Origin of the sequence: Mycobacterium paraterrae, from assembly GCF_022430545.2 — a bacterium.
Classification (GTDB): Bacteria; Actinomycetota; Actinomycetes; order Mycobacteriales; family Mycobacteriaceae; genus Mycobacterium; species Mycobacterium paraterrae.
The window spans coordinates 627,647-685,317 of record NZ_CP092488.2 but is presented as its reverse complement, the minus strand read 5'-3'; the positions used below and the strand labels follow the sequence as shown (position 1 = coordinate 685,317).

Sequence of the window (57,671 nt, the reverse complement as noted above, 5' to 3'; positions counted from 1 at the left end):
GGGCCGGATCGAGGCCCAAATCGCCTTCGATGCCTTGCTCAGTCGCCTGCCCGGCCTCGAACTGTGCGGCGGTCCCCTACAGTGGCGCGCCAATCTTAAGCTCCGTGGGCTCGAGAAACTCCCGATTAGGTGGCAGCTATGACAAGCATCGGCACCGACGAAGCTGCGCGGCTCAGCGAAATCCGCCGTGCTCTCCTTGAACGACGCATCCTGGCCGCCGGCTCGAACCGTGCCGTCACCGAGCCGGCCACACTCAACCCGGTCACAGTGTCTGGTCCAATGCCGCTCTCGGCATCCCAGTCGCAAATGTGGTATCAAAGCCAACTCGCGCCGGATTCGCTGATGCTGAGCGAAGTGGTCGAGATCCGCAAAGCCGGCGCGCTGGACATCGACGCGTTGCGCCGGGCATTCAGTGAGGTGGTAGCGCGACACGAGGCGTTGCGAACCACGTTCGATCTGATCGACGGCGTGCCGCATCAAATCGTCTGCGAACCAGTGCAAGTCGACCTGCCCGTGTCGGACTTTGCGAGCCTCGATGCCGCGGATGCGGCCGCACGAGCCGTCGAAATCGTCACCGCCGACTCGATGCGGCCCTACGACCTCACCGACGGACCGCTGATCCGTCCGCGGCTGGTTCGCCTCGCCGACAACGACTATCGGCTCTATATCGGCCTGCACCACATGATTTGGGACGGATTGACGCTGAACCGGGTGGTGTTCTCGGAACTCGTTGCGTTGTACCGCAGTCACGTCACCGGCGTGCCGTCGGCGCTGCGACACCCGGAGGCGCAGTACGCCGACTACACCCAATGGGAGCTGGACTGGATTCGCGGGCCGGAGATGGCCAAACGCATCGAACGGTGGCGCGATCGGTTGGCGGACATCGCATCCACGCAGCTGCCGCTCGACCATCCGCGGCCATCGCGGCAGACGTTCAACGGCGGGACGATTCCGCTGACTGTGGACCACGACACCGTCGAACGGTTGCGCACCGCCGCCCGCGCAGCGGGCGGCACGCTGTTCCACGCGCTGTCGGCCGCCTACGCGTGGTGGTTGCACCTGTACAGCGAGTCCGACGAAGTCGTCTTCGGCACCCCGCACGACCTGCGTCAGCGCAGCGACCTGTTCTCGGTCGCAGGCTACGCGGTCACGCCGGTCGTCGTGCGCTGTGCCGTGTCGGCCGACGAATCGTTTACCTCGCTGGTCAGCCGGACCGGTCGCGTGATCACCGAGGCGGTCAGCGACGCGGTGCCGTTCGAGACATTGGTGAGCGGGCTCGGTGTCGCGCGCGATGCCCGCAGCAACCCGCTGTTCCAAACGTCGCTGGCGCTCGAACCGCAGTTGGCATCACCAGCCGACGACTGGTCACTGCACCTGATGGAGACCACCGTTCGCGACGCGCTCGGGTCGTCGAAGTTCGACCTCAGCATCGAACTGGACGAGCGGCCCGAGGGCGGCATCGAGGGGCGATTCTTCTTCAGCACGGAGCTGTTCGAACGGGAGACGGCGCACGCGATGCTGGGGCATTTCTGCCGCGTACTCGAGCAGGTTGGCCTCGCTCCGGAAGTGCCGATGGGAGAACATGATTCGCTGACCGCCGAACAGCGCGAGCGTCAGCTCGGCTGGAACCCGACCAGCAGCGCGTCGTCCGGCGCGCCCACCGTGCACGACATCGTCAGCGCACAAGTCGAACGAACGCCCGATTCGGTTGCGGTCGAGGTCGGCGACGCCACGGTGACGTATCGACAGTTGGACGACCGGGCAAACGCCATCGCCGCGCGGCTGGCCGCCGCCGGCGCCCAGCCGGGCTCGGTTGTCGCGGTGCTGCTGGATCGGAGTCCCGATTTGATCGCGACTCTGCTCGGGATCCTGAAGTCGGGTGCGGCCTTCCTACCGCTGGACCCGCGCCAGCCGGCCGCTCGAAACAGCTTCAGCGTCAACGATGCCGGCGCTGACATGATCGTGACCGACCACCCATTGCCGGTCGATTGGGAAGCCAACGACGCCGTCGTGATCGACCTTCGCGCATCCATACCCGCGCAGACCCTTCAGGTGGCCGTCGCGCCCGACGACCTCGCGTACGTGATCTACACCTCGGGCTCGACCGGCCGTCCCAAGGGAGTGCTCGTCGAGCACCGCAGCGTTGCGAACCTGATGGACACCATGTTCGGCGAAATGGGTGTCACGGCCAACGACACCGTGTTGTCGGTGGCGTCGATATCCTTCGACGTCGCGCTCGGCGATATCTTCTGCGCACTGGCGTGCGGTGCCAAGCTGGTCCTGGCCAGCTCGGCGCAAGCGACGGAACCGGTTGCCCTGGGCCAACTCATCGTCGACAGCGGCGCCACCTACATGATGGCGACGCCCACGACGTGGGCAGCGCTGGTTGCTTCGGGCTGGAGCGGCAACCGCCGACTCGCGGCCGCGTCGATCGGCGAAACGTTGCCAGACGGTCTGGCTAAAGCGCTGTTGCAACGATGTGGCCAGGTGTGGAACACCTACGGCCCGACCGAGGCGACGATCATCGACACCGTGGTCAAGCTGGCCGACGGCGATACCGTCACGGTCGGCACGCCGTTCTCGAACGTGCGGATGTACGTCGTCGACTCTGAAGGCCGATTGCTACCGGTCGGGGTGCCCGGCGAGATCGCCATCGGCGGGGTCGCGGTGGCTCGTGGCTACCACAACCGTCCCGACGAGCAGGCGCGCCGCTTCGGGGAGGATCCCTTCCACCCCGGCGGCCGGATGTACCGGACCGGCGACCGGGGCAGGTTCCTGCCCGACGGCCGACTCCAACACCTGGGCCGCTACGACGACCAGCTCAAGATTCGCGGATTCCGCATCGAGCCAGGCGAGATCGAGTCCACCCTGTGTGAGCACCCGGGCGTCACCTCGTGTGCCGTCGTCGTCAACGAGGGGCCCAACGGCGAAAAGCAACTGGCGGCGTACCTCGTCGACGGGCCCGGCTGCCCGCGCGAGGGCGATGTGCGTGACTGGCTGCGCCGTCGACTACCGGAACACATGATCCCGAGCTCGTTCACCTACATCGCCGAGCTACCGACGACCGCGAGCGGCAAGCTCGATAAGGCTGCATTGCCGACGCCGGCATCACCCGCGGCGGGTCGCGGTGCCGTCCAGCCGCCGCGGGACGAGACGGAAGTGCGGGTCGCAGCGCTCTGGGAAGAGCTCCTGGCCGCGCCGGTGACCGACGTCAACGCCGACTTCTTCGACATTGGTGGCCATTCGCTGCTCGCCGCGCGACTGATCTTCAAGGTCCAGCGGGAGTTCGGTGACGCCCCGGCGCTGGCGGCCTTCCTGGACAGTGGCAGGACCGTGGCAGGACTGGCTGCGTTGATCAATGGCGAGAGTGTCTCTGGCACAGCCGAAACCACTTCGGATCGGCCGGTGCACTTCGTGTTCGCCGATCTTGCGTCGGCAGTCAGCGTGCGGCATTTCAAGGACCAGTGGGCCGACGACCAAACGGTACACGTGCTGATCCCCGAACAGCCGGGGGGGCTGTTCGACCCGTCGGTGACCGTCGAACAGCATGCTAATCAGGCGCTTTCGTTGATCAGCGAGCGTCAACCTGAGGGTCCCCTCGCGCTCGCCGGCTATTCCATCGGCGGGGCAGTGGCGTACGAGATCGCCCGCCAGGCGATGGAAGCGGGACGCGACGTCGAGTGGCTGGGCATCGTCGACTGCCTGGCGCCATCGATGGCAGAGATGGAGCGGCAGCACCAGAGCCTGCGGTGGCGCCTCCGGCGGATCAGTCGCCGGCCCGCCCGCGAACAGTTGGCTAAATATGTGGAAGTCGGTCTTCGGCTGGTTCGAAGTGGTGCGCTGTGGCCGCACCGCGACTTCGACTACCAGGGCGCCACCGAAATCGCCTGCCGTTATCAGCTCCCGGGACACGACGCATTGATGCATGTCTTCGTCAGCGATGGCACCGCGTTCGACGCAGAGTCGGATGTGCTGGGCTGGGCAGAGTTTCACAAGGGTACGGTCACCGCGCATCGACTTGGCGGTGATCACGTCACCATCCTGGAGGAGCCGCTGGTAGGTCACCTCGCGAGCGTGATGATCGAGTCGTTGCGGGACGCAAGGACGTCGGCGAGCTGATATTGCGCGGCGCGATGGGGTGGGGCATGGTGAAAATACACGGGAATGATGTGCGGGAGCTCGCATGGACGGTCGCCGGTGCCTCGTCCGGTAGCCTCGCGCGCCACTGGTTCGATCAGACCTGGAACCGCTCGACGGTGAGCACCCTGGCCTTGGTCTCGATATCTGCGACGGCGATCGGTTGCACGCTCGTCGCGTCGAGGCGCACAGCGGCCGCGACGGCTTTGACCAGCGCCGCGGGAGCTGCCGCGAGTCTGAGTGCTGCAGCGGCGGGCGCGGCCACGGCGACTCCGTCGCCATCGATCCTCGGTGTCGCAGCTTTCCTCTTCGCCGCCGTAACGGGCCTGGCACTCGGCTTGTGTACGGCCTCCGCCGCGGTCAAATACCAGCGCCGAGAACGGTGTTGAGGTCTGACCGTGGGGGCGTCCTTGTTCGTGTGGGGGTCGGCGGCCGGGGCCGGGTGCGCCTGGCTCGCCGGCCGCCGTGACATGAGCCCGTCACTGGCGGCCGCGTACACCGGCGTAGTTTGTGGCCTGCTCGGTGTGTTGTTGGCCGCGAGCCGCGGTGCAACGGCGCCGATGGCCGAAGCCGCTTTCGGCTTCCTCGGCGCCGCGGCACCGCTGACGTTGTGCACGACCCTGGGTCCAGTCGTGAAAACTTCCGCCGCCGTCCGGCGTATGTCACTCACGCTCGCGCTGGCGGTAGCCTATGGAATCAGCTGCACCGCCCTAGGATTCGCGGTCGTCTACGGCATCCGCCATCCCCCGCATACGGCCTACGTGGGTGAGACCGCGAACCGCCGGCCAGTGCCATCGTGAGGCGACAATTCCCACGGCGCGCGTCCGAGTGGGTGGGTATTCCGGTGCTGGTGCTGATCCTGGTGACCGCCTACGCATCGCACCACTACCGGCAAGCCCCCGCGTTGCCGACCGTGTTCACCCCCTACCTGCCGATCAACCTGCTCGAGAAACCTTGTCCGCGCAAGGTTTTCGCCCATTACATGCCCAGCCTGCCGATATCCATCGACAACAAGGACGGGGCCGAGGACTACTACGCCACGGAGTATCTCAAGGTCGACGGCGAAGACGGCAAACACGCCGCCTACGGCGGATTCTTGCGGGACAGGCCGTTACCTCGCGCCCACAGCGATCGCGCCGACTGGAAGCTGGCGGACCTGCTCACCGAGATCAGCCAGGCGAAAAGCGTTGGCATCGACGGGTTTGCCGTCGACGTGTACAGTCCGCGCGCTGACTCCGACGTGACCGACCTCATCCTGCGGGCCGCCGCCGCGGTGACGGATTTCACCATTGTGATCACCGCCGACGTTACGGGTCCCTTCCGCGCGATGAGCCCCGCGGACTTCGCGGCCAACATCGCGCCCTATCTGAGCGCACCGGCCGCGTTCCGCCTGCCAGATGGCCGTCCTGTGCTCGGCGCCTTCGCCGCCGACGCGCAGACACCGGACTGGTGGCGCAGCGTCCTGGCCCTACTGCGGGAGAAGCTCAGGCGCGACGTCGCGTTCGTTCCGACGTTTCTGGCCGTCAACGACAATCCAGAGAAATTCGCCGACGTCAGCTACGGCTTCAGTATTTGGGGTGGACGCAGCCCGAGCGCGATGGCGACGGCCGATGTCGGCCGCGGCTCGGCTGTGGACGTCATCCGCCGGACACATCGGCTCGGCAAAGTGTGGATGCAGCCGGTCGCCTTTCAGGACAGCCGACCACGTGACGGGATTTTCCAGGAATCTGACAACGGCGTGACCGACCGGCTGGCCTGGCAACTCGCCGAACAGCAACAGGCGCAGTGGGTGCAATTGGTCACGTGGAACGATTATGCAGAATCCACCGCGATGGCACCATCCGTGATGCACGGCTGGTCGATTCTGGACATGAACGCCTACGACATCGTCCGGTTCAAATCCGGCACCCGGCCCCGCGTTCTACGCGACGCCATCTTCCTGTCCTACCGCGACCAGTTCGTCAGTGCCCGAACGATCTTCCACGAAATCGCGCCGATGCACGTGCTGCCCGGCAGCGGCCAACCCCGCGACACGATCGAGGCGGTGACGTTCGCGACCGCCCCCTCCGATGTCGTGATCACCGCCGGGACCCAGCACTATGCGTGCCACGTTCCGGCGGGACGGGGCATCTGCACCTTCCCGCTAGCGCTCGGATCGGTCTCGGCCCAGATGCAGCGCGACGGTGAAACGGTCGCGGTGGCACGGCCAGGTGCCTCCGTCACCGACAGCCCTTACGTGCAAGACCTGCAGTACCGGGTCGTCGGAGGTCTTCGCTAGCGTGTCGAAAAACGCTGCAACAGGCGCGTTCTGGCGTGTGCGTCGAGCAGGGATCGTGATCACCACTTCGGTCACCGCGACCGCGGCCCTGAACGGTGTAGCGGGCTACGCGATCTTCAGCAACGCCGTCGACAGCCCGCCGTCCCATGCCGACGCCGTCGTGGTGCTCGGCGGAGAGCATGACGGACGGGAGGATTACGGCCTCGCTCTGGCCCGCAGCGGGCTCGCATCCACCGTGGTGCTGTCGAATCCGTACTCGTCGTCGGACCAGGTGATGAACCGCGTGTGCCACGACGCATCGGTGGAGGTGCTCTGCGTGCGGCCCGAGCCGTCGACCACCCACGGCGAAGCGCTGCTGACGCGGCAGTTGGTCAGAGAGCGACATTGGACGAAGATCGTGCTGGTCACCTGGCGCTACCACTTGCCGCGGGCCCGGTTGATATTCCGCCGGTGTTTATCGGGGGTATCGATTGCTGCCAAAGCTGTTCCGCGACAGTATGTCCTGCCGGTGTGGTACTGGCAGTACCTCTACCTGTATCAGTTCGGCGGGATCGTGAAGGCGATGACCGTCGACCGGTGCTGACGGTGGTAGCGACCGGGTTCCCTGCTACTCGCCTGACGCTCGTTGTCCGCCGGACAACTCGATGACGACAGTGCGATCGGCGACCACCGGCGAACCGTCATGGTCGAGGTCTTCGGGTAGTACGCCCATCGGTTCTTCAATCAGGTGTCCGCCCATGGTGTAGGTGTTGCGAGTGAACCATTCGCCGTCGACGGGCCTCCGCCAGACTGCCGGTGCGCCGGCGTACAGGCCTTGATGGCCATCGCTTTTCCCGCTCACCAGAGTCGAATTCGCGGCGAGCAACGACTGGTCCGGCAGGGCCGCGCCTTTGAGTAGGACCGCTCGCGTGCCGACCATCGAGTGGTGGCCGACGGTGATACGTCCCACCGACTGCTCGTCGGTCGCGAAATGTGGTTCGTGCGTCTGCAGTACGCATTTGTTGCCGCCGACGTAGGCGAAGGCCTTGACCACGATCGTGCCGGAGCTGTCCAGGTAGTTGCGGCTACCGATCCTCGCGCAGGTGCCAAGGAACAAAGTGCCGGCTTCGGGGTCGATCGTCTGGTAGATCGGGTGCGCGGAGATCCAATTCCACGAGTTGATGATCGCGTACTCGCTCATCCGGACCAGGCCCATCCCGCGGATGACGTTGAAGGGTCCGATCGCCGCGTTGGCGCCGATCTGAAACTTCCGCACGCCGACAACGAGATTGGGGCCCAGATGAGCGGAGGGATGGATGTCGTGGCCGTAGCGACCCAGTAGCCGGTTCTTCAGGCGGAAGGCGGGCAACAACCACAACAGGGTCTGAATCACGGTCGCCGGCCTCCCCGCGCGCCAACCAGCTCAGACCGTTCCAGCTCGGCGGCCGTTCCCGACTCGACGAACCACCGGTACATCTTGGCGATACCGGCCTCGACGGTCAGCGACGGTCGCCAGCCCAGTGCCGACAACTTGCTGTTGTCCATGAGCTTGCGGGGCGTCCCGTCCGGTTTGCCCGCATCGAAATGCACGTCGCCGTCGAACTCAACGACCGACTTCATCAACAGCGCGAGGTCGCGGATCGAAATCTCCTGCCCGGAGCCGGCATTGACCATGTCTGCGCCGTCGTAGTGGCGCAGCAGGAAGACGCACGCATCCGCAAGGTCGTCGGCGTCGATCAGCTCGCGCAGTGGCGAGCCGGTGCCCCACACCGTCACGCGGTCCGAGCCTGACACCTTGGCCTCATGAAAACGGCGCATCATGCCGGCGATCACGTGTGAATGCTCGGGGTGGAAATTGTCGCCGACCCCGTAGACGTTGCAGGGCATTACGGTGAAGGCGCCGAAGCCGTACTGTTTGGCGTAGGCGTCGCACATCGTCTTCCCGGCGATCTTTGCGACCGCATACGGCAGGTTGGTCTCCTCGAGCGGCCCGGTGAGCAACGCCTCCTCGACGATGGGCTGCTCGGCGTGCTTGGGATAAATGCAGCTCGAACCCAGAAACAGCAACTTGCGGGCGCCATGGCGATAGGCCGCGTCGATCACATTGGTCTGGATCGCCAGGTTGTCGCGAATGAATTCCGCGCCTCGTGTCGCATTTGCCTGTATTCCACCAACTTTCGCGGCAGCCAGCACGACATACTGCGGCCGCTGCGCAGCGAAGAACTCTTCGACCGCCACCGCGTCGTCGAGTGGCAGCTCAGCGTGGGTGCGGGTCAGCACGTCGCGGTAGCCCTGGTCGATCAATTTTCTGGTGATCGCGGAGCCGACCATGCCCCGGTGGCCCGCAACGTAGATCCGCGCTTCCCTGTCCATGGTCATATCAGCGCGTTCGCGACGTCGTTGCGGTTGTCGAGGTACCAGGCGACGGTGCGTTCGAGGCCTTCGTCGAGGCTGACCGCCGGTTGGTAACCGAGCGCGCGCATCTTCGAGATGTCCGGGCACCGCCGGGGAGTACCGCCTTCCGGTGCGGCGCCGGGCAGGATGTCCAACTCGACACCGACCTGCTTGCCCACTCGCCGGGCGAGGTCGCCGATCGTCACCTCTTCGTCGTTGCCGATGTGGAACACCTCCCGGTGCCCACCGCGGGCGTACATGGCCAAGATGCCATCGACGATGTCCTCGACGAAGCAGAAGGCCCGGGTCTCGCTGCCGTCGCCTTGAATCGGGAACGGTACGGGCAGGCCGTGTTCCGAGTCGTATTCGGCTGCGGCCCGCAGGATGAACTGCGGGATGACGTGCTTTCGGCCCATGTCAGGCCCGTACACGTTGTGCGGGCGGAACACCTGCACACTGCGATAGTGTTCCTGCGCGTAGTTGAAACAGATCAGCTCGGTCGCGATTTTTGACCCGCCGTAGGAGTAGCGCGGGTTCAGACTATCCGGCAGCGTCAGCGAAATGTCCTCGGATGTCGGCACAACAGCCGGGGTCTGATATACCTCGGCGCTCGACGCGGCGACCAAGTTGGGAACACCGGCGCTCCGGCCGGCATTGACCACTGCGATGGCACCGCGGATGCCGACGTCGAGCACCAGCTCCGGATGCTTGTAGAAGTTTTCGGTCCCGTTGATCGCCGCGAGGTGCATGACGACCTCGGCACCGGTGAAGGCGTGCACGAGGCTGTCCTCGTCACGCACGTCGCATGAGAAGAGTTCGATGTCGTCGGCGACCGGGGCCAGCCGACCGAGGTCACCCCGGACCGAGGTGTCAACGACCCCGACATTCCAGCCGTCCCGTACCAGCCGCCGCACCAGGTATGACCCGATGAAGCCGGTGCCTCCGGTGACCACCACACGTTGCGACATCAGATCACCTGTCCGCTGTTGCCGACTGCGAAATAGGAGTCGCCCAGCTCCGAGTCGGGCAGATGTCCGAAGTGGTTCCAGTAGTCGAAGACAAAACCTTGGGGCTCAATGAATTCGCTCATGGTGCGCGGCGAGATACGTCCCAGTGCCGGGTGGTTGTTGGCGATGACGACGACGTCGGCGCCGCCGCTGATCGCGTCGCCGACACGGGCGAACACCTGCTCGTCGGGGAAGGTGGCGGCGAGCTCGTCGGGCTCGATGACCGGGTCGTAGAGCCCGATCTTGCAGTCCGGGAAGGCCTTTTTGAGCTCGTCGAGAACCTTCACCGACATCGAACCGCGTAGGTCGTCGGTCGCGGGAACGCCCTTGAATGCCATGCCCAGAATATTGATCTTCAACGGTACCGCCAGGTTTCGCTTGTTGACCTGATCGACGATGAACCGCACCGTCTCGGCGGGCTGGCGCTCGTTGACGTGCCTGCTGGCACTTGTGATTTCGAGTTCGATGCCGCGCTCGCGCGCGCTCTGCGCCAAGATGTGCGGGTCCTTTTCCAGGCATGGGCCCCCGACCAGTCCCGGCAGCGCGACGTTTGTGCGCCGGTAGCCGAGCTTGCCGGCCGAGATCACTTCGTGAGCCTTGACGGCGTATGCGTCGCAGACCCGGGCGACCTCGTTGGCGAAGCCGAATTGCACGTCACGATAGGTGTTGTCGACCAGCTTGATGATCTCGGCCGTCTCCGGGCTGGATACCTGCACGACCGAGTTGGTCAGCGACCGGAACAGCGCCGAAGCCCGGTCGGCTGACGTCGGCTCGTCCGCGCCGACGATCTGCGGAAGTTCTCGCAACTCGAGCAGGGCATTGCCCTCCAGCGTGCGTTCGGGGCACATCGCGATGTCGAACCGCTTGCCCGACGCAGCGAGAATCGGTGACACCACGTCACGGGTGGTCCCGATTTTCACCGTGGATCGCAGCACGACGAGCGCGCCGTCGGTCATGTTCGCGGCGACCTGGCCGGCCGCGGCTTCAATCATGTCCAGCCGTGCCACGCCCGTACCCGACAGGGGTGTCCCGACGGTGATGATGTAGGTGTCGCATACCGCGTCTTCGGGGAATTGCTCACTGGCGGCCAGCTTTCCGGACTCGACAACCCGGCTCAGCGCGTCTTCCAGGCCGGTTTCAGAAAAATGTGGGATGCCACGGTTGGTCTTGGCGACCACCTCAGGTCGTTTCTCGATCCCGATGACCGTCTTGCCGGTCTCAGCCAGCACCGTCGCCAGCGTCAGCCCGACATATCCCAGCCCGACGATCCCGACGTCGTATCTAGTAGCACTCACTTTTCCCCGCCTTGTCGCTGGTCTAGCGCCTATTTTTAAAAGTCCGCCCGGTCGGCCGAGACACCCGGCTGCCCATCGGTTTGTTCTGACTAGAAGTTACCGAACATACGAACGCTTTGCACGGAATGAAGATACTTCTAGTTAGTTGAGGAATGTACATGCTGCCAAGAAGTATGTATAGTGGCGGCCAAGTGCATCATCGGTATATCCACGGTCGGGGGCTTCCGGGCGGCGCTGCATACGCGGCGGATCGCTGGTCGGCCTCCGTTTCTTCAGGAGGGGCGACATGGTGTCGGCGCCGGCTCGAGCGTTGCGGGTGTCCTTGTGACGCAACGCATTGACGTGGTCCGACCGGTTTCTCCCAGCGGCCGATTCGCACTGGCCGAGTTCACCGGTGAGAACTACAGCAAGGGTAGGCCCTGGCCGCTGCAGTTGCTGTGGATGCTGATCTCGCGGTCCGTCGTCATGCAGTGGTGGTGCCCGAATCGCCTGCGATTAGCCATCCTTCGCGCCTTCGGCGCGCGGATCGGGGCGGGCACCCTGATCCGGCACGACGTCAAGATCCACTGGCCGTGGAAGTTGGACATCGGGCGCGACACGTGGATCGGCGAGTCGGCCTGGATCCTCAACCTCGAGCCGGTGACGATCGGCTCGAATACCTGTATTTCGCAAGGTGTCCTATTGTGCGCGGGCAGCCACGACCGGTTCAGCCCGAGCTTCGAGTTCGACAACGGCCCGATTGTGATCGGCGACTCGGTGTGGATCGCGACGCGCGCGACAATCCTGCGCGGCGTTCGGGTGGCCGACGGGGCGACTGTGGGTGCTACCGCCCTGGTCGCCCGCGACGTCGTCGAGGGCGCGACGGTTCTGGCGCCACGCGCGGCGGTCGCGTCATGAAGATCACGATCGTCGGGATCAACTACTTCCCGGAGGTGACGGGCATCGCGCCCTACACCACCGGAATGGCCGAAGGCCTTGCGGCGCAAGGCCATGATGTCGAGGTCGTGACGGGGCTGCCGCACTACCCGGAATGGCGGATCTACGACGGTTACCGTTCGCAGCGGTCGTACCGCGAAACCGCCAACGGCGTCACGATTCACCGGCTCAAGCATTACGTGCCCGAGAAGCCCACGCCCGGCGGACGGATCAGGATGGAAGCCAGCTTCGCCAGGGCGGTGCTGACCACCGGGTTCGGTCGACCGTCGGTGGTCATCGCGGTCAGTCCGGCGCTGCTGTCCACCGCCGGTGTTGTTGCCGCGGCCCGGTTACGCGGCGTGCCCGTCGGCATCGTCGTGCAAGACCTCTACGGCAAGGGAGTCGTCGAGACGGGCGCGATGCACGGTCGGTCAGCCAAGCTGGCGGCGCAATTCGAGGGGCGTGTGTTGCGCGCCGCATCGGGAGTGTCTGTCATCCACGATCGCTTCGTACCGGTGCTCAACGAGGCCGGTGTCGACAGTGGTGCGCTGACCGTGATCAGGAACTGGACGCACATCGCCGCTTCAGGCAGCCCGACTCCGGCCGACTCGATGGAAGTCCGTCGACAATACGGCTGGCGTCCCGACGAAGTGGTCGTCGTACACGCGGGGAACATGGGCGCGAAACAGGGCCTCGAGAACGTCATCGCCGCCGCCCGCCTGGCGACGTCAGAGCTCTCGCCGGGGACTATCCGGTTCGTGTTGCTCGGTGACGGCAACCAGCGGCGTGTGCTGCAACAACAGGGCAGCGGTGTCGGCGCGCTCGAGTTCATCAAGCCGCTGCCGGACACAGAGTTTCGCGAATTGCTCCACGCAGCGGATGTCCTGCTGCTCAACGAGAAGCCTGGCGTCGGGGACATGGCGGTGCCAAGCAAACTCACCACCTACTTCACCACCGGAAAGCCAATAGTCGCTGCGACCGATCAATCGAGCGGTGCGGCAACCGAAGTCAGAGCTGCGGGGGCGGGCGTGATCGTGGCACCCGCGGATCCTCGAGCCTTGATCGACGCTGCGCTGACGGTCGCGCGGGACAAGGCCAACGCGGTGCGGTTCGGTGAGGCCGGCAAACGGTACGCACAGAGCACGCTCGATCGCGGCGCGGCAATCGGTCGATTCGACGCCTGGTGCCATCACCTGGCCGACTCGCCTTCCAGACTGGTGCCGGACCGATGAAAGTGCTGCACGTGGTGACGTTGGTGACTCCGGACGGCGCGTTCGGCGGACCGACCCGGGTCGCGGTCAACTTGTGTTCGACACTGCGCGATCAGGGCCACGATGCGACGATCGCCGCTGGCTTCAAGGGATTCGACGAACCGCCAACCGCACTCGGCGGCGTGCCCGCGCGGCTGTTTCCGGCCCGACGGGTGCTGCCGGGGTTCGGGCACGCGCCAACGTATGCACCGGCACTCGGTCGCTGGATCGATGAGCACGCAGCCAAGTTCGACATCGTGCACATCCACCTCGCGCGCGACCTGGTCACGCTGCCGGTGGCGGCGCGACTGCACCGGATGGGCATCCCGTACGTCGTGCAGACGCACGGCATGATCGCACCGCGCAACCATCCACTCGCGCGGTTGATCGACAGGTGGTGGACGGTCAAGCTGCTTCGCTCCGCCGCGACGCATTTTCACCTGAACTCGACCGAACGCAAACAGCTGCTCGAGGTAGCCGGGACCGAACTTCGGCTCCGCGAACTGCGGAACGGGGTCCCGACGCCGACGGCGCCGACGGTGCGGACCTTGGACACGCTTCCGGAGGTGCTTTTCCTGGCCAGGCTGCACGAGCGCAAGCGACCCGAGGTGTTCGCGCAGGCTGCGCTGTCGCTGCTGCGATCGGGGGCGGATGCCCGCTTCGTCGTGGTGGGGCCGCCAGCCGGAGCCGAAGCCGGTGTCGACGCGATCATCGCGCAGGCGCGCTCGGAAGGCTTCGGCGAGAATCGCATTCGACGAGAGCCCGCGGTGGAACCGGACCGAACCGGTGACCGGATGTCGTGCGCAGCTGTCTACGTGCTGCCGTCCGTGCGGGAACCGTTTCCGATGACGGTTCTCGAGGCGATGATGCTCGGTATCCCCGTCGTCATCCGGCAGGACAACGGGCTGGCGGACTTCGTGGAGACTCACCGCTGCGGTGTGGTGGTCGACGACGGTCCGGAAGGCTTCGCGCAAGCCATTTCCGATGTGCTCGCCGATCGATCCGGTGCGCGGGCAATGGGCCGACGTGCTCGGTCAGCGGCCCAGTCCGCGTTCGGTATCGCCGCTGTCGGAGCGGAATTGGAACAGGCTTATCGCGACGTCGTATATGGCAGCAGCGAATGATCACGCTCAAGGCCAACCGTTCCTCCGGCTCTGCCGTCCAGGTCGTACTGGCCGCGGTGCTGGCGGTCGTGGTTGCCGCGACTCTGTGGTGGGGCTTCGTCCGGGAGAACGCACCGCTGGGCCCACCGGGCATTCGCGTCGAGGCGGATTTCACCGGCCAGCCTGAGGGGCCGGCGCCACGGCGGTTCGACGGCGGCCAGCCGGCCAGCGTCATCGCAAGCCCCGACGACGAAGGCGATCGCCTGCGAATCGAGCACGGCCGGTTGACCTATCGGCCGACGACCGATGGCAGTGCCGCGGCATTCTACAGTTCCCCCGACCTCGGCTCGTCGGTGAAAGGCATCGGTGCACGGTTCGTGTTCCGGCCCGGCGCGGGCACCCCCGGTGCCATCACCCTCGTGGTGTCCAGGGGCATCGAACACCGCGTTCCACCGATGACCAGGCCGCTGGCAATCAACTTCGTTGTGACGCCGATCAACTGGAACATCGCCGTCTCGCGTACCGACACCTCGCCGTTGGAGGTAGTAGGTGCAAACAGCTTCAAGCACCCGTTGACCGTCGACGGCAAAACCGCGTACGACGCGCGCCTGACCATCAACGGCGATCAGGTCACGGTGGACCTACCCGGCACACACCAGGTCGTGACCGATCCGCGGATTTCCGAATGGCAAGGCAGCTACGCAACTTTCGAGCTCTTCTCGAACCACGGCACCACCGACTCGATCGGTGCCTTCGAGAAGATCTGGGCGACAGGCAGCAGAGGTTAAGCCATGCCCGCAGCATTGTCGATCAGCAAGGTCCGCGCCATCTCGGGCGCAGCCGACCAGGTATTTTCCAGTCTCAGCAACGGCCTGATCGTGTACGCCGTCGCGGTCGTGACGGTTAGCCAGAGATTCGGACAGATCGCATTGCTGCTGACGCTGCTGGCCGCCGCGATCGGCGTGCTGCGTGGCGCGCTGGGCACGCCGCTGTTGCTGACAGCGGGAAGTGACCCGAGCGAGATCCGGCGTGAGGGCTCCTTCGCGCTGACCAGCGCGCTGTTGGTGAGTCCCGTTGTCGCGGCTGCGATGTGGGCCGTCGCGGGCCCCGGCATCCGGACGCCGGCCTTGGCCATCATCGTCGCAACCCCGATCGTGTTGGCCGAGGACGTGCTGCGTTACGTCGCCATCGCGGAGGGTCGTCCACAGGTGGCTGCCATGTGGGACGGCGTATGGTTCACCGGGTCGGCGGCGTTACTGGGGGCGACCTGGTTGCACTCATCCCTGGCGACCACGACGTACCTCCTGGCCGGATGGGCCGCGCTGGCGTCCGTCGCCGCTGTGGGAATGATTATGGCAGTGCGCATTCAGCCGCGGGCCAGGCGATATCAGGCCTGGATCCGCGGTGGTTGGCAGCATCGGGTCCGGTACGGCATCGACTCCGGTCTCGAACAGACGACCGTGTTTGCGGTGCTGCTCTTCGCGGCGGTCGTCCTCGATCCGGCAGTATCGGCCGCCCTTCGTGGAGCGACGGCGCTACTGGCCCCGGTGGCGATCGCGGTGGGGGCGCTTCCATTGGCGGTGATCCCCGAGAGCCGGCGGCACAACATGGCACCGCCGCAGGTATGGAAGTCGTTGGCCCGTATCAGTCTGGTCACCAGTTCCGGCTCGCTTCTGCTCGGCCTGGCATTGTTCTTTCTGCCGCCGGCGATCGGGCACCTAGTTCTCGGCCGCACCTTCGAAGCGACGCAGCCGATCATTCCGATCATCGCCTTCGAATTCGCGCTGGCGGCATGGTCGGTCGCGGTCACCATCTTCCTGCGGACCTTCAATCGGAGCGCTGACGCGTTGCAACTCAAGCTGTGCTACGTGCTGGCGATGCTGGTGTTGGTACCCGGCTCCGGCCTCGTGTTCCGCAGTGCCGAGGGGGTGGCGGCCGGTATCGCCACCGCGATGACGTTCTACGTGGCACTGGCGATACTGCGGGTCAGGCCGTGGGTCGAGCCAGGCGTTTCCAAAGCGCCACGGGCCCAACTTGATTCAACTCAGCTGAGCATGTCGAGCGTCAAAGCCTTGGCGATCCCCGGTGGAGTCGCTGACCCCATCCCGGCTCCGGTGCCGCTCACGACGAGGCTGCGCCTCCACACGGCAACGCGCACGGGCGGCGCGCTCGTCACGCTGTGGGTCTTCGTCGCGTTGGCCGTGTTCGGACCCGCCCTGATTGTGACGTTTACCAGCAACCCGCCCAACTCCTACTGGCTGTGGACGCTACCGGCGACGGTGCTCTGCGCCGCGCGGTTCGCCTGGCTGATCGGCAGTGGTCAGCGGCGCCTGTTCGAGTCGATGTTCTGGTCTTTCACCTATATGTTTCTCTGCGTAGCGCCCCTGGCTCAACTGCGTGAGAACGAGTGGCCCGGAACGGTTCCCCGAATGGACAACACCTACATCGCCGCGGCGGCACTGATGGTGATCGCCGGGTGCGGCGCGTTCCTGGCCGGCGCTGGGCTAGACACCGTGACCGTGCTGCGCGGGGCACTACCACGGACGCCGGGCGCGTCGGCGATGGCCGACCGGACGTTCAGCGTGAATTACCCACGCACAGTGATCCTTTGCGTGTTCGCCGTCGTGCTGAACCTGTACTACCTGTCGAACACTGGCTGGTTGCAGTTCATGCACAGCCGCTACGAGGCGCAAGATATCGGCGCCTTGGTGTTCCCGAGCGAGAGCGCCGGGGTCGTGCTGCGAGCCTGCAGCTACATGGCGCTGCTGGTGGCGTTCATCACCTTGGTCCGTTTCCGCAGGGAAGCCAGGATGGCACTGCAGGACGGCGAACACATCTCTCCGAAGTTGATGCGGGGCAGCCTGGTGCTCGTCTGGGTCATCGGACTTCTGTTGGCCGACAACATGAACCCGATCTCCAATGCCAGGTATCAGTCAGGGACCGCGATGCTGGCCGCCGCGACCGCCTACGGCCTGTTCGGGACGGCCCGGCGGTTCCGGCTCACATCGATGGGTTTCTTGGCGGCCCTGCTCGTCATCTTCCCCCTGGCGGACGCGTTTCGTGTCAGCCAGCAGGCGGAGCTGAAGGCCAGCAACCCCATTCAGTCGCTGCTGTCTGACGATTACGACTCGTTCGCCCAACTCATGAACGGTTATCTGATCGCGGCGCGGGACGGAATCGTTCCGGGCCGCCAGTTCGTCGGCGTGCTGCTCTGGTGGGTACCGCGGGACATGTGGCCGAACAAACCGGTCGACACCGGCATCTTCATCGCCAACATGCGCGGGTACGGGTTCACCAACTTGTCCGCACCGCTGTGGGTCGAGATGTTCCTCAACGGCGGCTGGCTGGCATTGGTGCTCGGCATGTTCGTTCTCGGTTTCGGGCTGCACCGCTGGGACACCGGACTGAACTCTCAATTCGAGGGCTATGGGATGCCCGGTGTGCTCGGTTGCATCCTGCCGTTCTACATGCTGATCCTGCTACGCGGGTCACTGCTGCAAGCCGCGTCGTTCCTGTTCTTCATCCTGGCGTTCGGTGCTTTCGTGCGGCAGCGAAAGCCCAGAGCGCGTCGGATTCGTGGCGCAAAGGATGACCGGCTGCCAGTGAACACGACTCGACTAAGGGTGAGATATGCCGGCGCATAGTGGAATACGCGGCCGCCGGCGCCTGATCCTGTGTGCTGTCATCGCCGCCTTGGCGTTGACGGTGGGTGTCCTGATCGACGCCGGACTGCCCGACGGTGGCTCGAACGCCGCGACCGCCCCCACCAACGTGGTGCCTTCGCCGTCGACGATGTTCGACCACCAGCGCGCTCTTCTGGTTGTCGGCGATTCGTATGCGGCCGCCTACCCCGGCCTGGTGGCCGACAAGATGGGTTGGAGTCTGTCGGTGGACGTCCAGGACGGCACCGGCTTCGTCAGTCGCACATCCTCGCACGCGCCGTTCATCGAGCGGCTGGACCGAGACGCCGCGACGTACCACGCCGACTATGTATTGATCGATGGCGGACGAAACGACCTGGGCTTGCCGCCGGAAGACGTGGTGCCGGCGGCAGAGTCGTACCTCAACGACGTTCACGCCCGCTGGCCGACGGCCAAGATCATCGTCGTGCTGCCCGCTCTCGCGGTGCCGGACGACTCGACCAACTACGACGCCGTCGCGGACGGACTCCGCCGAGCCGCCGAGTCGATCGGCGCCGACGTCATCGATCCGCTGGCACAGCGCTGGTATACCGATGTCGAAGCCAAGTTCCTGCTGAATCAAGACGGTCGCCACCTCAACTACAACGGCGACACCTATTACGCGGACAAGATCGTCGCGAACCTCACCCAGATGTTCGACGACAAGCCGACGCTGCTGGTGGTCGGCGACTCCTTTGCCGGCGGCACCGGCGACCCGGGGTTTCCGACGTACCCGAACCTCGTTGCGCGCAAGGAAGGTTGGAACCTTGCGCTCGACGCCCAAGGCGGTACCGGCTTCCTGCATCGCATGGAGGACGCGGTACCACCGGGCGTGCCCTTCATGGACAGACTCGATCGCGATGCCGCGATCTATCACCGTCGCGTCGACTACGTGCTGATCGACGGTGGCCGCGCCGACCTCTTCGATCCGGTCGAACCGGTGCTGGCCGCCGCCGACGACTACGTCAAGAAAGTCCGCTCGATTTGGCCGACGGCCAGGATCGTCGTCGTGTTGCCGTCGTATGTCACAAGCGAAGCGGCAAACAACTATCCCGCTGTCGCGCAAGGCCTTCGCGGCACAGCGGAAAGTGTGGGGGCACAGGTGATCGACCCGGTAGCGCAGCGGTGGTATCGCGGCGGCGACCTCAAGCGGCTGCTCTGGAAAGACGGCGTCAACCTCAATGGCGACGGCAACGCCTACTATGCGGCCAAGATCATCGAGAATCTGACGCGGCTCGGTGTCGCATCATGACCGGGCTCCTCGAGTTGCTGGCCGTGGTGCGCAACAAATTCCTCATCCTGATCGTTTGGACACTGGCGGGCGCGGCCGCTGCCGGCGGACTGAACCTGCTGTTGCCGGTTGTCTATGAGGCGAACGCGAGAATCCTTGTCGCGGCACCGTATTGGAACGATTCCACCGCGCTCGCGGACCCGAATACCGGTGGTGGCGGGCTCAAGGCCTACGGTGACGAGTTCACCCAACAGCGCATGACCAGCTACGTGCGGCTGGTCACGACGCCGATGGTGGCCGACTCGGTGGCCAAGCGACTGCAGTTGGGGCAGTCCGGTGACGATCTCGCCAAAAAGTTGAGCGGCCACATCATTCCGGACACGGTAATGATCCAAGTGCGGGCACAAGACAGTTCCCCGGTGCGTGCGGCCGCCATCGCCGACGCGGCTGCGCAGCGGACTATCGATGTCATCAAAGACGTCGAGCGACCGCCGTACACCGCGGTGTCCCCAATTCAGCCGGTGCTCACCGAGCCCGCGTCGGTTCCCTCCCACCCGATCTCGCCACGATCGCTGCTGAACATCGGGTCCGGCGCGATCCTGGGATTCCTGATCGGGCTGACCTACGTGGCGGCGTACGCGGGTGTGCGGGAAAGCCTTCTGCTGAAACGACTTCGCGGCATCGGCGAGATCACCGGTCAACAGCACAACGTGATCGGCGTGCTGTCCGCCGAGGAGCATCTCGGTCTCGACGAGGTGCACGTCGACGCAAAACTCCTCCGGCTGGAACTGGCCCGCCGCCTGACGGACGCCGAGATCCGGTCGTTCGTGCTCGCGGCGCCGCGCGCCACTCAGACGACCGGTGTGCTGGCAATGTTGTTGGCGACGGCGTTGACGGAATCGGGCTCACCGAGCATCGTCGTGCACGCCGACTTTCGCGCACATCAGGACCGCTCAATGGTCGGCCTCGGCGACTTGCTCAGCAGCTCAACTCCTGTGGACGACGCCATCCACTCCGATGCCCGCGGGGTCGGCTGGATCACGGCGGGAACGGCACCGGCGAATCCGACCAAGGAACTCACCGGCCCCAGAATGCGGGACGTCCTCGACGACTTGGGTTGTCGCTACCGCCACGTCATCGTGGCCGGCCCGGCGGTACTGGAGTCCGCTGACGCCGTCGACCTGGCCACTCAGGTAGGCGCCTCCATTCTGGTCGACCCGATTCCCGAGACCTCTGCCGACGAGCTGCGCGAAAGCGAAAGGCTGCTGGGTCTGTCCCGGGGCTTCTGCATGGGACGAATCGTCATTGCAGGCCAGACCTTTTCGACACCTGTCGAGGCTGCCCAGTTGCAGCGGAAGCCTCTCGTCGCATGAGCCAGTCAACGATCGTGAGTGGAGAATCATGGAGCTATTGATCAAGGCGTGGACAAAGATCGGGCAGCGATGGCCGATCGTGATCGGCTGCCTGGCAGTCGCGCTGCTGGCCGCTGTGGCCTACGAAGTTAGTTCCGACACCGAATACACCGCGTCCACTGAGTTCTTCCTTCGGGCTCCCGACGTGAAGACCTCGGCCGGTGCCTACCAGGGTGACCTGTTCTCCCGGCAGCGCGCGCAAACCTACGTCAACTTGTTCCAAAGCGACGACCTAGCCCAAACCGTGATCGACAAGCTCGGATTGACGCTGACGCCGCAGCAGCTCGTCTCGAAAGTCTCGGCGGTCGCAGTGAAAAATACTGTGCTGATGGCTGTTTCGGTCACTGACGGCAATGCCCAACACGCGGCCAACATCGCCAACGGTTACGGCAGCGTCCTGAATGCCTACGTAGCGAAATTGGAGAACGTCAGCAACGACCCGACCGTGGGCCCGCTGATTCAGGTAGTTGCGAAGGCGACCCCGGCTACCGCGACGGCATCCGGCTATCCGTTGTGGATGGTGATGTTCGGAGCCCTGATGCTGGCCCTGGCTTCGGCTGTCGGGATCATCTGGTTTCTCGAACGTTTCGATACCAAGGTTCGCTCGCGGCGCCAGGTCGAGGAGATCACCGGCTGCGACATCATCGGGAAGCTGCCCAAAACCCCGTCACTGGGCCCAGACGGCAATGTCGGCAGGGCTTTCGACGAATGCGAAGAATTCGAGCAGGGCGCCCTGCGCCTCAGCCTGAACATCGAATCCGTGCTGCAACGGCTGCCGAGGATCAAAGCCGAGATTCCGCCGGTCGTCGCGATCGTCGCGGGCCACGACGGCGACGGCGGCACCGTCGCGACGCAGGCGCTCGCTCGTGCGTTTGCCGACCGAGGTCGTCGTGTCGGCGTCGTGCGCCTCGGCGAGAAAAACCAGCAGACACCGCAACCCAGCCTGGCCCTGGCGGGTGCCGGACCGGCGGAGGTAGACGGCGCACGAGAACCGGTGACCACCGTGTCGTGCACCACCGAAACCCTGACCGCGGAGATCCACGACCGTGAGGCGCGACTGCTGGACAACAACGTCATCTTGGTCGACGCACCCTCGTTCCACGACTCGATCGACGCGCAGCTGGCTCTCGAGGCAGCGGATGCCGTCGTGCTGGTGGTGCGCCCGATCGCGACGACGACGCTGTCGCTGTCGCATCTGGTAACTGGTGTTCGCGCGCTCGACATCCCGCTGCTGGGGGTCGTGGTCACCCAGGCGAAGGAATCCGCGACGGTCGACGGGGCCTACCTCTGATGCGCGCGGGACGAGCGATCGTCTGCGGTGCGGGTATCGGTGGATTGCTGGCCGCCCGCGTCCTTTCCGACTTCTACGACGCTGTCACCATTGTCGAGCGAGACAAGTTGTCCGATGGCGCGGTGCCACGGCGGGGAGTGCGTCAGGGCCGCCATTCGCATGTGCTGACCAGTCGCGGCCTGCAAGAGTTCGCCATGCTGTTTCCGGGTCTGCGGGAGCAACTCGTCGCGGCCGGCGCGACGGTCTGCGACGACGGTGATCTGTCACGCGTGTCCATCCGCGTGGCTGGACGCGAATACAACAGATCGTGCACGTTCGCCGATCCCGAGTCGGTCGTGGTGTATCTGCTCAGTCGGCCGTTGCTCGAAGCTGTTGTGCGCGAGCGAGTTCGCAGGATAGGCAATGTGCAGTTCCTGGACGGCCATGACGTGGTCGAGCCCGTTGCGATGCGGCCGGGCCGGATCACCGGTGCCCGGCTGTTCGATCGGAAGGCCGGTGTCGAGCGGGTGCTCGACGCCGACCTAGTGGTCGACGCGATGGGAAGAGGTGCCCGCACACCGTCTTTCCTCGACAGTCTCGGCTACGGCCGGCCGACCACCGAGCACTCCACCGCGAACGCAACCTATGCCAGCCAACTGTTGCGCATCCCCGCGGGTGTCGTCAACGAAAAGATGACCATGGTGTTTCCGGAGCCCGCTCTTCCTACCGGCGGTGCACTCTCGTCCTACGAGGACAACACCTGGATGCTGACCGTGTACCGGCTCGACCAACTCGATCCGCCCGCTGACTATGCCGAGTTGATCGAGTTGGCAACTCGTTTCGTGTCGCCCGCCCTTACTGAAGCCCTGCGGGCGGGTGCCGAACCGCTCGGGCAGATGGACGTCTTTCGTTATCCAGGCGGCGCGTGGCGGCGCTACGACCAGATGCCGCAATTCCCGGATGGGCTGCTTGTCTTCGGGGATGCGATTTGCAGTCTCAGTCCCATCTACACTCAGGGCATGACGGTCGCTGCGCTGCAAGCTGTTGCGCTGCGGGATTGTCTGGCCCAATCCGGCCTGGAGTTGAGTCGGCGATTCTTCGCCGCGGCAGCCGCGGTGATCGGACCGCAGTGGACGTCCAATCAATTCAATGATCTCTACATGTACACCTCGGACGACCGGCCCGCGGTGTCCGAAGAGCTACTGTTCCTTCGCGAGGAAGTGTTGCTCGCTGCCGAGAGCAGCTCGATGCTGACTGAAAAGCTGTTTCGGACAATGAATCTGGTTGATCCTCCGGCCGACTACAGTCCGCTTCTGGTGTGACTGGCCAGGGTGACCGCTGTCAGATCGCGGCTTCGGCAGGGACGGCGTGTTCGGTCAGGAACGGCATGGGCATCCGACGTGAGCGCAGTAGCGTCTCCGTCGCCTCAGCCGTGAGGGGACGTGAGAACAGATAACCCTGCGCGCGGTGGCAGCCGTGATGCAGCAATGCCATTGCCGCAGAAGGTGTTTCAAGGCCATCGGCGACAAGCTCGAGGTTGAACGCGTGGGCGAGGCCGATGATCGCGCGCACAATCGCCAGGTGGTTGGTGTTGGTGCCGAGATCACGGACGAACCGTGGGTGGATCTTGAGCACGTCGATGGGCAACGCTTTGAGATCTGACATGACGGCGTAGCCGGTGCCGAAGTCGTCGATGGCGGTCTGCACGCCGAGGTCTTTGAGCCTGGTCAGTGTGCGGGTGGTGTTCTCGATGTCATGCACGATCGCGCGTTCTGTGAGCTCCAGACACAGCGACCCGTCGTCCATGCCGAACTCAGCGGCGGTGCCGCCGATGGTGCGGACGAAATCAGGTGCGGTCAGTTGCAGCGGGGAAACGTTCACCCGCAACGACATACCGGCTCCCAAGCCGCGAGCGCGCCACTCGCTGAACTGCGCGCAGGCGGTCCGCAGAACCCACCGGTCCACGTCACCTGCCAGGTTCATCGACTCGGCCACCCCGATGAACGAGTCGCGTACCAGCAGGCCGCGGGCCGGATGCCGCCAGCGAACCAGCGCCTCGACGCCAGTGAGGGCGCCCGTCCACAAGTCGACCTCGGGCAAGTAACTCACCAGCAGCGCGTCCCTGTCGACCTCACCGGTCACGTGCGCACGGATATCGTTGCGGAACAACTGTTTCAACGAATTTTCGCTGGCCGCGATGATCTGATCGCGGCCCGCGCGCTTGGCCGCCAGCACCGCCTCGTCCGCTCGACCCAGCAGATCGATAGCGCTGACAGAGCCCGGCATCCCTGCGGCAACACCGATGCTCACGGTCCGAGTGATGTCCCTGCCCTCGATCGTCAGCCGATCGTGGACGGACGTGCGGAACCGGTCGGCGAACCGTTCCGCGGCATTCGTCGTCATCGGTTGGTCCGGCACGACCACGAACTCGTCGCCGCCCAATCGGGCTACCAGGCAGCGGTCTCCGGCGCAGTCACGCAAGCGATCCGCGAAATCCCCGATGAATTGATCGCCGGCGGCGTGGCCGAGGGTGTCGTTGATCGCTTTCAAACGGTCCAGGTCGAAGTACAGCACGGCGACCGGACCCGGCTGATGAGGCGCGAGCCGGTCCGTGAGGTGTACAAGCAGCGCTCGGCGATTGCGCAGTCCGGTGAGGTCGTCATGGTCGGCGAGATGGCGAAGCTGTTCCTCGGCGCAGACGCGGGCCTGGAACTGTGCGAGCAAACAAGCCACCGTCTCGAGCGTGTGCCGGGCCTCCGCGTTCCACCGGCGCCCGCGGCGCTTGACGAATCCGAGCACGCCCGTGGTCGTCGTTCCTTCAATGAGCGGTGCGGCGGCCACAGTCAGTGGTCCGCGCCGAGTGCTGGTGATCAACCGGGGCCAGAGCGTGCCGTCGTAGTTATGGTGCACCGTCACCAACTCTTTGCCATTGGCGCACAGGGCCAACGCGGGGTGGTCGCTGGTGAACGAGACGACGGAGAACGGATCGGGATTCGGCACATCGGTCCGTGGCGGCCACTCGGCGATCAGCAACGAGGCGCGGATGTCGTGGTCACTGTGCCGGAGAAACGCATAGTGCAAGTCGAAATGCTCCACTAGTTGAGCTAAAACTCGTTCGCTGGCGTGAGCGGCGTCGGATGCGTTTGCTTCCAGCAACTGATTGGCGATGCGCGTGACGAGCCCCAGATTCGTCGGCACGGTGTACTACTGGCTCCTCGTTATGCGGTAGCTGTCGCATGCGGTTCGGAGCCGGATGCGCGGCGGACGGGCGATAGCACCGGAATGTGACTTAAATCTCGCCACTTAGTCGAGCACTCTGAAATCGGAAACTCGCACGCGCCAACGACATTCCGCAGCCGGACCGGAACTTAATTCAGATGTTGAATAATGCAATATCTGAGCCGCAGCGAAAGCGTTGCCGTGATGGTTAGCTCACACCGTTGGTATTTTCACGCCGATTCGGGGCTCATGATCGAGGGAGACGACCATCGCAGCATTCAAGGCTTCGGTCCTCGACGAGGAGGACGCGGCCGATTACGCGGTGCTGGAGACATTGCGCGCGGATCCCGCCATCGAGTTCATCGACAACCGGGCGGCTCAGCTGACCGAATTGCGTGAACTGCTGCCCCCGGCAGATCCCGAACTGCTCGAGGAACACTGCCGATGGGCCTACTTCCCGTGGCGCCGCGCAGTGGTCGCGGTGCTGGGACCGCGCGGCTTCAAAGCGGTGCGGCTGGATCGCAACCGGAACGTCGTCACGGTCGAAGAGCAATCGCGATTGGGTGCGCTGCGAATCGGCGTCGTCGGACTGAGCGCGGGCCATGTCATCGCGCACGCGCTCGCGGCGCAGGGGCTGTGCGGCGAGCTGCGCCTGGCCGATTTCGATCAGCTTGAGTTGACCAACCTCAACCGGGTGCCGGCGACGGTTTTCGACATCGGCGTCAATAAGGCGGAGGCGGCCGCCCGCAGAATCGCCGAGCTCGACCCGTATCTGCCAGTCCGAACCCAGGACGCGGGTCTGACCGAGGACACCATCGACGAGTTTTTCGACGGGCTGAGCGTGGTGGTCGACGAATGCGATTCACTGGACATGAAGGCGATCTTGCGCGAACGGGCGCGGGCTCGCGGGATTCCCGTGCTGATGGCGACCAGCGACCGCGGACTGGTCGACGTGGAGCGATTCGACCTCGATCCGCAGCGGCCGATCCTGCACGGATTGCTCGGCGACGTGGACCCGGCGTCGCTGGCAAAGATGACCAGCGGCGAAAAGGTTCCGCATCTGCTGCGGTTCCTTCAGGCCGAGCACCTGTCATCCCGAGGGGCAGCGTCGCTGCTGGAGATCGACCGGACGTTGTCGACCTGGCCTCAGGTGTCGGGCGATGTCGCGGCGGGGGCGCCGGTGATCGCCGAGGCGGTGCGTCGGATCGGACTGGGCGAGCACCTGCCGTCGGGCCGGGTCCGTCTCGACGTCGGCGCCGCGCTGGACCGCCTCGCCGACCCGGAGCTGCCGAACGACGACGCTGCGCCGCCGCCCGGCGATGCGGAACCGTCGTGGCCCGGCGTGGCAGGATCCATAGCTGCCGCGGCGATCCGGGCGCCGTCCGGGGGAAACGTGCAGCCGTGGCACATCGACGCCGGCTCGGACGCTGTCGTGATCCGGCTTGCGCCGGAGCACACCACGGCGATGGACGTCGCCTATCGCGGTAGCGCTGTGGCGGTGGGTGCAGCGTTGTTCAACGCCAAGGTCGCCGCCGCGGCTCACGACGTGTTGGGTCCCGCGACTATCACCGAAACCGCTGACGGCGTGCCGCTGCAGGCAACGCTGCGCCTCGGTGATGGCTCCGATCCCGATCTCGCGGAACTTTACGACACGATGCTGATTCGAGAAGCCAACCGGCGCTTGGGAATTGCGCAACCGATCGCCGATCGTGTGCTGGACGCTCTGCATGCCGCCGCCGAACGAGAAGGCGCCCGTCTGCACGTCCTCACGGCACCGGCAGACATCGCCCGAGCCGCCGCGATCTTTGCCGCGTCCGATCGAGCGCGTTACCTGACGCCGGTGCTGCACGCCGAAATGATCTCCGAGCTGCGGTGGCCGGGTGACCCGCTGCCCAACAGTGGCATCGACATCCGCAGCCTCGAATTAGGGCCCGGTGAGCTCGCGGTGGTGGACATCCTGCGGCGCCCGGAGGTGATGATCCAACTGGCGCGGTGGAACGCGGGATCGGTGCTGGGCGAGGGTACCCGCCGTCAGATGACGGCCAGCTCGGCGCTGGCCGTGATCGCGGTGCCGGGCGGATCGCTCGCCGACTATGCGCGCGGCGGCTCGGCGGCCGAGGCGGTATGGATCGTCGCCCAGCGGTGCGGACTCGCCGTGCAGCCCATCTCGCCGATTTTCATCTACGCCCGTGATGCCGAGGATCTCGCCGGCGTGTCAGCGGAATTTCAGCACGAGTTAAGTGCCCGTCAAGAGGACTTTAGGCAACTCGTCGGAATCGATTCTGAAGATGGTGTGGCGCTGATTCTCCGGTTCGCAGTCAGCGAGCCGGCGTCGGTCCGCAGCCTGCGAGATTTCGGTCGCGTCAATTTACGATAGGTCGTAATAAGAGCTACCGTTGACGCATGTCCGGCGGCTTAGACGATCTGGTTACCGGGGCGGCCGCCAAGCTCATGGCGGCCACCGCGGCCGACCATGCCGCGATCAGCGAGCGCGTCGTGGCCGACTTGGTCGATCACTTCGGCGTCGACTTCGGCTTTCTCCGCCACAACGATCACACCATCCATGCGACGATACTGATCGCCGAATGGCCGGTGCGTGCCGATGTTCCCGACCCGGACCCGATCGGCGTGGTGTACTTCGCCGAGGCGGATTCGATCTTCGCAATGGCCGAAAACCTCAAAGAGCCAGACGTCGTCCGGCCCGAGCCGGCGAACGAGGAATACCAGCGCCTGGTCGAAGAGGGGCGAGCCATTCCCCAGACCTCATTGGCATGCGTGCCGCTGCTGTCGGGCGACATCACCACCGGAATCCTCGGCTTCGTCAAAGTTGGCGACCGCGAATGGTTGTCGGAAGAATTGAATGCTCTTCAAGCTATCGCCAGTCTGTTCGCCCAGCTGCAGGCTCGCATCGTCGCCGAGAACCGGCTGCTCTACCTGGCGGAGCACGACGACCTCACCGGTCTGCTCAATCGCAGAGCGTTGATCGCGCACCTCGACGAACGGCTCGGACTCGGCCAGCCGGGCCCGGTCGCTCTATTGCTTCTCGATCTGGACCGGCTCAAGGTGATCAATGACCACCTCGGTCATCACGTCGGTGACCGCTTCATCGTGGCGTTCGTCGAATTGGTCGAGCAATCCATCGACGTTCCGTCGATTGTGGCTCGCTTCGGCGGCGACGAATTCATCGTCGTGCCTGACGAACCGATGCAACTCGAGGCCGCCGAGGCATTCGCGCAGCGATTGCAGAGTCACTTGCGTCAGCAGGTGGTGATCGATGGCGAATTCCTCGCCCGGACGGTCAGCATCGGGGTGGCGGCGGGCGAGCCCGGCCGGGACAGTTCGTCGGATCTGCTGCGCCGCGCGGACGAAGCGACTACGGCGGCCAAGTCGTCTGGCGGGAGCCGGGTGGCCCCGTACAACCGGGAGATGTCGCAACGGTATGCGCTTCGCGACGACATCGAACTTCACTTGGAAGAGACCATTGCCGGCGACAACGACGCGCTGGTGCTGCGCTTCCTGCCGGAGTTCGACCTTCGCACGGGCGAGGTGCTCGGCACCGAAGCGCTGATACGCCTTCAGCACCCGACGTACGGGCTGTTGATGCCCGATTCGTTCATCGGCGTCGCCGAGTCGATCAACCTCGCGGGCAAGCTCGGCCGGCGGGTGATGCATTCGGCCTGTGCGCAATTGAATGAGTGGCGATCGCGAGGCATCGGTCGGAAGGCGGTGTTGCGGGTCAACGTGTCGCCGGTGCAACTCGTTGCGGACGGGATCGTCGACACAGTCGCAGCCAACCTTCACGAGTTCGGTCTCGAACCGGGCGCGTTGTGCCTGGAGATCACGGAAGGCGTTGTCGTCCAGGATATCGACGCTACCCAGAAGACCCTTGCGGAGCTCAAAGCCCTGGGTGTGCAGATCGCGGTGGACGATTTCGGCACCGGGTATAGCGCGCTCACCTATTTGAAGACATTGCCGGTCGACATTCTCAAAATCGACAAGGGATTCGTCCGCGACCTCGGGACTGATTCCGGCGATCTCGCGATCGTCCAATCGATCATGGCGCTAGCCCATGCTTTCCAACTCGACGTCGTCGCCGAGGGCATCGAGACCGTCGAATCCGCCAGGATTCTGCTGGAACTGGGATGCACACGCGGACAAGGGTTTTTGCTGTCACAGCCGGTCGATGCAGTTGACATGGAAGCGCTGCTCGCCAAGCGCTTCGCACCGCTGAACCTGTCTAAATAGCGGGGCTGGGCCCGCTCGTCTCAATCCCTTCATCGCCGAATAGCAATGGCGCAGTAATCTAGCTGAACGCGTTGAGCAGGCATACCGCTAGTTCTGACGATCACCGCGAACATCGCGCGCGGCACATTCGACCGGTTAAGATAGTAGACGATCGGGCCCCTTCAAATCAGACGGGTGGCCAGATGCGTCATTGAGTTTCCGGCGAAGCGGGGGGAGTGCGCGATGACGGATCTGGCTTGTCTGGGCGCGCCCGATACCTGCGCGCCAGGCACGACCATCGCGCATGTATTGCAACAGCGCCGGCTCTACCAGCCGGAGGATCGCGCGTTCCGGTTCCTCGACGACAACAGCGACGTGATAACCAGAACCTGGGGTCAACTCGATGCAGGGGCACGCGCCGTGGCCGCGGCGCTACGCGAGCTTCGCACCAGCCACGAGCAGCCGCGCGCGCTGCTGCTACTGCCGCAAGACTCAACGTTTCTCGACGCATTGTTCGGCTGTTTCTACGCCGGGGTGTGCGCCGTGCCGGCTCACGTGCCGAACCCCTCACGCCTGGCGCAGACCCTGCCGCGGTTGCAGGCGATCGTCGCCGAGGCGCAGCCACAGGTAGTGCTGACAACGCACGAACTGCTCGCGGCGCGCGCTCTGGTGCCCGAACTCGCGGCTACGCCGTGCATTGCGGTCGACGAGCTGGATGGCCGCGACGCCGAGGTGTTCGAGGTTGCGGCGGGCGCTGACGACCTCGCCATCCTGCAGTATTCGTCGGGCTCCACGGGCTCGCCCCGCGGCGTCATGGTGAGCCATCGCAACCTGATGGCCAACGAGGCGCTGATTCAAAACGCCTTCGAGCACGGCTCGTCGACGGTGGTCCTTGGCTGGCTGCCGTTTCAGCACGACATGGGGCTGATCGGCAACGTGCTGCAACCGGTGTTCTCTGGTGCCGAGTGCGTGATGATGACGCCGCTGCAGTTCCTCAAGCACCCGCTGCGTTGGTTACGGGAGATCAGCCGGCATGGGGTAACGACAAGTGGCGCACCGAACTTCGCATACGACATGTGCGTTGCAGCCGTGCAGCGTCAGGGCGCTACCGGTCTCCACGAACTGGATCTGTCGCGTTGGAACCTTGCGTTCGTCGGCGCCGAGCCGGTGCGAGCCGCGACACTGGACCGCTTCGCTGCCACGTTCAGTGGTGTCGGATTCCGGCGCGAGGCCTTCTACCCCTGCTACGGGCTTGCCGAGGCGACGCTGATGGTGACGGGCGGGCAGCGCGATGAATCGCCCGGGGTGTGGCGCGACGGGCGGGGCGTCGACCGGGTGAGCTGCGGGCGTGCACGCGACGGACTTGAGGTCGCGATTGTCGACGAAGCGGGTGAAACGCGGTGCCCGGACGGAGTCGAGGGTGAGATCTGGGTACGCGGATCCAGTGTCGCGCAAGGGTATTTCGGTAAGCAGCAGGCGTCGGAGGAGACGTTCGGTGCCGTGCTCGACGGTACGTCGTGGTTGCGCACCGGCGACCGTGGTTGCTTGGTCGCTGACGAGTTGTACGTCACCGGCCGCGACAAGGACATCGTGGTGCGCAACGGCGTCAAATACGCTGCCGAAGACCTGGAGCACACCGTGGAACAACTGCACGTTGAGTCGTTGCACCCGAACGGGTGCGCGTCCTTCGGGCACGACGACGGTTCGCGGGAGCGGTTGGTCGTCGTTGCGGAGATCGCCCGCGGAGCGGAGGACGCTTGGGATGACGTGGCTGATCGGATCGTCGGTGCGATCGCCGCGGAGCACGGAGCACCACCCGATGAGGTGGCTTTCGTCAAGCGGGGCGGCATTCCTCGCACGACCAGCGGCAAAATGCGACGTGGCGAACTCAGGGCCTTATACGGACGCGATGAATTGGCCGAAGTACATCGTTACGTGTTGGGACGAAGCGCATGACGCGTGAGCGGATCCTCGCGACCTTCGTCGTCGTCGCACCGGCATTGGCAGTCGTCGCGGTAGCGGCGTTGTGGCTGAACGGGATTGGACCGACGCGCACCGACCTGGTCATGGTGGTGGCAGGTTCGCTGGCCACGATGGCCGGCGTCGAACTCGGCTACCACCGGTATTTCTCCCATCGCGCCTTCACCGGTCCCGCGTCGCTGGTATGGCTGCTCGGCGCGCTCGGCTCGAGCGCATTTCTCGGTCCGGTGATGTGGTGGGCGACGACGCATCGACGCCACCACTCGGTCACCGACCGCGAAGGTGACCCGCATTCGCCGCACTGGCCTTACCGCGGCGCCCGCGGGCTGGCTCATGCGCACGCCGGCTGGCTATTTCGGCCGGAGTACACCTCCATGACGGTGACCGCCGGCGAGGTCAAGGACCTCTGGCAGAGTCCGCGAACGATCGCGATTCACCGCAGCTACCTGACCTGGGCGGCACTGGGACTGGTGATTCCGGCGCTGATCGGATTGGCGGCCGACGGCCCATGGGGCGCCCTCACGGGCTTTTTGTGGGGCGGGTTGGTGCGAATCTTCTTGGTGAGCCACGTGATTTGGGGTGTCAACTCGCTCGGCCATCTGCGCGGCGAGCGTGCGCAACTGCCGCACTCAGGGCAGGCGCGTAACCGCTTCTGGCTCGCGCTGCCGTCCTTCGGCGGCGGCAACCATGCCAACCACCACGACGCGCCCCGGGTGTACACCACACGGGTGCGCTGGTGGCAGATCGACATCGGCGGCGCGGTGCTGCGGATGTTGTCGGTAGTCGGGGTGGTCAGCGACCTCAAGCAGCCGACATTGAGTAAGGCGGGGCAGAAATGACGGACACGTATCTCGGGGCGAGTCCGGACGCCATCCGTCATCACTACGACGTCGGGAACGAGTTCTGGCGAATCTGGCTCGATCCCACGATGGCGTATTCCTGCGCGATGTGGGAGAGCCCTGACGACGACCTGGAGCGCGCCCAGCGACGCAAATTGGATTACCACGTCGAGCAGGCCAGGGCAGCCGGCGCAGCGCGGGTGCTCGATGTCGGCTGCGGCTGGGGCGCCCAGATCATGCACATGGTCGGCTCCTACGACGTGCAACATGCTGTGGGGCTTACCCTTTCGGATGCCCAGGCGCAATATCTCCGGGGCATCGCGCCCGCCAACGTCGAGATTCACGAGCGTGGCTGGTCTGGCTATCAGCCAGCCGAACCATTCGACGCGGTGATTTCCGTAGGTGCGTTCGAGCACTTCGCCCGTTTCGGGTTGACGGCCGACGAGCAGGTCGATGCCTACCGCCAGTTCTTTGGTGCCTGCCGCGACTGGCTCAAGCCAGGCGGCCGGCTCTCGTTGCAGACCATTGCCTATGGCGATATCCCGCGTGATCGGCCGTTGCGGGATCGTTTCATCGTCGACGAGATCTTTCCGGAATCAGAACTGCCGCGACTTGCCGACATCGCGCGGGCCGCCGAGATGCAACTCGAGATCGAGAGCGTGCGAAACGATCGCGAGGACTATGTCAAGACGCTGCGTGCGTGGTTCGATCGATTGCGCGCGCACCGCGCCGAAGCGGTCGAGGTGTCGAGCGAGGAGTTGGTGGCGCGCTACGAGCGCTATCTGCGCATGTTCGCCTACTCGATGGAGCTGGGCGCATTCACCTTGCTCCGATTGACCATGCGTCGCATTGATTTGCCTGGGCGCTGGTAGGCAGCTGGTAGGGAGAGATCAAGTGAAGAGCTATGACGAAATCGAGGCGATGCTGGCCGAGCAGGTCGCGCACCGCACCGGGGGTCCCGCGACTGACGTCGATCGAACCCGCAGGTTCGATCGCCTCGGCCTCGACTCGGCGGATGCGGTCAGGCTGGTTGGCGAGCTGGAAGACTTTGTTGGCCGCCCGCTTTCGGCTTCACTGCCCTACGAACATCCGACGATCGAGCAACTCGCCCGCTACCTGGCAAACGGCGACAGCTAGCCGAACAACAGTCCAGCCTCACGAGACCCACGAGACTCTCGGGCCAATTGGCTTGTCTCGGTGATGATCTTGGCGACCTGCGTCGGTTCGGCGTGGCTGACAAAGTCGTGCCGGTTCCACCAGATCATCTTGGTTTGGTAGCGCTCGTCGGGATATGGGGTCGCGGGGATGCTGGCCACCACTCCACCCGAGCTTCGCCACCGGTTCAGTACGTAGGCGGCGGCGGTCGCCATGCAGAACTGCACTTCGATCAGAGTCATCATGTGAAACGCGCTGCGGGCCAACGGAGTTGTCAGATCCAGATCACGATCGGCGTACTCGGATACCCATCCCGACTTCATTTCCAGCACGCCAAAGGGAATCCGGTCGGCGATCATGGCGCGGACAGCCTGCTGACTAGGCTGTCCGGCCCATTCGACGATCGCGTGTGACTCGTCCGGCGACCGTAGCGGTCCCTTTGCGCGAAGGCCGGCAAGGAGCCGGCCGGCGTCGTCGAGCACTGCGAAGAACATGACGGTGTCAGAGCCGCTGCGCAGCACGTCGACATCGAGTGCTCCTTCGACGCCCCGCTTGTGGTAACTGCGAAAGGCGCCGGCCACGAACTCCGACCACAATTCGGGTTCGGTCGACGGCTGAGCGACCATCAGCGTGCAGTCGATCTCAGGATCCCGCCAGCTGAAGCTCTTGTTGAGATGTACTTTTGCGGCCGGCCCGTTATCTTGCGAAACAGTGGTCATATTGGATCCCTTCCCAGGTGAGGGGCCAACTTCCAGTTTGTTTCGTCGCACTTTCAGTGCAAGATGAATGAGATAAGGCTTGTTTATGAACCTTCACTCCAACAAACTTTTTTATTTGCGATATTCAGTTTCTGAAATGAACGAAATGCTTAAACATTTGCATGTCGTGTGAGATCCGGGTGATTGGACGATCCTACAGTTTTTGCCCGCTGACCTGCAACGCTGCGAGGCGGCCTCGGTGCGGTGTCGTTCTTTGTATGGATTTTCGTTTTCAGTCCTTGAGCGGAAAATTCCATTCGAACACAGCCTTTTCGGAAGGCTAAGCGTCCCGTGATAATTGGCCGACAATGCGATTGAAGTCGTCTGAATTCGTCCGAGAACCAGGACTGCTTGTGGCCCGCACGGCCGAAAACGGGGCAGTGTGCTCTCAGAATCGGCTAAGCAAGCCGTGCTGTACGTGCGTGGAGAGCTCCGTCGCCAGGACTCGAACCTGAACTGTCTGAACCAAAATCAGAAGTGCTGCCGATTACACCACGACGGATCGCTGCGACCAGCGGTGAAGATCGCGTCCACTCTAGACGACCCCGCGTTCCGATCGGGGAGGGCAACCGAGAGATAACCTGTTAGACGTGGCTGCGCCCGACAAGGAAACCAAGGCGCCGCGTACCCGCATGACCGGGAGCGAGCGCCGCCACCAGCTCATCGACATCGCGCGGTCGCTGTTCGCCGAGCGGGGCTATGAGGGGACCTCGATCGAGGAAATCGCCCTTCGGGCCAACGTCTCTAAGCCCGTTGTCTACGAGCACTTCGGTGGCAAAGAAGGGTTGTACGCCGTGGTCGTCGACCGCGAGATGTCTTCCCTGCTGGACCGCATCACCTCGTCGCTGACAAACAATCGATCTCGCGTACGCGTCGAGACGGTGGCGCTGGCGTTGCTGACCTATGTCGAGGAACACACCGACGGGTTCCGGATCATGATCCGCGACTCGCCCGCGTCGATCAGCTCGGGGACCTACTCGAGCCTGCTCAACGATGCCGTCAATCAGGTCAGCTCGATACTGGCCGGCGACTTCGCCCGTCGCGGCCTGGACTCCGACCTTGCGCCGCTGTATGCGCAGGCACTGGTCGGATCGGTATCGATGACCGCTCAGTGGTGGCTCGACACCAGGGAGCCGAAGAAAGAAGTGGTCGCCGCGCATCTGGTCAATCTGGTCTGGAACGGGCTGACTCATCTCGAAGCTGACCCGCATTTGGCCGACGGGTAGCGATCTAACGGCCCGTATCTTCACGGATCCCTGACGACGGTCGGCCGAAATTTCACGACGCCGAGTCCCCATACAATGGGTTCATCATGACCGCAGGGGGGCTAGAAACCAGAGATACCCCACTCGCGGGGCTGGTGAAGTCGGCATTACGTGCGCCGACGTTGCAGCGACTCATCGACCTGGCGGCCGACCGACCCGAGGAATTGGCGTTGGTCGGTCCCGCCAGCGCTCGACTGTTCGTCGGCTGCGCACTTGCCCGGCAGGGGCCGTTACTCATCGTCACCGCGACCGGCCGTGAGGCCGACGACCTCACGGCGGAGTTGCGCGGTGTCCTCGGCGACGCCGTCGCGATGTTTCCGTCGTGGGAAACGCTTCCGCACGAGCGGCTGTCGCCCGGTGTCGAAACCGTCGGCGCCCGGATGATGCTGCTGCGTCGACTGGCTCACCCGCAGGACCACCGGCTCGGTCCACCTCTGCAGGTGGTGGTCACCGCGGTCCGCTCGGTGCTGCAGCCGATGGCCTCCCGGCTCGGCCAGACCGAGCCGCTCACCCTGGCGGTCGGCGACGAACTCGCCTTCGAAGACGTCATCACCCGGCTGGTCGAGCTGGCCTACACCCGGGTCGACATGGTCGGAAAACGCGGCGAATTCGCCGTCCGCGGCGGCATTCTCGACGTGTTCGCGCCGACCGCCGAGCATCCGGTGCGGGTCGAATTCTGGGGCGACGAGGTCAGCGAGATGCGGATGTTCTCGGTCGCCGACCAGCGGTCGATTCCCGAGATCAGCGTCGACACCGTGGTAGCCGTGGCCTGCCGCGAGTTGTTGCTCACCGACGACGTGCGGACCCGGGCCGCCGCCCTGGCCGCCCAGCAGCCGCCCGCCGAGCACGGCGTCACCGGCGGCGTCGGCGACATGCTGGCCAAGCTGGCGGAGGGCATCCCGGTCGACGGGATGGAGGCATTGCTGCCGGTCCTGTTGCCCACGGCAGATGGAGCGGTGACATTGCTCACCGATCAGCTGGCCGACGGCACCCCGGTGCTGGTCTGCGATCCGGAAAAGGTCCGCACGCGCGCCGCCGACCTGATCAAGACCGGCCGCGAATTCCTCGATGCGTCATGGTCGGTGGCCGCCGTCGGCGGCGATTCGCCGATCGACGTCGAGCAGCTCGGCGGATCGGGATTCCGCGAACTCGACGAGGTGTGCGTCGCGGCGCGCGGGTCGGGGCACCCGTGGTGGACACTGTCCCAGCTCTCTGACGAGTCGGCGATCGAGCTGGACATCCGGTCCGCGCCCTCGGCGCGCGGTCATCAACGCGACATCGACGAGATCTTCGCGATGCTGCGCGCGCACGTGACGACGGGCGGCGTCGCCGCTGTCGTCGCGCCCGGCACGGGAACCGCGCACCGCGTCGTAGAGCAGCTGGCGGAATCCGACACGCCTGCAACGATGTTGGAGTCGGGAGCGGAACCGAAGCCTGGCGTTGTCGGCGTGCTCAGAGGGCCGTTGCACGACGGTGTGGTGCTGCCGGACGCCGGTCTGGTGATCGTCACCGAAACCGACTTGACCGGCAACCGGGTCGCCGCGACCGACGGCAAACGCCTTGCCGCTAAACGACGTAACACCGTCGACCCCCTGGCCCTGAACGCCGGTGATCTCGTCGTCCACGACCAGCACGGCATCGGCCGCTTCGTCGAGATGACCGAACGCACCGTCGGTGGTGCGCGACGCGAGTACCTGGTACTGGAGTACGCGTCCAGCAAGCGCGGTCAGAACGTCACCGACAAGCTCTACGTCCCGATGGACTCGCTGGATCAGCTGTCGCGGTACGTGGGCGGGCAGGCGCCGTCACTGAGCCGGCTCGGCGGCAGCGACTGGGCCAACACGAAAACCAAAGCCCGCAAAGCGGTTCGGGAGATCGCGGGTGAATTGGTGGCGCTGTACGCCAAGCGGCAGGCGACGCCGGGACACGCGTTCGGGCCGGACACGCCGTGGCAGGCCGAGATGGAGGACGCCTTCGGCTTCACCGAAACGGTGGATCAGCTCACCGCGATCACCGAGGTGAAGGCGGACATGGAGAAGCCGGTGCCGATGGATCGGGTGATCTGTGGCGACGTCGGCTACGGCAAGACGGAGATCGCGGTCCGGGCGGCGTTCAAAGCGGTCCAGGATGGCAAGCAGGTCGCGGTGCTGGTTCCCACTACCTTGTTGGCCGACCAGCATCTGCAGACCTTCACCGAGCGCATGGCCGGCTTCCCGGTCCGGATCAAGGGCCTGTCGCGGTTCACCGAGCCGGCCGAATCCCGGGCTGTCATCGAGGGTTTGGCCGAGGGAACGGTCGACATCGTGATCGGAACGCACCGATTGCTGCAGACCGGGGTGCGCTGGAAGGACCTCGGCCTGGTGGTGGTCGACGAGGAGCAACGCTTCGGGGTGGAGCACAAGGAGCACATCAAGTCGCTGCGCACCCACGTCGACGTCTTGACGATGAGCGCCACTCCGATCCCGCGCACGCTGGAGATGAGCCTGGCCGGAATCCGCGAGATGTCGACGATCCTGACTCCACCCGAGGAGCGCTACCCCGTGCTGACCTACGTCGGCGCCCACGACGACAAGCAGATCGCCGCGGCGCTGCGCCGCGAGTTGTTGCGCGACGGGCAGGCGTTCTACGTGCACAACCGGGTCAGCTCGATCGACGCGGCCGCGGCCCGGGTGCGCGAGCTAGTACCCGAGGCCAAGGTCGCGGTCGCCCACGGTCAGATGAACGAGGATCTGCTGGAGACCACGGTCGAGGGCTTCTGGAATCGGGAGTTCGACATCCTGGTCTGCACCACGATCGTCGAAACCGGTCTGGACATATCCAACGCCAACACGCTGATCGTCGAGCGGGCTGACACCTTCGGCCTGTCCCAGCTGCACCAGCTGCGCGGCAGGGTGGGCCGCAGCCGGGAACGCGGTTACGCCTACTTCCTCTATCCGGCTCACCACCCGCTGACCGAGACCGCCTACGACCGGCTGGCGACCATCGCCCAGAACAACGACCTGGGTGCCGGTATGGCGGTGGCGATGAAGGACCTCGAGATCCGCGGCGCCGGTAACGTGCTGGGCGCCGAGCAGTCCGGGCACGTCGCGGGTGTTGGATTCGACCTGTATGTGCGATTGGTCGGCGAGGCCGTCGAGGCCTACCGAGCCGCCGCCGACGGCCAGACCGTCGTCAGCGCCGAGGAGCCCAAGGACGTGCGGATCGACCTGCCGGTCGATGCTCACCTCCCACCGGACTACATCCCCAGTGACCGGCTGCGGCTCGAGGGGTATCGGCGGCTGGCGGCGGCGTCCGACAACACGCAGATCGACGCTGTCATCGAGGAACTGATCGACCGCTACGGCGCGCTGCCCGAGACCGCCGAGCTGCTGGTCGCCGTCGCGCGGCTGCGTTTGATCTGCCGGGAGGCGGGCATCACCGAGGTGTCGACGGCGTCGGCGGCGACGCTGCGTCTGTCGCCGCTCACGTTGCCGGACTCCGCGCAGGTTCGCCTGGCCCGCCGGTATCCGGGTGCCCGTTACCGGGCGACGACGTCGACGGTCCAGGTGCCGATCCCGCGTTCCGGCGGCGTGGGTGCGCCGCGCATCCGCGACCTGGAGCTGGTTCAGTTCGTGGGCCAGCTAGTAGCGGCGCTAGTCGGCACAACGGAAGAATCGACCCAGACGGACACGCCGGGACGGGAGAGGCAGGCGCGATGACCCGCGTCTACGACGATGGCGCCGGCGAAGACGGCGGGGAGGAGTGGCGCCCGTGACCCGCGTCCACGACGATGGCGCCGGCGCGGCCGGCGCGGAGGAGCGGCGCCCGTGACCGTAATCTTGGTCGATCCGCGGCGTCCTTCGCTGGTCCCGGTGGAGGCTATCGAGCTGCTGTCCGGTGAAGTGCAATACACCGAGGAACTGCCAGTCGCGGTGCCGTGGTCGCTGCCGGCGGCGCGCTCGGCGCTGACCGGTGAGGACGCCCCGGTGCTGCTGTCGTCCAATCCCGACCACCCCTCGGTCACGGCCCGGCTGGCGGCCGGCGAGCGACTCATCTCCGCGCCCGCGCGGCAGCCCGGAGAGCGGTTGATCGACGCCGTCGCCATGATGGACAAACTGCGTACGGCCGGCCCGTGGGAGAGCGAACAAACCCACGATTCGCTGCGCCGCTTCTTGCTGGAGGAGACCTACGAGCTGTTCGACGCCGTGCGCAGCGGTGACGCCGATTCGCTGCGCGACGAACTCGGAGATGTGTTGCTGCAGGTGCTTTTCCATGCTCGTATCGCCGAGGATGCACCGTCGCATCCGTTCACCATTGACGACGTCGCCGACGCCCTGGTCCGCAAGCTCGGTAACCGTGCACCGGGAGTGCTTGCCGGAGCATCGATTTCGCTGGACGAGCAGCTGGCCCAGTGGGAGGAACGTAAAGCGCAGGAGAACCCGCGCGACTCGGTGATGGACAACGTGCCCACCGGTCAACCTGCGCTGGCGCTGGCGCACAAGGTCATCCAGCGCCTCGCGAAGGCAGGATTCCCGGTCGACCTGCTACCCGCCAGCGTCACGTCGGTCACGGTGAGCGCCGACATCGACGCCGAAGACGCGCTGCGCACCGCCGTCCTGGAATTCATGGACACCGTGCGTCGCGTCGAAAAGGAGATCGCCGCACAACGTCGCTCGACCGCGGTCGCCACCGAATTGGACGCCGAACCAGTCGGGTCGATCACCGAAGACGAATGGCGAGCCTGCTGGCCGGCGGACGGCGAAGCCGAGCAAGACTGACGCGCCGGAGAAGCGCCCGCTGCGGTGAGGTGCAACACGCCCGGAGACTCGGGGACCGGGCGGATTGATTGCAGCAGGCCAGCCGCTTGTCGACGCTGGCCAGCCGCGGTCAAACGAGCGCGCGGCGGTGGCGACGGGCCAACCCACTCGAATCCCGTGGGACGATGGTCTGCGAGGTCGTGTTTATAGGGGTGTTGTGTGTCGGCGGTTCGTTGGCTGCGCGCGTTGGCCGTCGTAGGCGCAACGGCGCTGCTGTTGGCATCCAGCTGCAGCTGGCAGCTGGGCCCCATCATTCTCAAAGGTGTCCCGCCACCACGGGGCGCCGTCGTGCCGCCGGTCGACACCTACGCTAGGGGCCGGCCCGCGGATCAGTTGCACGGGTGGGCCGCCGAGCTTGCCCCGGCGTTGCACATTCCGGTGACCGCGCTGGAGGCCTACGGCTACGCAGCCCGGGTAGCGGAGGTCGAGAACCCGAATTGCCACATCGCCTGGACCACGCTGGCCGGAATCGGGCAGGTGGAAAGCCACCACGGCACCTACCACCACGCCACGCTGTTCCCCAACGGTGACGTGCGCCCACCAATTCGCGGCGTGGTACTCGACGGAACCAACGGCACGATGCGAATCGTCGACAGTGAGACCGGACTCGCCGGCCAAACCGGCGGGATGAACGGCCAGCCCGACACCGTGCGGGCAATGGGCCCGATGCAGTTCATCCCGGAGACGTGGCGCGAGTACGGCGTCGACGCCAACAACGACGGCAAGGTCGACGTCGACAACATCGACGATGCCGCGCTGTCGGCGGCTGGATACTTGTGCTTCCGCGGCAAGGATCTCGCCACGCCGCGCGGATGGATCACCGCACTGTGGGCGTACAACGACTCGGACGTCTACGCCCGCGCCGTGCGCGACTGCGCTACCGCCTATGCCGCAGGGCACTCCCCCTGATCAGGCTTTAGGCTATCGAGTCTGTAGCCCTCACGACGAAGGAGAACCAGTGCCGATTATCGAGCAGGTCGGGGCCCGCGAGATCCTCGACTCCCGCGGCAACCCGACGGTCGAGGTCGAGGTCGCCCTGATCGACGGCACCTTCGCCCGGGCTGCGGTGCCCTCCGGCGCGTCGACGGGCGAGCACGAGGCCGTCGAGCTGCGTGACGGCGGCGACCGCTATGGCGGCAAAGGCGTCAAAAAGGCCGTGCAGGCGGTGCTCGACGAGATCGCGCCGGCGGTGATCGGCCTCAACGCTGATGACCAGCGGCTGGTCGACCAGGCGCTGTTGGACCTCGACGGCACCCCGGACAAGTCGCGGCTCGGCGCCAACGCCATCCTCGGCGTCTCGCTGGCGGTGGCGAAGGCCGCCGCCGACTCCTCGGAACTGCCGCTGTTCCGCTACCTGGGTGGGCCGAATGCTCACATCCTCCCGGTGCCGATGATGAACATCCTCAATGGTGGGGCGCACGCCGACACCGCCGTCGACGTCCAGGAGTTCATGGTGGCCCCGATCGGGGCGCCGAGTTTTTACGAGGCGCTGCGCTGGGGTGCCGAGGTGTACCACTCGCTGAAGTCCACGTTGAAGAAGCAGGGTCTGGCCACCGGCCTGGGCGACGAAGGCGGTTTCGCTCCCGACATGGCGGGCACCAAGGCCGCGCTCGATGTCATCAGCCAGGCGATCGAGTCCACCGGCCTCAAGCTCGGCGCCGACGTCGCGCTGGCACTGGACGTTGCGGCCACCGAGTTCTACACCGAGGGAACCGGGTATCAGTTCGAGAAGAAGACCCGCAGTGCCGACGAGATGGGGAAGTTCTACGCCGAACTGCTCGACGCCTACCCGCTGGTGTCCATCGAAGACCCGCTCTCCGAGGACGATTGGGACGGCTGGGTGGGCCTGACCAATGCGATCGGTGACCGGGTGCAGATCGTCGGCGACGACCTGTTCGTCACCAACCCCGAACGGTTGGAAGAGGGAATCGACAAGGGTGCGGCAAATGCGTTGCTGGTCAAGGTGAATCAGATCGGCACCCTCACCGAGACCCTCGACGCCGTCGCGCTGGCGCACCACAGCGGCTACCGGACGATGATGAGTCACCGCAGCGGCGAGACCGAGGACACCACGATCGCCGACTTGGCGGTGGCGGTGGGCAGCGGTCAGATCAAGACCGGCGCCCCGGCCCGCAGCGAGCGAGTGGCGAAATACAACCAGCTACTTCGCATCGAAGAAGCTCTTGGCGACGCAGCCCGCTACGCCGGGGATCTGGCGTTTCCCCGGTACACGCCGTAACCCACCGCCACACCCGTCATGCCCGAATCCAAACGGCCAGAACCGAAGCGGCGCTCCCCGGCGTCGCGGCCGGGTCGGGCCGGCGATTCGGCGACCGGCAGGCCGCGGAAGTCCCCGAGCGCCAAGCGTGGGCCGACGGCGTCGTCGCGCGCGATGCCCGAAATCGTCGAACCGATCAAACAGGCGATCGCAGAGTCGGCCGAACATCGCGCGGATCAGCGGCTCGGGCTGACCGCGCGGCGGGCCGCCATCCTGGCCACCGTGATCTGTGTGCTCACGCTGACCATCGCCGGTCCAGTGCGCACCTACTTCGCGCAGCGCACCGAGATGAAGCAGCTTGCAGCCTCCGAATCCGCGCTGCGTCAACAAATCGCCGACCTCGAGCAGCAGAAGGGCAAACTCGGCGATCCGGTGTACATCGCGGCGCAGGCTCGTGAACGTCTGGGCTTCGTCATGCCGGGCGAGATCCCCTATCAGGTGCAGCTGCCGCCGGGGGCGGCGCTGCCCGCCGATCCCGGGACGCAGCCCAAGGCGGCGGCCAACAACGACCCCTGGTACACGTCGCTGTGGCACACCATCGCCGACAGCCCGCACGGCCCGCCAATGCCCGCGCCTCCGGCCCCGCCGGCGGCCCTCTTGCCGCCCAGCCCCGCGCCGCCCGGTGGTTGATCCAGCGGACCTCGAGGCGGTCGCTCGCCAGCTCGGCCGTGAGCCGCGCGGCGTGCTCGAGATCGCCTACCGGTGCCCCAATGGCGAACCGGGTGTGGTGAAGACATCCCCGAAACTTCCTGACGGAACACCGTTTCCCACCCTCTATTACCTGACGCATCCGGCGCTGACCGCAGCCGCCAGCCGGTTGGAGACCACCGGGATGATGCGGGCGATGACCGAACGGCTACGGTCGGATCCCGAGTTGGCTGCCGCCTACCGGCGGGCGCATGAGTCCTACCTCGCCGAGCGAGACGCCATCGAACCGCTGGGCACCACGTTTTCCGGGGGCGGCATGCCCGACCGGGTCAAGTGCCTGCACGTGCTGATTGCGCACTCGCTGGCCAAAGGTCGGGGAGTCAACCCGTTCGGCGACGAGGCGTTGGCGGTTCTGTCCGCCGAACCGTCGATGGCGGAAATCCTCGTAGCGGGGGAGTGGATATGACGCGCCGACGACGATGCAGAGCGAAGCGACGAGGGGGAGAGTGGCTCGGATAACACTGGCCGCAATTGACTGCGGTACCAACTCGATTCGGCTCCTGATTGCCGACGCGTCCGAGGGCCGTCTCACCGATGTGCACCGTGAGATGCGTATCGTGCGGCTCGGGCAGGGTGTCGACGCCACCGGCCAGTTCGCACAGGCGGCGTTGCAACGGACTCGTTCGGCATTGGTCGACTACGCAAACTTGTGCATTGCACACGACGTCGACCGGATCCGGATGGTTGCGACCTCTGCCACCAGGGACGCGAGTAACCGCGACGTGTTCTTCGCGATGACGGCAGAGGTGCTTGGTGCCGTGGTAGACGGCGCGGTCGCCGAGGTCATCACCGGGATCGAGGAGGCCGAGCTGTCGTTCCGCGGCGCCGTCAACGAATTAGATCCGGCGACAGGACCTTTCGTCATCGTCGATTTGGGTGGAGGGTCGACCGAGGTGGTGCTGGGCACCGACACGGTGCAGGCGAGTTATTCCGCGGACGTCGGCTGCGTGCGCCTGACCGAGCGCTGTCTGCATTCCGACCCGCCGACCGCCGCCGAGGTGGCGGCGGCCCGTGAGCTGGTGCGCGAGCGCCTCGGCGAGGCGCTGCGTGTCGTTCCGGTCGAGCGTGCCCACACCTGGGTCGGGGTGGCGGGCACCATGACCACGGCCGCCGCGCTCGCCCATGACCTGCCGTCGTATGACTCTGCTGCGATCCATCTTTCGCGAGTCGGCATGCAACGGCTGCTCGCGGTGTGCGAAGGGCTTATCGCCATGCCGCGCGCGGAGCGGGCGGCGCTGGGACCCATGCACGAAGGCCGTGTCGACGTGATCGGCGGCGGGGCGATCGTCATCGAGGAACTGGCGGTCGCCCTGCACCAGCGGGCCGGCATCGAGGAGTTGACCGTCAGCGAGCACGACATCCTGGACGGCATCGCGCTGTCGATCGCCGAGTAAGCTATTGCCCGAACGAGATTCGCAGCAGCTGCTTCTTCTGTTCGTTGTATTCCTGTTCGGTCAGCCGCCCCTCGGCACGCTGCTGAGCGATGTCGCGTATCGCGGCGGCGACACCGGTCATCACCGTCCGCGGTGCGGGCGATGCTTCCACGTCGTCGTCTGATGCGCTGTCGGCGGGGCGCCCGGTCAGGCGAGCCGGCCGCCCGTCGGCCGCGAGTTCCGCGGCGGCGGCCGGTGGTCCGGCCATCGCCTGTCCGGACATGCCGCCAATTCCCATCTGATTGAACGTGTTTGCCGCGCTCGCCTCGGCGGCCGGCGCGGCTGCGGTGCTGGCGGTGTTGAGCGGCGTGGTGAGCGCCATCGGCTTCACCTCTGAGGTGGCGGTCGCCCAACTCGGCGGAACCGACAACCCCTCGATCGCCTCGATGTCGGCGATGCCCGCCCGCATTGCGTATTGATCGCTCGGATTGGGGTTGAGGATGGTCGCCGGGAAGTCGTTCGTGGGAATACCGCCCCTCCTGATGGAAGGATCATCGCCATTCCAGCCGCTGATGATCTCATCGGTGTGTTGACCAGTTTCGGAGTCCGTGATGCTGAATGGAAGATCGACGGGTCCGGCAGCGATGTCCTGGGGAATGATCGTGGCGAAAAGCGTGGCGTCGGAAGGAAAGCTGACCAGGATCGAGATCAGGTCGCTCAGGGTGCTCAGCGGATCACCGGACGCGGCGGTGCCGGTCGCGACCGAGTCGGACGTCGCGGCGCTTTGCAACGCGTTGGGAATCGCCGAAAAGGCCTGCTGCGCCGCCGAAGCAACGCTCTGCGCGTTGCCGGCAGCGGTGTTGGACGCCTGGCCGACCGCGGCGGCCTGGCTGGCCGACGAACCCGGATCGGTGTTCTGTTGGGGCGGTTGAAACGGCGAAAGTGCGGTAGCCGACGCGGAGGAGGCCGCGTAGCCGTACATCGCAACGGCGTCCTGGACCCACATCTCGGCGTACTGAATCTCGGTGGCGGCGATCGCAGGTGTGTTCTGTCCAAAAAAATTCGTCGCCACCAGCGCGGCCAGCAGACTGCGGTTGGCCGCGATCACCGGCGGCGGCACTGTCATGGCGAAGGCCGTCTCGTAACCGGCGGCCGCGGCCTGGGCCTGCGTGGCGGACTCCTCGGCCTGCGCGGCGGTAGCGCTGAGCCACTCGACGAACGACGCGGCGGCGGCGCTCATCGATGCCGAGGATGGACCCGACCACGCGCCGGAGGTTACGTCAGACACCACCGACTGGTAACCACTGGCCGCGGTGTACAGCTCGTCAGCGAGTGCCATCCAGGCTTGCGCAGCGGCCATCATCGGCCCCGATCCCGGACCGGAATACATCCGGCCGGAGTTGATCTCCGGCGGATAGAACCCGAAATCCATTGCTGCGCAATCCTCTTTCAGACAACCGACGTGTCCGCCAAGTGGCGGTGGGCGTTTCAGCGACCAAGCAGGCGGTTCTTCTGCTCGGTGTATTCCTCGTCGGTGAGGATGCCTTCGTCCCGTAACCTGGCGAATTCGCGCAGTTCGGCCGCGACGCCGGTGACCACGGTCCGCGGCTTGGCCTCAGTCGGGGTGTCGTCACGAGTTGTGTTGGGCTCGACGGGCTTTGATGCGTCGCTCGGCCGGGCTACCACACTGCGGGCGCGGTTGACGCCGGTGCCGACCGTCCCAGCCATCGCGCGTCCCGCCATTCCCGCCAATGCCATCTGACTCAGCGTGCTACCTGATGCGCCCGATACCGATTCCTCTGCCGCAGCGACCGCCGGCAACGCAGGCAATGTCACCGCGGTCGGCTTCACCGCGGGCGTATTGACGGTCCACGAAGGCGGAACTGACAGTCCACCAACACGATTCGCGTCGGCCATACCCGCCGACAGCCGGGTCGGCACGGTGCCCTCGGGTAGGTTCAGCAGTGGCGCGGGGAACCCCTTGACGGGCGCCGGTCCTTCGCCCGGCCATGTCTGCTCACCGTTCCAGCCGCTGACGATTTTGTCGGTGTGGGTACCGGTCAAGGCGCCCACGATGTCGAACGGCAATGCGACGATACCCAAGCTGCCCAGCGGGATGTCGGCGGTGAACGTGGCTGCACCTGCGGGCAGGTCCACGAAGATCGAGATCAGATCGCTGATCGTGCCCAGCGGGTCGGGGGCGTCGGCAGCGGGTGCAGCAGCGGAAAGTGCGCTCGGCACCGCGGAGAACGCTTGCTCGATCGTGCTCTGCACGTTCCCGGCGGCCGTGCCGGTGGTCTGGCCGACGGCCGCTGACTGTCCGGCCTCGCCGGTCGGGTTGGTGTTCTGCTGGGGCGCTGTGAACAGCGGCAGCTGGGTGGCCGCGGCCGACGACGCCGAATAGCCGTACATCGCCGCGGCGTCCTGGGCCCACATCTCGGCGTACTGCGCCTCGTTCGCCGCGATCGCCTGGGTGTTGCGGCCAAATACGTTGGTCGCGATCAGCGAGGCGAGCAGGCCGCGGTTGGCGGCGACCATCGGTGGCGGCACCGTAGCGGTGAAGGCGGTCTGATAAGCGGCGGCCGCTGCCTTGACTTGGGCGCCGGTCTGCTCGGCTTGCGCGGCGGTGGCCCGCAACCAAGCCACATACGAAGCGGCTGCCGCGGCCATCGACACCGATGCCGGACCCATCCAGGATCCGGAGGTCAATCCCGATACGACCGACTGATAAGAATCGGCGACAGAGTGAAGCTCACCAGCCAACGCGTTCCACGCCTCTGCGGCGGCGATCAACGGCCCCGCCCCTGGACCCGCATACATTCGGGCGGAGTTGACCTCTGGCGGATAACTTCCGAAATCCATCGCTGGCCAGCCCCTCTACTTCACCGTGGCTGAAATGGCCATCCACTCGACCATGGCCTTATTGGACAGTGGGCGAATAGTGGCGCGCGAGGTCATTTCCGGCGCTTCGGTCGGCCACGCATTGAAGCCTGACGCCGCGGCGGGAATGGGGGTATTCGCGCTGCTCACCGCCGTGCGATCCGCTGTCGAAATCACCGGCCGCTGATCGCAACAGTCGGGCTCAGCGGTCGCCAAGGACATAGTCTCCCTTTCCAGTAATGGCCGAGCAAGCCGCCCATTTCGTGGCGTTGGGTAGTGCAACTGGCGTGTTCACCGACGTATACGACGGGTCGGCAGACCACGCCATTATCTGCATCGAACAGGCGATATTCAAATGACCGCGCAGCTCAATGGCATTGAGCGACGCCAATCATGCTTATCCCGCGGGTTAATCCTTAGTTTTTCTCAGGTTTACCGAGGCATCGACGCCCGTTTTTTCATCCCCGGACGCCCGTCTTCGCGCCTGAGTCTAGGGTTTCACCAGCGCAATCTCGCGGCGGGGAGGCGGTTTCCAGCCACTTGCCAGGTTTCCGCCAGGATGTTGTACGGCAATGCGAACGTCGCTCGCAGACCTCAGCCCGTTCGTGCCTCGCGACTGACTTCGACTTCGTGCGCCAGCTCCGGTGACCCATCGATGTGGACGGTGTTCGCTGCATCCGCGTCGGTCCTGTGCCGCGGCGGCAAACCTTTGCGCAACTGAGCCACCAGCTCGCGGTACGGGCCGACCAGATAGACGGTGTCGCCGCCGCGCAACTGGTTCTCGTGCTGGGGGCGCAAATCGATCGGTGCATCCTCGCGGCAGATCGCGATCACCCGGGTCTTAGGCGACAGTTTGCCCATTTGCTGCCCGTCGAGTTCGCTGCCCTTGGCCACCAGCATCGCGCCCACCATGAAGGAGCTCTGGCCGATCGAGAAGGTGCCGAGCACCTCGACGCCCATCGCCGCGCCGATGAACCAGGGTGCGGCCAACGCCACCGACGAGCGCACGTTTTCAAATCCGAACCGCTGCGCCACCGCCAGTCCCAATGCCCGGTCGTAGACCCGAAGGACCACCGACACCTCGGCGCGCCGGTTGATCTCCGGGATGACCCGCGGTCCGAGCATCTCGGCGAGCACGATCCCGGTCTCGATGTTGATCATGTCGTCACGGGTCAGCACCGCCACCGCGCGGGCACGGTCGGCGCGCGCCACCTGAAGTGTCTGCACCAGTGTCGCGTCGCCGAAGATGACCGGCACATCCAGGGCGCGCGCCGCGGCGAGGAACCGGTTGTCTTCGTTGACTTCGATGACCGCCACCTCGTGGCCTGCCTTGACCAGGTCGGTAATCACTCGCATGCCGAGAGTGCTGAGGCCGACGACGATCACGTGGTTGCGCAGGTGACGCACCCGCGGCCGGGCGGCGGCAAAGACGAAGCGACGAGACAGCAGCACGTCGGCGATAAAGGCGACCAGCAACGCGATGGTGGTCGCCCCGCCGAACATCAACATGGCGGCGAACAGACGTAGCCAGGTCTCCTGGTGGGCGAAGCTGAAGTCTCCGTATCCGGTCGTCGTGATCGTCTCGATGGTGAAGTACAGCGCGTCGACCCAGGACATTCGCGGGTGCTGATAGTTGAAGCGCAGCAACAGCATTGAGATGACGACCAGCGTCATCGCGGCTGCCAGGGCGGGGTAGAAAGCCGGGTTGAAGTCGTTGACGACGGTTTTTACCCCGTCGATCAGCCGCCGCACTCCGGTTCGTCGCGATCGTCTACTCAGCGGCCGCCGCACTTTGATACCGCGCTCGGCCGACTCGTCCGCGGTGCCGATCATCACGACGCGGTCACCGGCGAGCACCCGCTGTGTTCGGGTCGGGCAGACGTCGATCTCGCCCGGGCTGGAGGACTGGTCGCCATGGATGATCGCGACCGGGGCCATGTCGCCGTAGATCTCGCGCAGGGTTCCCGCGCGCGGGACTTCGCTGCCCGAGACCAGGAACTGGGTGCCAGCCGCTTCGAAGGGGTGTGTCCGGTGTGCAAGGCACGCTTCCACCACCGACGGCGCGGTCAGTTCGGCGACGTCGAGGATGGCCCCTGGCCCGTTGTCGGCGGCCATCGCCGCGCGCAACACGTCGTTGGCCAGCCTGGCGACGACCCGCACCGAAGGATTGGAACGCCGTGCCAGCAAAGCAATTTCGAGATTAGCCGCGTCGTCGTCGCCGGCGCATACCACCGCTAGCGCGTCGGCGATATTCGCGCTTTCAAGGATGTCGCACATCGTGCTGAGCTCGCTTGAGCCCAGCCGGACGACGGGTACGCCGGCGCGTTCCAATTCCTCGATGATGGTGGTGGCCAACGCATCGTCACCGCTGACAATGATGTGATGCTGCATTCTCTATCCGCCACTCTGCACGCGTGGGCTTCGACTTTGCTAACGCCGCTATTGAAAAAGGTTACACCACCGCATAATCCCCGCCCGGCGCGACGCGTTGTTTTGCTAGCTTCTGAGAGGCGGGACTTGCCATAAACCGCTCCCGCGCAACGACTCTCATGCCTCGAAGCGATAGCCCATGCCAGCCTCGGTCAGCAGATGGGTGGGGCGCGACGGGTCGTCTTCGAGCTTGCGCCGCAACTGCGCGAGAAAGACCCGCAGATAATGGGTTTCCGTGGCGTACTTGGGCCCCCAGACCTCGCGCAGCAACTCCTCGCGACCGACGAGCTTGCCCCGATTGCGCACCAGCATTTCCAGCATGCCCCACTCGGTGGGGGTCAGGTGGACCTCAGCACCGTTCTTGATCACCTTTTTGATCGACAGGTCGACGACGAACGATTTGGTCTCCACCACCGGGTTGTCCGCACCGGTGGCCACCGTCGCGCGCCGCACCGCCGCCCGCAGCCGGGCCAGCAACTCGTCCATGCCGAACGGCTTCGTCATGTAATCGTCCGCGCCCGCGTCGAGCGCGCCGACCTTGTCCGAGGAATCGGTTCGCGCCGACAGCACGATCACCGGCGCAGACAGCCAGCCGCGCAAACCGGCGAGAACTTCGATGCCGGACATGTCCGGCATGCCCAAGTCCAGGATCACCACCTGGGGAGGGTGTTCGGCGGCCAGGGCCAGCGCGCGTGACCCGGTCGGTGCCGTGACGACCTCGTAGCCGCGCACGGAGAGATTGATGCGAAGCGCGCGCAGCAGCTGAGGGTCGTCGTCGACGACGAGAACCCTAGTCATTGGCGCCACTCCTCGTCGCTGCGCTCTGAATCGTCGCCGGCGCGGGTCGCTGGGGCTCCGCTTCCGGCGCCGCCAGGTCGATCAGGATCGTCAGCCCACCGCCGGGAGTGTCGGTGGCGGTAATGGTGCCGTCCATCGCCTCCACGAAGCCCTTCGCCACCGACAGGCCCAAGCCCAGGCCCGAGGTCGTGTCGAAGTCGCCGAGTCGCTGGAACGGCTGGAACATCTCCTCGGCGGCGCCCTTGGCCACGCCCGGTCCCTCGTCGACGACGTTGATCAGCACCCGCGTCCCGACCTGGCCGGCGTTGACCCTGACGATGCTCGCGGGCGCGTACCGCAGCGCGTTGTCGATCACGTTGGACAGCACCCTTTCCAGCAGGCCCGCGTCGCCCACTGCGACTGTCCCGCCGACCTCGACCTTGACACGGTCGATGCCGGCCCTTTCGTTCATCGTGCAACGCCCGCCGATTGCTACCAGCGCTCGTTGCACGACCTCTTCGAGGTACACCTCGGTCAGCTCGGGCCGCACCACACCCGCGGCCAGCCGGGACGAGTCGAGGAGATTGGCGACCAGCAGGGACAGCTGATCGAGCGACTCCTCGACGGTTGCGAGCAGTTCGCTGGTGTCTTCGGGGGAGAAGTAGACGTCTTCGGCCCGCAGGCTCGACACCGCGGCCTTCGCCGCGGTCAGGGGTGTCCGCAGATCGTGGCCGAGGGCCGACAGCAGCAACCGGCGCAGCTCGTCGGCCTCGGCCAAAGACTTCACCTTGCCGGCCTCTTCGGCGAGTTCACCGCGTTTGACCAGCCCGGCGGCTTGCGTCGCCACCACCGACAGCACCCTGCGGTCGCGGCCGGTCAGAGGCCGCCCTGACATCAGCAGCCAGTACTCCTCGTCGCCGACCTTGACGGCGGTGTCTGCCGAGTCGACTTTGCTGCAGGGGTTGGCGCCCACTCCCGCGACTGACTGCGGCTGACCGTCGACTTCGCGCACCAGGCACACGGCCCGCTGGGAATAAGCCTCCCTGACCCGCTCGAGCAGCGTGCTGAGGTCGGCGCCGCGCAGCACTGACGCGGCGAACAGCGACAGCAGTTCGGCTTCCTGGCTGGTTCGCCTCGCCTCGCGGGCACGGCTGGCCGCGGCGTCCACCAGCACCGCGATCGCCATCGCGATCCCGAGCAGCAGCACGACGGTCAGCACGTTGCTGAAGCTGTCGACAGCGAGGGAGTGGCGCGGCTCGGTGTGGAAATAGTCGAGCAGCACGCCCGACAGCACGCCCGACAGCAGAGCGGGTCCCAGGCCGCCGAACAGCGCAACGCCCACCACGCCGGCGAAGAAGATTGCCGACTTTCCGGCGATGTCGAGCGTCGGATCCAGGCGCATCGTGACCGCGAGGAGCACCCAGGGCACAGTGACCGCGGCCAGCCACGACACCACCTGGCGGGTCCGCGGCGAGATGGTCGCAAGCGTCACGCCGCGGTTGGCCTGCTCGTGGCTGACCATGTGGACGTCGATCTTGCCCGAGTTCTTGATCGTTGCCGCGCCGATGCCCTCGCTGAAGATGCTGGCCCACCGCGAACGGCGGGAGCTGCCGAGCACCAGCTGGGTGGCATTGGTCTCCCGGGCGAAGTCCAGCAGCGCACACGACACGTCCTCGCCCACCACGACGTGAACGGTGGCCCCGATGCTGGCGGCCAGCTCGCGCACCTTGCCCATCTCGCGCGGAGACACGCCGGCCAGCCCATCCCCCCGGACGACATGCACCACCATCAGCTGCGCGCTTGACTTCGACGCAATGCGAGAGGCCCTGCGCACCAACGTTTCCGATTCCGGTCCGCCGGTGACCGCGACGACCACCCGCTCGCGCGCCTCCCAGGTGTCGGTGATCTTCTTGTCGGCGCGGTATTTCGTCAGGGCGGAATCGACCTGATCGGCAAGCCACAACAACGCGATCTCACGCAGCGCGGTGAGATTGCCGGCCCGGAAGTAGTTGCTCAGCGCGGCATCGATGCGTTCCGACGGGTAGACGTTTCCGTGAGCGAGCCTGCGGCGCAACGCCTCCGGCGTAATGTCGACCAGTTCGATCTGGGCTGCTTTGCGGACCACCTCGTCGGGCACGGTTTCGCGTTGCTCGATTCCGGTGATCTGCGCGACGACGTCGTTGAGGCTTTCCAGGTGCTGGATGTTGAGGGTCGAGATCACCGTGATGCCCGCGTCGAGCAGTGTTTCGATGTCCTGCCAGCGCTTTTCGTTGACGCTGCCCGGGATGTTGCTGTGCGCGTACTCGTCGACCAGTGCCACTTCGGGTTTGCGGCGCAGCACGGCCTCGATGTCGAGTTCGGGAAAAGATCCTTCGCGGTAGGTGATGTGGTGCGGCGGGATGACCTCGATGCCTTTGAGCAGTTCGCCGACCTTCTTGCGACCGTGCGTTTCGACGACGGCGGCGACGACGTCGGTTCCGCGCTCGAGCCTGCGGTGCGCCTCACCGAGCATTGCGCAGGTCTTGCCGACGCCCGGTGCCGCCCCCAGGTAGATCCGCAGCTCGCCGCGACGCGGCGGATACGTTCGATGAGCCAGCGGGTCGTCGTAGCTCACCGACTCGTTCGTAGACGTCACATCGCCATCATCCACCGTCAAGTTCAAGACTTCACCGGGAAATTGCGGTCCAGCTCGAGATTCAGTGCGAGCACATTGACCACCGGTTCACCGAAAACGCCGAGAAGCCGCTCGTGTTGATTATGGTTGACGGCCTGTTGTATCTGAGCTGGATTGACACCGCGGGCCGTCGCCACCCGGGCCACCTGAATCGCCGCGTAGGCCGGCGAAATGTCCGGATCGAGGCCGCTGCCGCTGGCGGTGACCGCGTCGGCGGGCACGGCTGGCTGATCAGGGGCCGCGCCGCGAATCGGGACAATCTGACCGGCCGAGTAATCCTGGCCGAACTGCGCGCACTGCACCCGAACACCCCGGTAAAACTGCTGGAACACCGTTGCGGCAGCGCTGCCCGGTCTCGAGCAAGGCTGGTTGAGGCTCACCACCTGGGTCGGGCGGCTGACGTTGCCGCTCGCGTCGCGTGGCCCGATCACCGACAGCACGGCGCCGACCCCGTCACCGGTGCAGAACGGGCGTGAGCCGTCGACCTTTTCGAGACTGCCGATTGCGGCGCTGCGCGAGCACACCTGAGTCAGCAGGCTTGGTTTGAAGCCCGCCGCCGAGGGATCGCCGCCGGGCGTCAGCTTGTTCGGGTCGGCGGGGGTGTCCACGATGCTTTCGGGGCCCAGATTGCTCGCTCCCGACGACATCGGGTCATAGCCGGCTCCGGCCGCCGAGGGCCGGCTCTGGAAATACTGCTTGAGCGGGTTGCCGTCCTTGTCGGTGAACGACTGGCCGATCAGCGCGCTCCCTGCTGGCCGGCCGGCGACGTTGACAATCGAGCCCTCGGCCTTGGCATGCAGACCTGGCAGCAGTGAGACGCCCCAGACCGCAAGCGGATAGACGACGCCGGTGATCACCGTGAGCACGAGCAGGGCGCGCAGGGCCGCCCAGTGCTGGCGAAAGATGTTGGCGAGGTTCATTGAGTCAGCCCATCCCGGGAATGAATTGCACGACCAGGTCGATCAGCTTGATGCCGACGAACGGAGCGACGATCCCGCCGAGTCCGTACACGTAGAGGTTGCGGCTCAACAGTTTTGAGGCACTGCTGGGGGTGTAGCGAACGCCGCGTAGCGCCAGCGGTATCAGCGCCACGATGATGATCGCGTTGAAGATCACCGCTGACAGGATCGCCGACTGCGGGCTGTGCAGCCGCATGACGTTGAGCAGGTCCAGGCCCGGGAACAACGCCACGAACATGGCCGGGATGATCGCGAAGTATTTGGCGATGTCGTTGGCTATCGAGAAGGTGCTCAGCGCCCCGCGGGTGATCAACAGCTGCTTGCCGATCTCGACGATCTCGATCAGCTTGGTCGGGTCGGAATCCAGGTCGACCATGTTTCCGGCCTCTTTGGCCGCGCTGGTACCACTATTCATTGCCACGCCGACGTCGGCTTGGGCCAGCGCCGGCGCGTCGTTGGTGCCGTCACCGGTCATCGCGACCAGCCGCCCGCCCTCTTGCTCCCGCTTGATCAGCATCAGCTTGTCTTCGGGGGTGGCTTCGGCGAGGAAGTCGTCGACACCGGCCTCCTCGGCGATCGCCCGCGCGGTCAGCGGGTTGTCGCCGGTGATCATCACCGTGCGGATACCCATCTCGCGCATTTCGTCGAAGCGGGCGCGCATGCCGTGCTTGACCACGTCCTTGAGGTAGATGACACCGAGGACGTGTGCTTGTGGTCCGTCGACGACACCGACGACCAGCGGCGTCCCACCCGCGGCCGAGATGCCGTCCACGACGTCACCGAGCATGTCGGGGATGGTGCCGCCGTTGTCGCGGACCCACCTGATCACCGAGCTGGCGGCGCCCTTGCGCAATTGCCGGGTGCCGAGGTCGACGCCCGACATGCGCGTCGTCGCGGTGAATTCAACCCACTGCGCGTGGCTGAGTTCGCCCTGCGGACGTTCCCTCAGACCGTAGTTCTCCTTGGCGTACACCACGATCGAACGCCCCTCCGGGGTCTCGTCGGCGAGGCTGGACAGTTGCGCCGCGTCGGCCAGATCCTCGGCGGTGACGCCCGCGACCGGGATGAAGTCGGACGCCTCGCGGTTGCCAAGGGTGATCGTTCCCGTCTTGTCCAGCAGCAACGTATCGACGTCACCGGCGGCCTCGACCGCGCGGCCCGACATGGCCAGCACATTGCGCTGGACCAGCCGGTCCATGCCGGCGATGCCGATCGCCGACAGCAGGGCCCCGATGGTGGTGGGGATCAGGCACACCAGCAGAGCCACCAGCACCACGCCGTTGACGCCGTTGTTGCTCAGCGCCAACGTATCCGCGACGCCGGGGTTGTTGACCTTGGAGTAGATCGCCAGCGGCTGCAGGGTGGCCACCGCGAACAGAAAGATGATGGTGAGCGCGGCCAACAGGATGTTCAGGGCGATTTCGTTCGGTGTCTTCTGCCGGTTTGCGCCTTCGACGAGAGCGATCATCCGGTCGATGAAGCTTTTACCGGGCTCCTGGGTGATCCTGATGATGATGCGGTCCGACAGCACTGTGGTTCCGCCGGTGACTGCGGACCGGTCGCCGCCGGACTCCCGGATCACGGGCGCCGACTCGCCGGTGATGGCCGATTCGTTGACCGACGCGATGCCGTCGACGATCTCACCGTCCCCCGGAATGATGTCGCCGGCCTCCACGACGACCACGTCGCCCTTCTGCAACTCCGGCGCCCGGACGTCTTCCTCGGTGCCGGGATTGTCCGGTGTCCACCCACGGAGACGACGAGCGATGGTGTCCGCCTTGGACTTTCGCAGGGTGTCTGCTTGCGCCTTTCCGCGGCCTTCGGCGACGGATTCGGCGAGGTTGCCGAAAAGCACTGTCAGCCAAAGCCAGAAAACCACCAGCCAGCCGAACCACGACGAGTCCTGAATTGTCAGTACGGTCGACCAAATGGCGCCGACCTCGACGATCAGCATCACCGGGTTGCGCCAGAGGGTGCGCGGATCGAACTTGCGCAACGCATCGGGTAGTGCCTTGATCAGCAGCGCCGGATCGAGCAGTCCGCCCTGGACGCGTGCGCCGGACGCCTGCCCGCCGCGCGGGTGCTGCGTCGAGTGGACTTTGAACGACGTCGAAGTTGGCATATCAGTGGATTCCTTCAGCAAGGGGCCCGAGTGCCAGCGCCGGCAGGAACGTCAGGGCACACAGCACGACCGTGACGGCCGCGACCAGTCCGACGAACTGTGGTCGGTGGGTGGGCAACGTTCCGGGTGACTCTGGTGTGTGACCTTGCCGCGCAAGTGATCCGGCTAGCGCCAGCACCAAAATGATCGGCAGGAATCGGGCGAGCACCATCGCCAGCCCGAGCGCGGTGTTGTAGAACGTTGTATTGGCCGACAGCCCAGCGAAGGCGGACCCGTTGTTGTTCGACGCGGAGGTGAATCCGTATAGGACCTCGGACAATCCGTGTGGTCCGGTATTGGCCATCCCGGCCCGTGGGCCCGGTAGGCCCATCGCCACACCTGTGCCGAGCAGCACGAGCAGTTCGGTGACCGGGAAATAGCTTGCGGCAAGCTTCATTTCGCGCGGACGGATCTTCTTGCCGAGGTATTCCGGTGTGCGACCCACCATCAGCCCCGCGATGAACACTGTGATGACGGCCATGATCAGCATGCCGTAGAGCCCCGAGCCGACGCCACCGGGCGCGACCTCGCCGATCTGCATGTTGAAGAGCTGAATCAAGCCGCCGATGCTCGTATAGGAGTCGTGTGCCGAATCGACGGCGCCGGTCGAGGTGAGCGTGGTCAGGTCGGAGAACACCGCGGAATCGAAGACCCCGAAACGTTGCTCCACCCCCTCGGTCGCCGCGCCGATGGCGGTGGGCACCGTTCCGTGGTGGGCCAGTTGGAACGCTTCGACCAGAACCATGCTCACCGTGGCAAGCACTCCCATGACCGCGGCGATAGCGTAGCCCTGCTTTTTGCTGTCGACCATGCGTCCGAACGTGCGCGGCAGCGAGAAGCTGATGGCGGACAACAGAAAAATCTGTACCCAGTTGGTCCACCGGGTCGGATTTTCGAACGGGTGCGCTGAGTTGGCGTTGAAAAAGCCGCCGCCGTTGGTGCCGAGTTCCTTGATTGCTTCCTGGCTGGCAACCGGTCCGCCTGGAAGGGTCTGCTGTGCGCCGCTCAGCGTGGTGACCACCTGGTCGTGCAGGTGGAAATTCTGGATGACGCCGCCGGCGACCAGCACCACGGCGCCGATAAATGCCAGCGGCAGCAAGATGCGCAGGGTGCCCCGAACCAAGTCGACCCAAAAGTTGCCGATCTCAAGGGTTTTCGTCCTGGCGAAGCCGCGCACCAGGACGATTGCCACGGCGATACCCACTGCCGAGGAGACGAAGTTCTGCACCGCCAACCCGGCCATC

Annotated in this window: 44 protein-coding genes and 1 tRNA gene (2 of these 45 running past the window's edge); 29 read left to right on the top strand and 16 right to left on the bottom strand. The window is 65.5% G+C overall.

The genetic code is table 11. From position 1 onward, the window contains the following. Together MKK62_RS03080 and MKK62_RS03075 are read left to right on the top strand one after the other, a co-directional pair. Positions 1–142: the 3' end of a cytochrome P450 gene (locus MKK62_RS03080; RefSeq protein ID WP_240262463.1), read on the top strand. The gene continues 1,079 nt to the left of window position 1, outside the view; the window shows 142 of its 1,221 coding nt (coding positions 1,080–1,221); its start codon lies off the left edge, out of view; it ends in the stop codon at positions 140–142. After that, positions 139–4,119, top strand: coding sequence for a non-ribosomal peptide synthetase (locus MKK62_RS03075; protein WP_240262464.1), 3,981 nt, complete (start codon positions 139–141; stop codon positions 4,117–4,119). The genes MKK62_RS03080 and MKK62_RS03075 overlap by 4 nt, the downstream gene beginning before the upstream one ends. Before the next feature lie 115 nt (positions 4,120–4,234). Here the strand turns inward: MKK62_RS03075 and MKK62_RS03070 are convergent, their stop codons facing one another. After that, positions 4,235–4,402, bottom strand: coding sequence for a hypothetical protein (locus MKK62_RS03070; protein WP_240262465.1), 168 nt, complete (start codon positions 4,400–4,402; stop codon positions 4,235–4,237). A 133-nt stretch (positions 4,403–4,535) separates the two neighbouring features. Between MKK62_RS03070 and MKK62_RS03065 the strand changes: the two genes are divergently transcribed. The 3 genes from MKK62_RS03065 to MKK62_RS03055 are packed head-to-tail and all read left to right on the top strand — an operon-like array spanning position 4,536 to position 6,998. After that, entirely contained in the window at positions 4,536–4,937 is a 402-nt protein-coding gene (locus MKK62_RS03065) for a hypothetical protein (protein ID WP_240262466.1), read from the top strand. Continuing rightward, the gene (locus tag MKK62_RS03060) at positions 4,934–6,415 is read left to right on the top strand and encodes a glycoside hydrolase family 71 protein (protein WP_240262467.1); all 1,482 of its coding nucleotides are present in this window, start codon (positions 4,934–4,936) and stop codon (positions 6,413–6,415) included. Before MKK62_RS03065 ends, MKK62_RS03060 begins: the two co-directional genes overlap by 4 nt. A 55-nt stretch (positions 6,416–6,470) precedes the next feature. Next, positions 6,471–6,998: a YdcF family protein gene (locus MKK62_RS03055; RefSeq protein ID WP_240262468.1), complete on the top strand. Its 528-nt coding sequence runs from the start codon at positions 6,471–6,473 to the stop codon at positions 6,996–6,998. Between the two features lie 24 nt (positions 6,999–7,022). Here the strand turns inward: MKK62_RS03055 and MKK62_RS03050 are convergent, their stop codons facing one another. From MKK62_RS03050 to MKK62_RS03035, 4 genes are read right to left on the bottom strand one after another with little or no spacing between them, the layout of a single operon-like run. Beyond that, positions 7,023–7,787 carry an LbetaH domain-containing protein gene (locus MKK62_RS03050; RefSeq protein WP_240262469.1) on the bottom strand — a complete coding sequence of 255 codons (765 nt, stop codon included), beginning with the start codon at positions 7,785–7,787 and terminating at the stop codon, positions 7,023–7,025. Next, positions 7,784–8,773: a GDP-L-fucose synthase family protein gene (locus tag MKK62_RS03045; RefSeq protein ID WP_286670886.1), complete on the bottom strand. Its 990-nt coding sequence runs from the start codon at positions 8,771–8,773 to the stop codon at positions 7,784–7,786. The genes MKK62_RS03050 and MKK62_RS03045 overlap by 4 nt, the downstream gene beginning before the upstream one ends. Continuing rightward, positions 8,770–9,756, bottom strand: a complete 987-nt coding sequence (locus MKK62_RS03040) for an NAD-dependent epimerase/dehydratase family protein (protein ID WP_240262470.1) — start codon at positions 9,754–9,756, stop codon at positions 8,770–8,772. Before MKK62_RS03040 ends, MKK62_RS03045 begins: the two co-directional genes overlap by 4 nt. After that, complete coding sequence (locus MKK62_RS03035; RefSeq protein WP_240262471.1) at positions 9,756–11,090, bottom strand: nucleotide sugar dehydrogenase; 1,335 nt, start codon at positions 11,088–11,090, stop codon at positions 9,756–9,758. Before MKK62_RS03035 ends, MKK62_RS03040 begins: the two co-directional genes overlap by 1 nt. Before the next feature lie 324 nt (positions 11,091–11,414). Between MKK62_RS03035 and MKK62_RS03030 the strand changes: the two genes are divergently transcribed. The 9 genes from MKK62_RS03030 to MKK62_RS02990 are packed head-to-tail and all read left to right on the top strand — an operon-like array spanning position 11,415 to position 23,273. Then, positions 11,415–11,987 (top strand): LbetaH domain-containing protein, encoded by a 573-nt coding sequence (locus MKK62_RS03030; RefSeq protein WP_240262472.1) that lies wholly within the window; start codon positions 11,415–11,417, stop codon positions 11,985–11,987. Beyond that, entirely contained in the window at positions 11,984–13,237 is a 1,254-nt protein-coding gene (locus tag MKK62_RS03025; protein WP_240262473.1) for a WcaI family glycosyltransferase, read from the top strand. The genes MKK62_RS03030 and MKK62_RS03025 overlap by 4 nt, the downstream gene beginning before the upstream one ends. Further along, positions 13,234–14,379 (top strand): glycosyltransferase, encoded by a 1,146-nt coding sequence (locus MKK62_RS03020; RefSeq protein ID WP_240262474.1) that lies wholly within the window; start codon positions 13,234–13,236, stop codon positions 14,377–14,379. Before MKK62_RS03025 ends, MKK62_RS03020 begins: the two co-directional genes overlap by 4 nt. Next, positions 14,376–15,146 carry a hypothetical protein gene (locus tag MKK62_RS03015; protein WP_240262475.1) on the top strand — a complete coding sequence of 257 codons (771 nt, stop codon included), beginning with the start codon at positions 14,376–14,378 and terminating at the stop codon, positions 15,144–15,146. The genes MKK62_RS03020 and MKK62_RS03015 overlap by 4 nt, the downstream gene beginning before the upstream one ends. Before the next feature lie 3 nt (positions 15,147–15,149). Beyond that, the gene (locus MKK62_RS03010; protein ID WP_240262476.1) at positions 15,150–18,002 is read left to right on the top strand and encodes an MATE family efflux transporter; all 2,853 of its coding nucleotides are present in this window, start codon (positions 15,150–15,152) and stop codon (positions 18,000–18,002) included. Continuing rightward, positions 17,989–19,290 (top strand): SGNH/GDSL hydrolase family protein, encoded by a 1,302-nt coding sequence (locus MKK62_RS03005; protein ID WP_240262477.1) that lies wholly within the window; start codon positions 17,989–17,991, stop codon positions 19,288–19,290. The genes MKK62_RS03010 and MKK62_RS03005 overlap by 14 nt, the downstream gene beginning before the upstream one ends. Then, entirely contained in the window at positions 19,287–20,642 is a 1,356-nt protein-coding gene (locus tag MKK62_RS03000) for a Wzz/FepE/Etk N-terminal domain-containing protein (protein ID WP_240262478.1), read from the top strand. Before MKK62_RS03005 ends, MKK62_RS03000 begins: the two co-directional genes overlap by 4 nt. 28 nt (positions 20,643–20,670) lie before the next feature. Then, entirely contained in the window at positions 20,671–21,972 is a 1,302-nt protein-coding gene (locus MKK62_RS02995; protein ID WP_240262479.1) for a Wzz/FepE/Etk N-terminal domain-containing protein, read from the top strand. After that, entirely contained in the window at positions 21,972–23,273 is a 1,302-nt protein-coding gene (locus tag MKK62_RS02990) for an FAD-dependent oxidoreductase (protein WP_240262480.1), read from the top strand. Before MKK62_RS02995 ends, MKK62_RS02990 begins: the two co-directional genes overlap by 1 nt. A gap of 19 nt (positions 23,274–23,292) precedes the next feature. Here MKK62_RS02990 and MKK62_RS02985 read toward each other — a convergent pair whose 3' ends face one another. Continuing rightward, the gene (locus MKK62_RS02985; RefSeq protein WP_240262481.1) at positions 23,293–25,149 is read right to left on the bottom strand and encodes a putative bifunctional diguanylate cyclase/phosphodiesterase; all 1,857 of its coding nucleotides are present in this window, start codon (positions 25,147–25,149) and stop codon (positions 23,293–23,295) included. A 289-nt stretch (positions 25,150–25,438) separates the two neighbouring features. Here MKK62_RS02985 and MKK62_RS02980 point away from each other — a divergent pair, with 289 nt between their 5' ends. From MKK62_RS02980 to MKK62_RS02955, 6 genes are all read left to right on the top strand, one after another. Then, complete coding sequence (locus MKK62_RS02980) at positions 25,439–27,547, top strand: Rv1355c family protein (RefSeq protein ID WP_240263851.1); 2,109 nt, start codon at positions 25,439–25,441, stop codon at positions 27,545–27,547. Positions 27,548–27,573: 26 nt separating this feature from the next. Then, positions 27,574–29,415 carry a putative bifunctional diguanylate cyclase/phosphodiesterase gene (locus MKK62_RS02975; RefSeq protein WP_240262482.1) on the top strand — a complete coding sequence of 614 codons (1,842 nt, stop codon included), beginning with the start codon at positions 27,574–27,576 and terminating at the stop codon, positions 29,413–29,415. 222 nt (positions 29,416–29,637) lie between these two features. Then, a complete protein-coding gene (locus MKK62_RS02970; RefSeq protein WP_240262483.1) occupies positions 29,638–31,350 on the top strand; it encodes a fatty acyl-AMP ligase in 1,713 nt (570 codons plus the stop codon). Then, positions 31,347–32,213: an acyl-CoA desaturase gene (locus MKK62_RS02965; RefSeq protein WP_240262484.1), complete on the top strand. Its 867-nt coding sequence runs from the start codon at positions 31,347–31,349 to the stop codon at positions 32,211–32,213. The genes MKK62_RS02970 and MKK62_RS02965 overlap by 4 nt, the downstream gene beginning before the upstream one ends. After that, entirely contained in the window at positions 32,210–33,085 is an 876-nt protein-coding gene (locus MKK62_RS02960; RefSeq protein ID WP_240262485.1) for a class I SAM-dependent methyltransferase, read from the top strand. Before MKK62_RS02965 ends, MKK62_RS02960 begins: the two co-directional genes overlap by 4 nt. A gap of 22 nt (positions 33,086–33,107) precedes the next feature. Next, positions 33,108–33,350: an acyl carrier protein gene (locus MKK62_RS02955; protein ID WP_240262486.1), complete on the top strand. Its 243-nt coding sequence runs from the start codon at positions 33,108–33,110 to the stop codon at positions 33,348–33,350. On the opposite strand, the gene MKK62_RS02950 is transcribed toward MKK62_RS02955, so the two are convergent. Together MKK62_RS02950 and MKK62_RS02945 are read right to left on the bottom strand one after the other, a co-directional pair. Next, complete coding sequence (locus MKK62_RS02950; RefSeq protein WP_240262487.1) at positions 33,347–34,087, bottom strand: SAM-dependent methyltransferase; 741 nt, start codon at positions 34,085–34,087, stop codon at positions 33,347–33,349. The two genes, MKK62_RS02955 and MKK62_RS02950, sit on opposite strands and share 4 nt — an antisense overlap. A gap of 469 nt (positions 34,088–34,556) precedes the next feature. Next, a tRNA-Gln gene (locus MKK62_RS02945) sits at positions 34,557–34,628 on the bottom strand. A 130-nt stretch (positions 34,629–34,758) separates the two neighbouring features. Between MKK62_RS02945 and MKK62_RS02940 the strand changes: the two genes are divergently transcribed. From MKK62_RS02940 to MKK62_RS02905, 8 genes are all read left to right on the top strand, one after another. Continuing rightward, positions 34,759–35,352, top strand: coding sequence for a TetR/AcrR family transcriptional regulator (locus MKK62_RS02940; protein WP_240263852.1), 594 nt, complete (start codon positions 34,759–34,761; stop codon positions 35,350–35,352). Positions 35,353–35,438: 86 nt separating this feature from the next. Continuing rightward, the gene (mfd, locus tag MKK62_RS02935) at positions 35,439–39,089 is read left to right on the top strand and encodes a transcription-repair coupling factor (RefSeq protein WP_240262488.1); all 3,651 of its coding nucleotides are present in this window, start codon (positions 35,439–35,441) and stop codon (positions 39,087–39,089) included. A 108-nt stretch (positions 39,090–39,197) separates the two neighbouring features. Beyond that, positions 39,198–40,148 (top strand): nucleoside triphosphate pyrophosphohydrolase, encoded by a 951-nt coding sequence (locus MKK62_RS02930; protein WP_240262489.1) that lies wholly within the window; start codon positions 39,198–39,200, stop codon positions 40,146–40,148. Between the two features lie 198 nt (positions 40,149–40,346). Then, the gene (locus MKK62_RS02925; protein ID WP_240262490.1) at positions 40,347–41,096 is read left to right on the top strand and encodes a lytic transglycosylase domain-containing protein; all 750 of its coding nucleotides are present in this window, start codon (positions 40,347–40,349) and stop codon (positions 41,094–41,096) included. 49 nt (positions 41,097–41,145) lie between these two features. Next, positions 41,146–42,426 (top strand): phosphopyruvate hydratase, encoded by a 1,281-nt coding sequence (eno, locus tag MKK62_RS02920; RefSeq protein ID WP_240262491.1) that lies wholly within the window; start codon positions 41,146–41,148, stop codon positions 42,424–42,426. A gap of 18 nt (positions 42,427–42,444) precedes the next feature. Beyond that, positions 42,445–43,095, top strand: a complete 651-nt coding sequence (locus tag MKK62_RS02915; RefSeq protein WP_240262492.1) for an FtsB family cell division protein — start codon at positions 42,445–42,447, stop codon at positions 43,093–43,095. Next, on the top strand, positions 43,088–43,579 hold the full coding sequence (locus MKK62_RS02910; protein ID WP_240262493.1) for a DUF501 domain-containing protein: 492 nt from the start codon (positions 43,088–43,090) through the stop codon (positions 43,577–43,579). Before MKK62_RS02915 ends, MKK62_RS02910 begins: the two co-directional genes overlap by 8 nt. Positions 43,580–43,628: 49 nt before the next feature. Then, on the top strand, positions 43,629–44,567 hold the full coding sequence (locus tag MKK62_RS02905; RefSeq protein WP_434085069.1) for a Ppx/GppA phosphatase family protein: 939 nt from the start codon (positions 43,629–43,631) through the stop codon (positions 44,565–44,567). 1 nt (position 44,568) lies between these two features. Here MKK62_RS02905 and MKK62_RS26420 read toward each other — a convergent pair whose 3' ends face one another. After that, on the bottom strand, positions 44,569–45,978 hold the full coding sequence (locus MKK62_RS26420; protein ID WP_286670885.1) for a PPE domain-containing protein: 1,410 nt from the start codon (positions 45,976–45,978) through the stop codon (positions 44,569–44,571). Positions 45,979–46,034: 56 nt separating this feature from the next. Then, entirely contained in the window at positions 46,035–47,408 is a 1,374-nt protein-coding gene (locus MKK62_RS02895) for a PPE family protein, SVP subgroup (protein WP_240262495.1), read from the bottom strand. Positions 47,409–47,442: 34 nt separating this feature from the next. Between MKK62_RS02895 and MKK62_RS02890 the strand changes: the two genes are divergently transcribed. Continuing rightward, positions 47,443–47,613, top strand: coding sequence for a hypothetical protein (locus tag MKK62_RS02890; RefSeq protein ID WP_240262496.1), 171 nt, complete (start codon positions 47,443–47,445; stop codon positions 47,611–47,613). A gap of 407 nt (positions 47,614–48,020) precedes the next feature. On the opposite strand, the gene MKK62_RS02885 is transcribed toward MKK62_RS02890, so the two are convergent. The 6 genes from MKK62_RS02885 to kdpA all read right to left on the bottom strand — a co-directional run. Beyond that, positions 48,021–49,817 carry an NAD-binding protein gene (locus tag MKK62_RS02885; protein ID WP_240262497.1) on the bottom strand — a complete coding sequence of 599 codons (1,797 nt, stop codon included), beginning with the start codon at positions 49,815–49,817 and terminating at the stop codon, positions 48,021–48,023. Positions 49,818–49,973: 156 nt separating this feature from the next. Beyond that, complete coding sequence (locus MKK62_RS02880) at positions 49,974–50,654, bottom strand: response regulator (RefSeq protein ID WP_240262498.1); 681 nt, start codon at positions 50,652–50,654, stop codon at positions 49,974–49,976. Beyond that, positions 50,647–53,268, bottom strand: a complete 2,622-nt coding sequence (locus MKK62_RS02875; RefSeq protein ID WP_434085019.1) for a DUF4118 domain-containing protein — start codon at positions 53,266–53,268, stop codon at positions 50,647–50,649. The genes MKK62_RS02880 and MKK62_RS02875 overlap by 8 nt, the downstream gene beginning before the upstream one ends. Before the next feature lie 23 nt (positions 53,269–53,291). Beyond that, positions 53,292–54,227 carry a potassium-transporting ATPase subunit C gene (locus MKK62_RS02870; RefSeq protein WP_240262499.1) on the bottom strand — a complete coding sequence of 312 codons (936 nt, stop codon included), beginning with the start codon at positions 54,225–54,227 and terminating at the stop codon, positions 53,292–53,294. Between the two features lie 4 nt (positions 54,228–54,231). After that, positions 54,232–56,388, bottom strand: coding sequence for a potassium-transporting ATPase subunit KdpB (gene kdpB / locus MKK62_RS02865; protein ID WP_240262500.1), 2,157 nt, complete (start codon positions 56,386–56,388; stop codon positions 54,232–54,234). A 1-nt stretch (position 56,389) separates the two neighbouring features. Next, positions 56,390–57,671, bottom strand: partial view of a potassium-transporting ATPase subunit KdpA gene (gene kdpA / locus MKK62_RS02860; RefSeq protein ID WP_240262501.1) — the 3' portion only. The gene runs 389 nt beyond the window's last position; the window shows 1,282 of its 1,671 coding nt (coding positions 390–1,671); its start codon lies off the right edge, out of view — the gene reads right to left on this strand; the stop codon is at positions 56,390–56,392.

Bases quoted from the DNA above. Each gene is read 5' to 3' on its own strand.
- MKK62_RS03075 (WP_240262464.1), top strand. From the start codon at position 139: ATGACAAGCATCGGCACCGACGAAGCTGCGCGGCTCAGCGAAATCCGC.
- MKK62_RS03045 (WP_286670886.1), bottom strand. From the start codon at position 8,773: ATGACCATGGACAGGGAAGCGCGGATCTACGTTGCGGGCCACCGGGGC.
- MKK62_RS03040 (WP_240262470.1), bottom strand. From the start codon at position 9,756: ATGTCGCAACGTGTGGTGGTCACCGGAGGCACCGGCTTCATCGGGTCA.
- MKK62_RS03025 (WP_240262473.1), top strand. From the start codon at position 11,984: ATGAAGATCACGATCGTCGGGATCAACTACTTCCCGGAGGTGACGGGC.
- MKK62_RS03020 (WP_240262474.1), top strand. From the start codon at position 13,234: ATGAAAGTGCTGCACGTGGTGACGTTGGTGACTCCGGACGGCGCGTTC.
- MKK62_RS03015 (WP_240262475.1), top strand. From the start codon at position 14,376: ATGATCACGCTCAAGGCCAACCGTTCCTCCGGCTCTGCCGTCCAGGTC.
- MKK62_RS03010 (WP_240262476.1), top strand. From the start codon at position 15,150: ATGCCCGCAGCATTGTCGATCAGCAAGGTCCGCGCCATCTCGGGCGCA.
- MKK62_RS03005 (WP_240262477.1), top strand. From the start codon at position 17,989: ATGCCGGCGCATAGTGGAATACGCGGCCGCCGGCGCCTGATCCTGTGT.
- MKK62_RS03000 (WP_240262478.1), top strand. From the start codon at position 19,287: ATGACCGGGCTCCTCGAGTTGCTGGCCGTGGTGCGCAACAAATTCCTC.
- MKK62_RS02995 (WP_240262479.1), top strand. From the start codon at position 20,671: ATGGAGCTATTGATCAAGGCGTGGACAAAGATCGGGCAGCGATGGCCG.
- MKK62_RS02990 (WP_240262480.1), top strand. From the start codon at position 21,972: ATGCGCGCGGGACGAGCGATCGTCTGCGGTGCGGGTATCGGTGGATTG.
- MKK62_RS02975 (WP_240262482.1), top strand. From the start codon at position 27,574: ATGTCCGGCGGCTTAGACGATCTGGTTACCGGGGCGGCCGCCAAGCTC.
- MKK62_RS02970 (WP_240262483.1), top strand. From the start codon at position 29,638: ATGACGGATCTGGCTTGTCTGGGCGCGCCCGATACCTGCGCGCCAGGC.
- MKK62_RS02965 (WP_240262484.1), top strand. From the start codon at position 31,347: ATGACGCGTGAGCGGATCCTCGCGACCTTCGTCGTCGTCGCACCGGCA.
- MKK62_RS02960 (WP_240262485.1), top strand. From the start codon at position 32,210: ATGACGGACACGTATCTCGGGGCGAGTCCGGACGCCATCCGTCATCAC.
- MKK62_RS02950 (WP_240262487.1), bottom strand. From the start codon at position 34,087: ATGACCACTGTTTCGCAAGATAACGGGCCGGCCGCAAAAGTACATCTC.
- MKK62_RS02940 (WP_240263852.1), top strand. From the start codon at position 34,759: ATGACCGGGAGCGAGCGCCGCCACCAGCTCATCGACATCGCGCGGTCG.
- mfd (WP_240262488.1), top strand. From the start codon at position 35,439: ATGACCGCAGGGGGGCTAGAAACCAGAGATACCCCACTCGCGGGGCTG.
- MKK62_RS02915 (WP_240262492.1), top strand. From the start codon at position 42,445: ATGCCCGAATCCAAACGGCCAGAACCGAAGCGGCGCTCCCCGGCGTCG.
- MKK62_RS26420 (WP_286670885.1), bottom strand. From the start codon at position 45,978: ATGGATTTCGGGTTCTATCCGCCGGAGATCAACTCCGGCCGGATGTAT.
- MKK62_RS02895 (WP_240262495.1), bottom strand. From the start codon at position 47,408: ATGGATTTCGGAAGTTATCCGCCAGAGGTCAACTCCGCCCGAATGTAT.
- MKK62_RS02890 (WP_240262496.1), top strand. From the start codon at position 47,443: ATGGCCATCCACTCGACCATGGCCTTATTGGACAGTGGGCGAATAGTG.
- MKK62_RS02885 (WP_240262497.1), bottom strand. From the start codon at position 49,817: ATGCAGCATCACATCATTGTCAGCGGTGACGATGCGTTGGCCACCACC.
- MKK62_RS02880 (WP_240262498.1), bottom strand. From the start codon at position 50,654: ATGACTAGGGTTCTCGTCGTCGACGACGACCCTCAGCTGCTGCGCGCG.
- MKK62_RS02870 (WP_240262499.1), bottom strand. From the start codon at position 54,227: ATGAACCTCGCCAACATCTTTCGCCAGCACTGGGCGGCCCTGCGCGCC.
- kdpB (WP_240262500.1), bottom strand. From the start codon at position 56,388: ATGCCAACTTCGACGTCGTTCAAAGTCCACTCGACGCAGCACCCGCGC.